At 66.2% G+C, this 54,793-nt stretch carries 55 protein-coding genes (2 of these 55 running past the window's edge); 17 read left to right on the forward strand and 38 right to left on the reverse strand.

All coding sequences use genetic code 11. The features are described from left to right. The 3 genes from AC2YJX_RS17920 to AC2YJX_RS17930 all read right to left on the reverse strand — a co-directional run. Nucleotides 1–183: the beginning of a GlcG/HbpS family heme-binding protein gene (locus tag AC2YJX_RS17920; RefSeq protein WP_121423024.1), read on the reverse strand. The gene continues 312 nt to the left of window position 1, outside the view; 183 of the gene's 495 nt are visible here — the first part of the coding sequence; the start codon lies at nt 181–183; the stop codon falls past the left edge of the window. Nucleotides 184–322: 139 nt separating this feature from the next. Then, the gene (locus AC2YJX_RS17925) at nt 323–955 is read right to left on the reverse strand and encodes a response regulator transcription factor (protein WP_487256838.1); all 633 of its coding nucleotides are present in this window, start codon (nt 953–955) and stop codon (nt 323–325) included. Beyond that, nucleotides 945–2,492, reverse strand: a complete 1,548-nt coding sequence (locus AC2YJX_RS17930; RefSeq protein WP_487256839.1) for a sensor histidine kinase — start codon at nt 2,490–2,492, stop codon at nt 945–947. The genes AC2YJX_RS17925 and AC2YJX_RS17930 overlap by 11 nt, the downstream gene beginning before the upstream one ends. 146 nt (nt 2,493–2,638) lie before the next feature. Between AC2YJX_RS17930 and AC2YJX_RS17935 the strand changes: the two genes are divergently transcribed. Continuing rightward, the gene (locus AC2YJX_RS17935; protein ID WP_487256840.1) at nt 2,639–3,589 is read left to right on the forward strand and encodes a cation diffusion facilitator family transporter; all 951 of its coding nucleotides are present in this window, start codon (nt 2,639–2,641) and stop codon (nt 3,587–3,589) included. Then, nucleotides 3,586–4,038, forward strand: a complete 453-nt coding sequence (dtd, locus tag AC2YJX_RS17940) for a D-aminoacyl-tRNA deacylase (RefSeq protein ID WP_487256841.1) — start codon at nt 3,586–3,588, stop codon at nt 4,036–4,038. Before AC2YJX_RS17935 ends, dtd begins: the two co-directional genes overlap by 4 nt. Nucleotides 4,039–4,078: 40 nt before the next feature. On the opposite strand, the gene AC2YJX_RS17945 is transcribed toward dtd, so the two are convergent. The 5 genes from AC2YJX_RS17945 to AC2YJX_RS17965 all read right to left on the reverse strand — a co-directional run bounded on the left by AC2YJX_RS17945 (nt 4,079) and on the right by AC2YJX_RS17965 (nt 9,714). Then, entirely contained in the window at nt 4,079–5,296 is a 1,218-nt protein-coding gene (locus tag AC2YJX_RS17945) for an MFS transporter (RefSeq protein ID WP_487256842.1), read from the reverse strand. An 83-nt stretch (nt 5,297–5,379) separates the two neighbouring features. Then, complete coding sequence (locus AC2YJX_RS17950; protein ID WP_487256843.1) at nt 5,380–6,120, reverse strand: sulfite exporter TauE/SafE family protein; 741 nt, start codon at nt 6,118–6,120, stop codon at nt 5,380–5,382. Nucleotides 6,121–6,243: 123 nt separating this feature from the next. Further along, nucleotides 6,244–8,046 (reverse strand): WD40 repeat domain-containing protein, encoded by a 1,803-nt coding sequence (locus tag AC2YJX_RS17955; protein ID WP_487256844.1) that lies wholly within the window; start codon nt 8,044–8,046, stop codon nt 6,244–6,246. Nucleotides 8,047–8,232: 186 nt separating this feature from the next. After that, the gene (gene ybeY, locus AC2YJX_RS17960) at nt 8,233–8,694 is read right to left on the reverse strand and encodes an rRNA maturation RNase YbeY (protein ID WP_487256845.1); all 462 of its coding nucleotides are present in this window, start codon (nt 8,692–8,694) and stop codon (nt 8,233–8,235) included. A gap of 63 nt (nt 8,695–8,757) precedes the next feature. Then, on the reverse strand, nt 8,758–9,714 hold the full coding sequence (locus tag AC2YJX_RS17965) for a PhoH family protein (RefSeq protein WP_055396485.1): 957 nt from the start codon (nt 9,712–9,714) through the stop codon (nt 8,758–8,760). A 47-nt stretch (nt 9,715–9,761) separates the two neighbouring features. Here AC2YJX_RS17965 and ruvA point away from each other — a divergent pair, with 47 nt between their 5' ends. The 6 genes from ruvA (at nt 9,762) to AC2YJX_RS17995 (ending at nt 16,712) form a co-directional block, all read left to right on the forward strand. After that, nucleotides 9,762–10,337, forward strand: a complete 576-nt coding sequence (gene ruvA / locus AC2YJX_RS17970; RefSeq protein ID WP_121507662.1) for a Holliday junction branch migration protein RuvA — start codon at nt 9,762–9,764, stop codon at nt 10,335–10,337. Between the two features lie 71 nt (nt 10,338–10,408). Beyond that, nucleotides 10,409–12,331, forward strand: coding sequence for a trypsin-like peptidase domain-containing protein (locus AC2YJX_RS17975; protein WP_487256846.1), 1,923 nt, complete (start codon nt 10,409–10,411; stop codon nt 12,329–12,331). 9 nt (nt 12,332–12,340) lie between these two features. Next, nucleotides 12,341–13,399: a Holliday junction branch migration DNA helicase RuvB gene (gene ruvB / locus AC2YJX_RS17980; protein ID WP_055396394.1), complete on the forward strand. Its 1,059-nt coding sequence runs from the start codon at nt 12,341–12,343 to the stop codon at nt 13,397–13,399. Nucleotides 13,400–13,434: 35 nt separating this feature from the next. Further along, complete coding sequence (locus tag AC2YJX_RS17985; protein WP_487256847.1) at nt 13,435–14,730, forward strand: efflux RND transporter periplasmic adaptor subunit; 1,296 nt, start codon at nt 13,435–13,437, stop codon at nt 14,728–14,730. 6 nt (nt 14,731–14,736) lie between these two features. Then, nucleotides 14,737–15,975 (forward strand): ABC transporter permease, encoded by a 1,239-nt coding sequence (locus AC2YJX_RS17990; protein ID WP_487256848.1) that lies wholly within the window; start codon nt 14,737–14,739, stop codon nt 15,973–15,975. Next, complete coding sequence (locus AC2YJX_RS17995) at nt 15,975–16,712, forward strand: ABC transporter ATP-binding protein (RefSeq protein ID WP_487256849.1); 738 nt, start codon at nt 15,975–15,977, stop codon at nt 16,710–16,712. The genes AC2YJX_RS17990 and AC2YJX_RS17995 overlap by 1 nt, the downstream gene beginning before the upstream one ends. A 106-nt stretch (nt 16,713–16,818) precedes the next feature. Here AC2YJX_RS17995 and AC2YJX_RS18000 read toward each other — a convergent pair whose 3' ends face one another. The 7 genes from AC2YJX_RS18000 to AC2YJX_RS18030 are packed head-to-tail and all read right to left on the reverse strand — an operon-like array spanning nt 16,819 to nt 23,372. Next, a complete protein-coding gene (locus AC2YJX_RS18000) occupies nt 16,819–18,663 on the reverse strand; it encodes a lysoplasmalogenase family protein (protein WP_487256850.1) in 1,845 nt (614 codons plus the stop codon). Nucleotides 18,664–18,699: 36 nt separating this feature from the next. Continuing rightward, on the reverse strand, nt 18,700–19,866 hold the full coding sequence (locus AC2YJX_RS18005; protein ID WP_487256851.1) for a DSD1 family PLP-dependent enzyme: 1,167 nt from the start codon (nt 19,864–19,866) through the stop codon (nt 18,700–18,702). After that, entirely contained in the window at nt 19,850–20,491 is a 642-nt protein-coding gene (locus AC2YJX_RS18010) for a histidine phosphatase family protein (RefSeq protein ID WP_487256852.1), read from the reverse strand. Before AC2YJX_RS18010 ends, AC2YJX_RS18005 begins: the two co-directional genes overlap by 17 nt. A gap of 51 nt (nt 20,492–20,542) precedes the next feature. After that, nucleotides 20,543–21,160 (reverse strand): DUF4136 domain-containing protein, encoded by a 618-nt coding sequence (locus AC2YJX_RS18015; protein ID WP_218298928.1) that lies wholly within the window; start codon nt 21,158–21,160, stop codon nt 20,543–20,545. Between the two features lie 55 nt (nt 21,161–21,215). Beyond that, entirely contained in the window at nt 21,216–22,184 is a 969-nt protein-coding gene (ttcA, locus tag AC2YJX_RS18020) for a tRNA 2-thiocytidine(32) synthetase TtcA (RefSeq protein ID WP_487256853.1), read from the reverse strand. A gap of 4 nt (nt 22,185–22,188) precedes the next feature. Then, entirely contained in the window at nt 22,189–22,560 is a 372-nt protein-coding gene (locus AC2YJX_RS18025) for a dihydroneopterin aldolase (protein WP_008907163.1), read from the reverse strand. A gap of 26 nt (nt 22,561–22,586) precedes the next feature. Continuing rightward, nucleotides 22,587–23,372, reverse strand: a complete 786-nt coding sequence (locus tag AC2YJX_RS18030) for an SDR family oxidoreductase (RefSeq protein WP_487256854.1) — start codon at nt 23,370–23,372, stop codon at nt 22,587–22,589. Between the two features lie 15 nt (nt 23,373–23,387). On the opposite strand from AC2YJX_RS18030, the gene AC2YJX_RS18035 reads away from it, so the two are divergent. After that, entirely contained in the window at nt 23,388–24,506 is a 1,119-nt protein-coding gene (locus tag AC2YJX_RS18035) for a class I SAM-dependent methyltransferase (RefSeq protein ID WP_487256984.1), read from the forward strand. A 104-nt stretch (nt 24,507–24,610) separates the two neighbouring features. On the opposite strand, the gene eutC is transcribed toward AC2YJX_RS18035, so the two are convergent. The 6 genes from eutC to AC2YJX_RS18065 are packed head-to-tail and all read right to left on the reverse strand — an operon-like array spanning nt 24,611 to nt 31,389. Then, complete coding sequence (gene eutC, locus AC2YJX_RS18040) at nt 24,611–25,423, reverse strand: ethanolamine ammonia-lyase subunit EutC (protein ID WP_487256855.1); 813 nt, start codon at nt 25,421–25,423, stop codon at nt 24,611–24,613. Further along, the gene (locus AC2YJX_RS18045; protein WP_487256856.1) at nt 25,420–26,829 is read right to left on the reverse strand and encodes an ethanolamine ammonia-lyase subunit EutB; all 1,410 of its coding nucleotides are present in this window, start codon (nt 26,827–26,829) and stop codon (nt 25,420–25,422) included. The genes eutC and AC2YJX_RS18045 overlap by 4 nt, the downstream gene beginning before the upstream one ends. Before the next feature lie 26 nt (nt 26,830–26,855). After that, on the reverse strand, nt 26,856–27,632 hold the full coding sequence (locus AC2YJX_RS18050) for a DeoR/GlpR family DNA-binding transcription regulator (RefSeq protein WP_487256857.1): 777 nt from the start codon (nt 27,630–27,632) through the stop codon (nt 26,856–26,858). A gap of 10 nt (nt 27,633–27,642) precedes the next feature. Beyond that, a complete protein-coding gene (locus AC2YJX_RS18055; RefSeq protein ID WP_487256858.1) occupies nt 27,643–29,307 on the reverse strand; it encodes an ABC transporter permease subunit in 1,665 nt (554 codons plus the stop codon). Further along, nucleotides 29,304–30,311, reverse strand: coding sequence for an ABC transporter ATP-binding protein (locus AC2YJX_RS18060; protein WP_487256859.1), 1,008 nt, complete (start codon nt 30,309–30,311; stop codon nt 29,304–29,306). The genes AC2YJX_RS18055 and AC2YJX_RS18060 overlap by 4 nt, the downstream gene beginning before the upstream one ends. A 52-nt stretch (nt 30,312–30,363) precedes the next feature. After that, the gene (locus AC2YJX_RS18065; RefSeq protein WP_108498517.1) at nt 30,364–31,389 is read right to left on the reverse strand and encodes an ABC transporter substrate-binding protein; all 1,026 of its coding nucleotides are present in this window, start codon (nt 31,387–31,389) and stop codon (nt 30,364–30,366) included. Nucleotides 31,390–31,606: 217 nt separating this feature from the next. On the opposite strand from AC2YJX_RS18065, the gene hisN reads away from it, so the two are divergent. Both hisN and AC2YJX_RS18075 read left to right on the forward strand, forming a co-directional pair. After that, nucleotides 31,607–32,413 carry a histidinol-phosphatase gene (gene hisN, locus AC2YJX_RS18070; RefSeq protein WP_487256860.1) on the forward strand — a complete coding sequence of 269 codons (807 nt, stop codon included), beginning with the start codon at nt 31,607–31,609 and terminating at the stop codon, nt 32,411–32,413. A gap of 32 nt (nt 32,414–32,445) precedes the next feature. After that, entirely contained in the window at nt 32,446–32,640 is a 195-nt protein-coding gene (locus AC2YJX_RS18075) for a DUF2905 domain-containing protein (RefSeq protein ID WP_121422185.1), read from the forward strand. An 18-nt stretch (nt 32,641–32,658) separates the two neighbouring features. Here the strand turns inward: AC2YJX_RS18075 and otsA are convergent, their stop codons facing one another. Genes otsA through otsB form a run of 3 tightly spaced genes read right to left on the reverse strand, consistent with a single transcriptional unit; the run spans nt 32,659 to nt 36,623 of the window. Beyond that, nucleotides 32,659–34,035 carry an alpha,alpha-trehalose-phosphate synthase (UDP-forming) gene (gene otsA / locus AC2YJX_RS18080; RefSeq protein ID WP_121507649.1) on the reverse strand — a complete coding sequence of 459 codons (1,377 nt, stop codon included), beginning with the start codon at nt 34,033–34,035 and terminating at the stop codon, nt 32,659–32,661. 48 nt (nt 34,036–34,083) lie between these two features. Further along, nucleotides 34,084–35,889, reverse strand: coding sequence for a glycoside hydrolase family 15 protein (locus AC2YJX_RS18085; protein ID WP_487256861.1), 1,806 nt, complete (start codon nt 35,887–35,889; stop codon nt 34,084–34,086). After that, on the reverse strand, nt 35,886–36,623 hold the full coding sequence (gene otsB, locus AC2YJX_RS18090; protein ID WP_487256862.1) for a trehalose-phosphatase: 738 nt from the start codon (nt 36,621–36,623) through the stop codon (nt 35,886–35,888). The genes AC2YJX_RS18085 and otsB overlap by 4 nt, the downstream gene beginning before the upstream one ends. Nucleotides 36,624–36,855: 232 nt before the next feature. Here otsB and trxC point away from each other — a divergent pair, with 232 nt between their 5' ends. Then, entirely contained in the window at nt 36,856–37,293 is a 438-nt protein-coding gene (gene trxC / locus AC2YJX_RS18095; RefSeq protein WP_487256863.1) for a thioredoxin TrxC, read from the forward strand. A gap of 14 nt (nt 37,294–37,307) precedes the next feature. Here the strand turns inward: trxC and AC2YJX_RS18100 are convergent, their stop codons facing one another. Genes AC2YJX_RS18100 through AC2YJX_RS18115 form a run of 4 tightly spaced genes read right to left on the reverse strand, consistent with a single transcriptional unit; the run spans nt 37,308 to nt 39,702 of the window. Beyond that, nucleotides 37,308–37,781: a DoxX family protein gene (locus AC2YJX_RS18100; protein ID WP_487256864.1), complete on the reverse strand. Its 474-nt coding sequence runs from the start codon at nt 37,779–37,781 to the stop codon at nt 37,308–37,310. Beyond that, nucleotides 37,781–38,563, reverse strand: coding sequence for an HvfC/BufC family peptide modification chaperone (locus AC2YJX_RS18105; RefSeq protein WP_487256865.1), 783 nt, complete (start codon nt 38,561–38,563; stop codon nt 37,781–37,783). The genes AC2YJX_RS18100 and AC2YJX_RS18105 overlap by 1 nt, the downstream gene beginning before the upstream one ends. After that, on the reverse strand, nt 38,554–39,405 hold the full coding sequence (gene bufB / locus AC2YJX_RS18110; protein ID WP_487256866.1) for an MNIO family bufferin maturase: 852 nt from the start codon (nt 39,403–39,405) through the stop codon (nt 38,554–38,556). The genes AC2YJX_RS18105 and bufB overlap by 10 nt, the downstream gene beginning before the upstream one ends. A 3-nt stretch (nt 39,406–39,408) precedes the next feature. Beyond that, the gene (locus AC2YJX_RS18115) at nt 39,409–39,702 is read right to left on the reverse strand and encodes a BufA1 family periplasmic bufferin-type metallophore (RefSeq protein WP_121507643.1); all 294 of its coding nucleotides are present in this window, start codon (nt 39,700–39,702) and stop codon (nt 39,409–39,411) included. A 213-nt stretch (nt 39,703–39,915) separates the two neighbouring features. Here AC2YJX_RS18115 and AC2YJX_RS18120 point away from each other — a divergent pair, with 213 nt between their 5' ends. Together AC2YJX_RS18120 and AC2YJX_RS18125 are read left to right on the forward strand one after the other, a co-directional pair. Next, complete coding sequence (locus tag AC2YJX_RS18120) at nt 39,916–40,461, forward strand: sigma-70 family RNA polymerase sigma factor (protein ID WP_487256867.1); 546 nt, start codon at nt 39,916–39,918, stop codon at nt 40,459–40,461. Beyond that, the gene (locus AC2YJX_RS18125; RefSeq protein WP_121507641.1) at nt 40,458–41,099 is read left to right on the forward strand and encodes an NrsF family protein; all 642 of its coding nucleotides are present in this window, start codon (nt 40,458–40,460) and stop codon (nt 41,097–41,099) included. Before AC2YJX_RS18120 ends, AC2YJX_RS18125 begins: the two co-directional genes overlap by 4 nt. A gap of 35 nt (nt 41,100–41,134) precedes the next feature. Here AC2YJX_RS18125 and AC2YJX_RS18130 read toward each other — a convergent pair whose 3' ends face one another. Together AC2YJX_RS18130 and AC2YJX_RS18135 are read right to left on the reverse strand one after the other, a co-directional pair. Beyond that, entirely contained in the window at nt 41,135–41,593 is a 459-nt protein-coding gene (locus AC2YJX_RS18130; RefSeq protein WP_487256868.1) for an N-acetyltransferase family protein, read from the reverse strand. 128 nt (nt 41,594–41,721) lie between these two features. Then, complete coding sequence (locus AC2YJX_RS18135) at nt 41,722–42,975, reverse strand: multifunctional CCA addition/repair protein (protein ID WP_487256869.1); 1,254 nt, start codon at nt 42,973–42,975, stop codon at nt 41,722–41,724. Between the two features lie 45 nt (nt 42,976–43,020). On the opposite strand from AC2YJX_RS18135, the gene AC2YJX_RS18140 reads away from it, so the two are divergent. Then, entirely contained in the window at nt 43,021–43,476 is a 456-nt protein-coding gene (locus AC2YJX_RS18140) for a hypothetical protein (protein WP_487256870.1), read from the forward strand. Between the two features lie 24 nt (nt 43,477–43,500). On the opposite strand, the gene AC2YJX_RS18145 is transcribed toward AC2YJX_RS18140, so the two are convergent. The 3 genes from AC2YJX_RS18145 to AC2YJX_RS18155 all read right to left on the reverse strand — a co-directional run bounded on the left by AC2YJX_RS18145 (nt 43,501) and on the right by AC2YJX_RS18155 (nt 45,209). Then, complete coding sequence (locus AC2YJX_RS18145) at nt 43,501–43,809, reverse strand: NIPSNAP family protein (RefSeq protein ID WP_099731333.1); 309 nt, start codon at nt 43,807–43,809, stop codon at nt 43,501–43,503. Nucleotides 43,810–43,817: 8 nt separating this feature from the next. Next, nucleotides 43,818–44,510: a glutathione S-transferase family protein gene (locus tag AC2YJX_RS18150; RefSeq protein WP_487256871.1), complete on the reverse strand. Its 693-nt coding sequence runs from the start codon at nt 44,508–44,510 to the stop codon at nt 43,818–43,820. Between the two features lie 126 nt (nt 44,511–44,636). Then, a complete protein-coding gene (locus AC2YJX_RS18155) occupies nt 44,637–45,209 on the reverse strand; it encodes a 5-formyltetrahydrofolate cyclo-ligase (RefSeq protein ID WP_121422201.1) in 573 nt (190 codons plus the stop codon). Between the two features lie 14 nt (nt 45,210–45,223). Here AC2YJX_RS18155 and AC2YJX_RS18160 point away from each other — a divergent pair, with 14 nt between their 5' ends. Further along, the gene (locus AC2YJX_RS18160; RefSeq protein ID WP_228897440.1) at nt 45,224–47,209 is read left to right on the forward strand and encodes a lytic transglycosylase domain-containing protein; all 1,986 of its coding nucleotides are present in this window, start codon (nt 45,224–45,226) and stop codon (nt 47,207–47,209) included. A gap of 91 nt (nt 47,210–47,300) precedes the next feature. Continuing rightward, nucleotides 47,301–47,900, forward strand: a complete 600-nt coding sequence (locus AC2YJX_RS18165) for a DUF4124 domain-containing protein (RefSeq protein ID WP_121422203.1) — start codon at nt 47,301–47,303, stop codon at nt 47,898–47,900. 137 nt (nt 47,901–48,037) lie between these two features. Here AC2YJX_RS18165 and AC2YJX_RS18170 read toward each other — a convergent pair whose 3' ends face one another. From AC2YJX_RS18170 to rbsK, 5 genes are all read right to left on the reverse strand, one after another. After that, a complete protein-coding gene (locus AC2YJX_RS18170; RefSeq protein ID WP_121507636.1) occupies nt 48,038–48,970 on the reverse strand; it encodes an MBL fold metallo-hydrolase in 933 nt (310 codons plus the stop codon). Nucleotides 48,971–49,132: 162 nt separating this feature from the next. Further along, nucleotides 49,133–51,286: an NHL repeat-containing protein gene (locus AC2YJX_RS18175; protein WP_487256872.1), complete on the reverse strand. Its 2,154-nt coding sequence runs from the start codon at nt 51,284–51,286 to the stop codon at nt 49,133–49,135. Between the two features lie 364 nt (nt 51,287–51,650). Next, nucleotides 51,651–53,828 (reverse strand): NHL repeat-containing protein, encoded by a 2,178-nt coding sequence (locus AC2YJX_RS18180; protein ID WP_487256873.1) that lies wholly within the window; start codon nt 53,826–53,828, stop codon nt 51,651–51,653. 367 nt (nt 53,829–54,195) lie between these two features. After that, the gene (rbsD, locus tag AC2YJX_RS18185; RefSeq protein WP_121507634.1) at nt 54,196–54,585 is read right to left on the reverse strand and encodes a D-ribose pyranase; all 390 of its coding nucleotides are present in this window, start codon (nt 54,583–54,585) and stop codon (nt 54,196–54,198) included. Then, on the reverse strand, nt 54,582–54,793 hold the 3' portion of the coding sequence (gene rbsK / locus AC2YJX_RS18190; protein ID WP_487256874.1) for a ribokinase. The gene runs 733 nt beyond the window's last position; the window shows 212 of its 945 coding nt (coding positions 734–945); the start codon falls outside the window, past its right edge; the stop codon is at nt 54,582–54,584. Before rbsK ends, rbsD begins: the two co-directional genes overlap by 4 nt.

The following is a 54,793-nucleotide window of genomic DNA, read 5'->3' on the forward strand; positions in this document are numbered from 1 at the left end:
GCGGTCCACCACGGTGGCGGTCACGTTGTAGCCGTTGGCGCTGCAGGTGGCGACGGTTTGCGCGGCGATCTGCGTGGCCAGGTCCAGCGAGATGTTCTTTTCGGTGCGCACGCCTTCGGCGCTGGCGGCGGTGGCGATCAGGGACAGGGTGAGGGCGGCGATGGTGGCGAGGCGGTTTTGCATGGTGTTCTCCGGTGTTTTTGACGTCGGTGCCACCCGTTGTGGCGCCGTGGGAGAACTGTAGAAAACGCTGCGGTTTTCAGCCATTCGGGCGGCTACGCGCGGGCCTCCGTAAAACTACGGAAGGCCTTGGCAAAGCTGCTCAGGATGCTGCATCCACCAGCGCCGCATACCGCCGTATCAGCTGCGCCAGCGACTCCGCCCCCAGCTTGCCAAACAGGTTGGCGCGGTGCGTTTCCACCGTGCGGGGCGACAGTGCCAGCGCGCGCCCGATCTCCTTGTTGGTCAGGCCCTCCACGATCAAGCCCAGCACCTCGCGCTCGCGGGCCGACAGTTGTGCGAAGCGCTCGCGCGCCTGCTGGTCGGCCTGGTGGCGCTCGCGGGATCGCACATGCTGGCGCACGGCGTTCTGCAGGGCTTCGATCAGCACTTCGTCGTCCACGGGCTTTTCGAGAAACTCCGCCGCCCCGGCCTTGAACGCGCGGCGGCACATCTCCACCGTGCCGTGGCCGGTCAGCAGGATCATGGGCTGGTCCACGCCCTGCGAGAGCAGCTGCTCCAGCACCGTGAGGCCGCTGATGCCGGGCATGCGCACATCGAGCACGATGGCGCCGATGCTGGCGCGGTCAAACCCTGCCATGAAGGACTGCGGGTCGGCCCAGGCCTGTACGCGCAGGCCCACGGTGCTGATGAGCAGGGAGAGGCTGTCGCGCACGGCGGCATCGTCGTCCACCAGGTGGATCAGGGGCGAGAGGGATGGCGCGCTATCGGTCATGGGCGGGCGGTGCAGTGGGCAGGGTCAGCACAAACTCCGCGCCCCGTGGGTCTTGGGCTGGCGCAGCGGCCTCAGGCGCCAGGGCCAGCTGCGCGCCCATGGCCTGCGCCAGGCTGTCGCACAGTGTCAGGCCCAGTCCCAGCCCGCCCGTGCGTGTGGTGTAGAACGGCTCGAACAGGCGCTGGCGGGCCTCGGGTGGTATGCCCGGGCCGTGGTCGCGCACCGACAGGGCCACGTGCCCGGTATCGGTGCGCGCCATGGCAATGTGCAGCTGGCGTTCGGTGGCTGGCACCTGTTCCAGCGCCTGCAATGCATTCATCAGCAGGTTGTGGATGATCTGCTGCAGGGCCACAGGCTCGGCCAGCACGGTGGGCAGGTCGGGGGCGGTGGTCACGCTGGGCACCACACCCCGCTGGGCCAGCTCGGGCTCCAGCAGGTGCAGCGCGTCGTGCACGGCCGTGGGCAGCGCCAGCGGCTGGGCCTGGCCTGCCAGGTCGGGGCGCTCCACCAGGCGGCGCAGGCGACCCACCACGGTGGAGGCGCGGCGTGCCTGCTCCACCGCACGGGCCATGGCCGTCTGGGCGGTGTCGAGGTCGGGCGGTTCATCGGCCAGCAGGCGCTGGGCGGCCTGGGTGCTCGACAGCAGGGCCGTCAGCGGCTGGTTCAACTCGTGCGCCATGCCGGCGGCCAGCTCGCCCAGTGTGTTCAGGCGTGCCACCTGGCCCAGGCGCAGCAGTTCTTCGGCCCGCTGGCGGGCCACGCGCTGGCGCCACAGTGCGTGGCCTGCAGCCCAGAGCGCAGCGGTCAGCACGCACCAGCCCAGCATGCCCCACCACGGCAGCTCGTGCAGGCCCACGCTGCGGCGGGCCACCACGTCCAGCGGCTGGCTTTGTGCCGCCAACAGCTTGTGAAACTCGTAGGTGCGGCTCCAGGCACCCACCTCGGATCGGCCCGGCTGTACGACGAAAGCCTCGCCATCGCGCTCCAGCGTCACACGCACGGGGCTGGTGGACCTGTCCATGGGCCACTCGTCCATGGGAATGGTGCTGCGCAGGTCGATGTGCAGTGCGTAGCTGGCGGGCGTGCCTGCCAGCACGAGGTGATAGCGGCCTGCGGGCAGGTTCAGCCCTGCCATGGCCGCATGGCCGGTGCGGCGTGAGGAGGCTTCAGCGGCCGCCAGTTCTGCCTGCAGTGCGGGGGGCCAATCACTCTGCGCTGTGCGCTGCAGCACCGCCAGAATTTGCGGGTAGACCGAAGGCAGGCGGGGCAGGGGGGATGCGGCGTCGGTGCCGTTGCTCGCTGCGGCGGTGGGCTGCAGCAACGCCAGCGTCGCCATGATGGCATCGTGCTGCACCACACGCTGGCTCAGTAGCCGGTGCACGATGCGCGCGTCGGTCTCGAACGCTGCGTGCAGCTGCTGCAAACGCGCGACGGCCAGCCAGCTGGCGCCTGCGCATGCGACCACGGCCCAGAGCAGCAGGCTGGGGAGATGCAGGGTGCGGTACGAGGGAAGGTGGCGGCGCCATGCCGGGGTCATGCGCGGATTCTGGCATGGGGGCTTGCGCGGGACGCGCTTCGCCGAAGGTAGCGCTGTCTGAGCAAACGGCGTAAAGCGGGTCTTAAGGCCGCTCTGGTGTAATTCCGGCTCGGTTCTTCAGCGCTGCTCCTCCAATACCTCCATCCATGTCCAACCCTGCTCCAAAGCCTCACCAATGGCTCACACCCCGCAACCTGCTGTGGGCGTCTATTGCGGTGGCGGGGGTCACCATTGCTCTCAAGACGCTGGCCTGGGTGGTCACCGGCTCGGTGGGCCTGCTGTCGGATGCGATGGAGTCGTTTGTCAACCTGGCCAGCGCCATGTTTGCGCTGGCCATGGTGACCGTGGCGGCGCGGCCTGCGGATGACGACCACCCCTACGGCCACCACAAGGCTGAGTATTTTTCGTCAGGGTTCGAAGGCATCCTCATCGTGGGGGTGTCGGCGGGCATCCTATGGGCGGCCGGGCACCGGCTGATGGACCCGCAGCCCATCGAACAGCTGGGCTGGGGCCTGGGGCTGTCGGTGCTCAGTTCGGCGCTCAATGGCTTTCTCGCGTGGCTCATGTTCCGCTCGGCCCGCGAGTACCGCTCCATCGCGCTGGAGGCCGATGCGCGCCATCTCGTCACCGACGTGTGGACCTCGGCCGGTGTGCTGGTGGGCATTGCGGGCGCGGCCCTCACGGGCTGGCTGTGGCTGGATGCGCTGGCGGCGATTGCAGTGGCGCTGAATATCCTGAAAGAGGGCGTGGAACTGGTGTGGCGATCCTCCCAGGGCCTGATGGATTCAGCGGTAGAGCCCGAGGTGCAGGCCACCATCGACGCCACGTTGCAGCAGTTTGTGCAATCGCAGGCGCCCGGTGCCGTGCGGTTTGACCATGTCTCCACCCGCCGTGCGGGCCAGCGCCAGTTTGTGGACATGCACCTGCACATGCCCGCCGACTGGACCCTGCGCCACGCCGCCGAGCTGCGCGGCCAGGTCGAGCGTGCGCTGATGACCGCCGTACCCGGCCTGCGCGCCACCATCGAGCTGCTGCCCACCGATGTGGAAGCGCATTTCGACGACCCCCGTGACGATTTGAAGGATGCCGTGAAGTGATCAGCGTATTGCAGCGTGTGCGCGCAGCGCGCGTGGAGGTGAACGGGCAGACCGTGGGCGCCATCGGCGCAGGCCTGCTGGTGCTGGTGTGTGCCGAACGCGGTGACACGGAGATGGAGGCCGACAAACTGCTGGCCAAGATCCTCAAGCTGCGCATTTTTTCGGACGCCGCAGGCAAGATGAACCAGAGCGTGCAGGACACCGGTGGCGGCCTGCTGCTGGTCAGCCAGTTCACGCTGGCGGCAGACACCACTGGCGGCAACCGCCCCAGCTTCACCCGGGCGGCTGCACCCGATGAGGGGCGGCGGCTGTACGACTATGTGGTTGCCCAGGCGCGCAAGGTGCACCCCAAGGTGGCCACGGGCCAGTTTGCCGCCGATATGCAGGTGCACCTCATCAATGACGGCCCGGTGACCATCCCGCTGCGGATACCTCCTACAGCGGCTTAGTGGTCAAAAAAGATAGCATTCAGCGCTTGATGGATAAGCGCTATGGCCTTGTTTTCCTTTTATTTTCGAGAGAAACCAAGGGCGACACCGGCAGCACCCGGAACCCTGCCGACGCCAGTGCCAGCCAGGTGGCAATGGCCAGCATGACGGCCGTGTAGGCATCCCACCCCTGGCGCTGCGCCCAGGTGGCGACGATGCCAGTGAACCACTGCATCAGCGCCACACCCAGGAACATCGCCATGGTGTAGGCCGACAGTGCCCGGCCTGTGAGCGTAGGCGGATAGGAGGCCCGCACATCGGCGTACTGCAGCACGCCATAGCCCGACAGCAGGCCCATCAGCAAAATCAGCACCACGCTGGCCGCAGCGCTCCCGTGCAGGAACGCCAGCACCATGAACAGGCTCGCCATGAGCAGCGATGCATTGCCGATCCAGCGCCTGCGGCGGGCGATGCCCGGGTCCAGCCGACCGCCCAGACCCGGCGCGAAGAGGGCAATCAGCGAGAGCCCCAGCGCAACGTTGCCACTGTCCACCAGCGAGAGGTGGTAGCGGTCCATCAGCAGCGGTGCCAGCCACAGGCCGCGCAGCGACAAAAATGCGGCGTAGCCCGACATGCCCAGCAGCAGAATGCCCCAGGTGTGCGGCACGGTGAGCAGCTGGCCAAAGCCCAGCAGCGCCTGGCCCCAGGTTTCGCGCTGCGCCGGGGGCGGCACCAGAGGGGTGGGCTCGTGCACGCGCAGCCAGATCAGCAGCCACGACAGCGCGCTGAGCACCGCCAACACGGCATAACCCGTGCGCCAGCCACCGCCGTGTTGCACCAGCCAGGCCAGCGGCGTGCCGGTGAACAGCAGGCCCAGGCCACCCACACCCATCGCCACGCCCGACAGGTAGGCAAACCGGTCCGCTGGAAAATGCCGTGCAATGAACAGCGTGCAGGCCAGAAACGCGGGCGAGCAGCCCACGCCGATCAGCAGTTGCCCTGCCATCAGCCAGGGGTAGGTCGGCGCGGTGGCCGAGAGCGCCGACCCCGCAACCGCCAGCGGAAACGCCGTGAGTACCGTGCGCCGCAGGCCGTACAGGTCCAGCCCCACGCCCATCAGCAACTGGGCCACGCCGAAGGAAAGGCCAAACAGCCCCGCAAACGCGCCCAGCGACCCTGGCGAGAGCCCGAAGTCCGCCGTCAGTCCTTGGGCCACCATGGCCGTGGTGGTGCGAAAGGCCTGGCTCAGTGCAAACCCGCTGAGCAGCGCAAGCAGCATGGCCCACAGCGCACGCGGTGATGGCCGGCCGCTGTCCGCAGGAAAGGATGGAGATGCCGACGAGGACGGCAGGGGGCTGCCGCTCACTGCCGCCAGAAGAACAGAGCGGCCATTACCAGCCCGGTAGCCACAATGCCCCAGCGCAGCACGTTAGCAGGCAGCTTGCGAGCTACGCGTGCACCACCATACCCGCCTGCGGTGGCGGCCACCATCATCATCAGCGCCTGCTGCCACAGCACCACGCCACCTGCCGCATAGATGAGCACGGCAATGGCGGTAAGCAGGGCCGACACCCAGTTCTTGAGGCCGTTCATAGCGTTCAGGTTCGTCTGCCCTAGCAGGCCGAACAGCGCCAGCAGAAGGATGCCCAGCCCGCCGTTGAAATAGCCGCCATAGGCAGCCACCGCCAGCACGCCCACCGTGGCCTTGGCGGTGGAGGGTTTGCCGCCCGTCAGCATCCGGCGCAGCTGCGGCCCGAATGCGAACAGCGCCGTGGCCGCCAGCAGCAGCCAGGGAACCACGCGGCGGAAGGTGGCGTCGGGTGTGACCAGCAGCAGCGCGGCCCCGGCCGCGCCCCCGATGAGTGAGAGCACCACCAACAAGCGCATCGACAGCCCCGGCGGCGGGGCCGTGTCTTCGCGGAACCCCCATGCGCCGGCCATGTAGCCGGGCAGCAGGGCTACCGTGCCCGTGGCATTGGCCACCACAGGCGGCACGCCAGTGAAGACGAGGGCGGGCAGGGTCAGAAAACTGCCGCCTCCGGCGACGGCGTTGAGGGCGCCGGCAACGAAGGCGGCGGTGAGCAGCAAAGGCGTGTCGAGCATGCTCCGATGGTAGGGGGTGGCGCCGCCACCATTGGCGATGGCGCGGGTGCAACACTTTTGCCTGCCGTGAGCCTCGTCGGGTGTTCAGCCCTGTCGCCAGTGGGGTCCCGGCTGCCGATGCAATCAGTACAGATAGGCGGCGTCGGCTGCGGCGGGTGTTACGCCATCCGTGGCACTGCTGGTGCCCACGGCCAGGGTGCTGGCATCACCGGACAGGGCGACGCTGGCACCGAAGCGTGCAAGTGCGCGCGGCTGGGGGGCCTTGAGGTAGGCCCTGTGCGCCCAGGTGGTGCCGTCACGGCGGTAGACATTGACGGCTCCGGCTGAATATAAGGCCTGGTTGTTGGGGTTGCCATTGATGCCAGAGGCGTTGCTTGCATCGTCGAGGTTGCCCACGGCAAGCATGCGGCCGTCCGCAGAAAGCGACAACATGACACTGTTTGTAAAGAACCCGTCGGCAGCCTTGACCGGCAATGCGGGCTGCTGCGTCCAGGCGTCCCCCGTGCGTGTGAATGTTCGCAGCTGAACGTCAGTACCTCCAGAGCGGTCCAAGACGGCCAGTGTGCTTCCGTCCCTGGACATTGCAAAGGGATTGTGCGAACCCGTCAGCGCACCTGCGGCAGGAACGCGCCACACCTGCGTGGGTGCACTCCAGACACCTCCGAGATGGGTCAGGACCGAGATGTCCTTGTCGGTGTTTGCCGCAAGCACGGTGCCGTCGCTGGACAGGGCTACAACCGCCCCAAAGCGGGCCATTGTCGGGTCGGCGCTGCTGCCTGGCAGTTGCGCCTGCTCGGCCCAGCCGCCGTTGTTGCGGGCAAAGGTGTGAACGGCTCCGACGCCGCCCCCAAAAATGGTTTCACCGGTGAAGGAGAGTCCACTCAACACGGCGGCAGACCCCGGGGTGAAGTTAGCACCTTCTTCGGGCGCTCCTACCGCCAGCAGGTTCCCGTCGGCTGACAGAGCCACGCTGAAGCCAAAGTGTTGGGGGGTGCATGGAAATACAGCCGTGCCAGAGATGTCCAGGCGGCTGCAGGTCTCGACTTTCGCAGGCGTGTTGCGGGACTTGATGTAGGCCTGCTGGCTCCAGGTGCTGCCGTTGTCCATGAAGATATAAGCAGCCCCCGCGCCATACGCGTCGCGGTTGGCCGCATCGCCGTTGATGCCGCGTGCATTGCTTCTTTCCTCTGGTGCACCCACTGCCAGCGTGCGACCGTTGGCCGATAGTGCGAGGCTGGCGCCAAAGGCCATCTTTGCGGCCGGACTGCTGCCTTCCAGCCGCGCCCGCAGACCCCAGGCAGGGGCTGGCATGCCAACGCCTGGCATGCTGCGGCTGAAGATGTACACCGCGCCCGCCCCTGCCAGGCCGTCTGAACTGCCCTCGCGGGGCGACCCGACAGCCAGCGTTAAACCGTCGGCCGAAAGGGCAATTGCGTTCGTGTAGGCGCCAAATCGCTGCGTCGGATCGCCGGCAGGCAGGTCGAAGCGCCCTATGGCCTGGGTGAGGTCGGGTGTTACCGCGCTCGTGAACGGGCCGCAGCCGCTCGCGTCGCAGGCGCGCAGCCGGTAACTCGCGTTCACACGCTCGTGCAGCAGCCCCCCAATCTGTATGGGGAAGCTGGTGACGTTGTTGGCGGCGCCGACGCCGAATAGCGATTCAGGTTGGGGGCCTGCTGCGCCATCAGGGTCCTCGAACAGTTCGTAGCGCATCGCACCCGGGGTGACGGTCCAGCCCAAGTTGTAGGTCTTGGGGCCGTAGCTCGCCACGCTGAAGCCGGAAGGGGCCGGGAGTCCGGCGGGCTCCGATTCGCCACTGCCGCCCCCGCAGGCCGCCAGAACGAGTGGCGCCGCCAGCAGCAAGGCGCGATACAAGCATGGCAGGCCCGAATTCGCCACGGGCGCAGGGTGTCGCTGGAAATAGGTCACAGAGAAGACTCCTGAAAAAAGGGGGAGACAGGCAGGGCGCGCGGCGGGAGTGTCAACAGGTCTGCGAGACGCGCACTGGAGGAGTCAATCGTCGCTTATCAAGACAACGCCCAGCCCCGGCAAATGCGAGCACCTTGTACCAAATGGTAAAAAATGCGCCGCTGCCCTCGGCAGCAGGGATAGCGTTCAGGAAGTCGCGTACGGGTCGGCAAAGCCCAACTCCTGCAGGATGTCGGTTTCGTACGACTCCATCTCCAGGGCATCCGCCTCACTCGTCTCGTGGTCCCAGCCCTGCGCATGCAGCGCCCCGTGCACCAGCATGTGGGCGTAGTGCTCTTCCAGGCTCTTGTTTTGCTCCTTCGCTTCGCGCTCGATCACAGGGGCGCACAGCACCAGGTCGGCGGTCACCACCGGTTCCTGGGTGTAGTCGAAGGTGAGCACGTTGGTGGCGTAGTCCTTCTTGCGGTACTCGCGGTTGAGCTGCTGGCCTTCTTCGGCGCCCACGATGCGTACGGTGATCTCGGCATCGGTGGCCAGCGCGTGGCGAATCCAGCGGGTGACCTTGTGGCGTGGCAGCACCGCGCGGTGCGCGGTCGCGCCTTCAAACTTGCCGAACTGCAGCGACAGGGAGAGTTGGTTTAAAGACATTTTTGCTTTTTTTGGCCGCCAGCGCTTGATGGATAAGCGCTGGATGCTATCGAAATGATAGTTCTAGTCCCGGCTGCGAGAAGCTGGGGCGCGGCGCGGTGCGTCGTAGGCATCCACAATGCGCGCGACCAGCGGGTGGCGCACCACGTCGGCCGTGGTGAAGCGGGTGACGGAGATGCCCTTGACCCGCTTGAGCACCCGCTCGGCATCGATCAGGCCGCTCATGGCTCCCTTGGGCAGGTCGATCTGGCTCACGTCGCCCGTGACCACGGCCTTGGCACCGAAGCCGATGCGGGTGAGGAACATCTTCATCTGCTCGGGCGTGGTGTTCTGCGCTTCGTCCAGGATCACGAAGGCGTTGTTCAGCGTGCGCCCGCGCATGAATGCGAGCGGGGCGATTTCCAGCGCATTGCGCTCGAAGGCCTTCATCACCTTGTCGTAGCCCATCAGTTCGTACAGCGCGTCGTACAGCGGGCGCAGGTAGGGGTCCACCTTTTGCGCCAGATCGCCGGGCAGAAAACCCAGGCGCTCGCCCGCCTCGACCGCCGGGCGGGTCAGCACGATGCGCTGCACGGCGCTGCGCTCCAGCGCATCCACGGCGCAGGCCACGGCGAGATAGGTCTTGCCGGTGCCGGCGGGGCCGATGCCAAAGGTGATGTCGTGGCTGGCGATGTTTTCGAGGTACAGGTTTTGTGTGGGCGTGCGGCCGCGCAGGTCGGCCCGGCGGGTGTTGAGCACGATGGCGCCTTCGGGCGCCTCTACCAGGGCGGAGTCTCCGGCCAGCATGAGCTGCAGGTGGTCCTCGGTGATCGGGCGTTCGGCCATCTCGTACAGCGCCTGCAAAAGCTCCATCGCCTGCGTGGCCTTCGCTTTGGGGCCGTCCACCTTGAACTGCTCGTGCCGGTGCGCAATGCTCACCGAGAGGGCCACTTCGATGGTGCGCAGGTGCGCGTCGGCCGGGCCACACAGGTGCGTGAGCCGGGTGTTGTTGTGGGGGGTGAAGGTGTGGCGCAGGATCACGCGGATAATTCCCGTTGGATCGCCGCAGTGCGCGGCAAAGGACATCAATGATAGGCAAATTGACCGGCACCCTGCTGGAGAAGAATCCCCCCGAGGTGCTGTTGGACTGCCATGGCGTGGGCTATGAGGTGAATGTGCCCATGAGCACGTTCTACAACCTGCCCGCTGTGGGCGAAAAGGTGAGCCTGCTGACCCAGTTCATTGTGCGCGAAGACGCGCAGCTGCTGTATGGCTTTGCCACGGCGCCCGAGCGCCAGGCGTTCCGCGAGCTGATCAAGATATCGGGCGTGGGGCCGCGCACTGCGCTGTCCATCCTGAGCGGCATGGGCGTGGCGGATCTGGCCCAGGCCATCACGCTGCAGGAGGCAGGCCGCCTGGTCAAGGTGCCGGGCATTGGCAAGAAGACGGCCGAGCGGCTGCTGCTGGAGCTCAAGGGCAAGCTGGGGGCCGACATGGGCGCTGCCCACGGGCCCGCTGCCAGTGACGCACAGGCCGACATTCTGCAGGCACTGTTGGCTTTGGGCTACAACGACAAAGAGGCTGCGGCGGCCCTCAAGGCCCTGCCACCAGAGGTGGGTGTGAGCGATGGCATCAAACTGGCACTGAAGGCGTTGGCCAGGTAGTGCACTTGCGGGTTTGTTGCGGCAGTTGTTTTCGTGTTCAATGGCGGTTTTGACCGGAGCGAGGGAAAGAAATGAAAAATGGAATGATGTGGCGGATGGGCGTTGCCTGGGGTGCGGCGCTTGCCCTGTTGGCCGGATGCGGCGGAAGCGGTACCGAGGCCAGCGCGCAAAAGGCGGCCTCTGTGCTGATGGTGGATGGCTGGGTGCAGCCCGCCAGCGTGGACCAGGGTGTCTCAAACATCAAATCCCGCAGCGCGCTTGTCACAGCGCCCACGCCTTCCCGGGTGAGCCTGGGAGCCTTGGATGCCTCCAAGACGGCTTCGCTGGGTGGCGGTATCGGCCCACGCCAGGTGGGTACAGCGCGCGATGTGGTGGCCACCCGCGCCGCAGCCCAGACACAGCAGCAGTTGCAGTGGAAGCCCACCGCCACTGGCGGTAAGGTGGCTGCTATCAGTTTTTCGGCCGAAGGTGCGTACGGATTGCGCCTGGGCGTAGTGGTCAAGGCGCTGCCACAAGGCACAGTGCTGCGTGTGTACAGCCAGGCCAACGCCTCCAAGGTGTTCCAGATTTCCGGCCAGGAAGTGCTGCAGCGCATTGAGCGCAATGCGCAGGCGGGCGACACCACCCTGGACGGTCAGACCTGGTGGACGCCAGATACCGGATCGGACGAGGCCACGCTGGAGCTGGAGCTGCCCGTAGGTGCGGATGCCAGCACGGTGGACATCTCGGTGCCGCGCGTGTCGCACATCTTCGAGAACCTGTCGATCCCTACGGAGGCAGAACTCTCCACCAAGATCAACGAATCGGCTTCGTGCCACCTGGATGCCACTTGCTACGATACCTATGCGACCGAGCGCAATGCCGTGGCGCGCATGTTGTTCACGTCCGGTGCCAACACCTATCTGTGCACGGGCACATTGCTCAATGACAGCCGGTCTTCGGGCACGCCGTATTTCCTGACGGCCAACCACTGCATCTCCAAGCAGTCCGAAGCCGCCTCGCTGCAGACCGACTGGTTCTTCCGTTCGCCAACGTGTAACAGCCGCACCCTGTCCAGTGCCACCATCCAGCGCGTCAACGGCGCATCGCTGCTCTACGCCTCGGGTGCCATGGACATGGCCCTGCTGCAGCTGAACGACACACCTCCTGCAGGGGCCGTCTTTGCCGGTTGGGATGCGGGCACCCAGGCTTTGAGTACATCTGTGGTGGGTCTGCACCATCCCCGGGGCGACCTGCTCAAGGTCAGCCTGGGTACGTTGAACAGCCTGATTTCCTGCACTCCCACCAGTGAAACCCAGTTCCAGTGCAGCGGTACAACGGGCAACTACTACCAGGTGAACTGGACCCAGGGCACCACCGAAGGTGGCAGCAGTGGCTCGGCCTTGTTCAAGGGTGGCACCCATGTGATCGGTACGCTCTACGGCGGCGGTTCCAGCTGCACGGCCACCACGGTCCCCGATTACTATGGTCGTTTTGACGTGGCGTTCAACGCAGCGCTCAAGAACTGGCTGTCGTCTGCCACGCCACCCACTGGCCCCACGGGGCGGGTGCCTGTCTATCGCTTCTACAACATTGCTGGCCTGGAGCATTTCTACACCAGCAACGTCGGTGAGCGGGATCTTCTGATCAAACAGTTTGGATCGAACTTCATCTACGAAGGCACGATCTTCTATGCGTATCCCATTGAGGGGTCCAACCTGTTCCCGGTGTACCGCCTGGTTGATTTGGCGCGCAATATGCACATTTACACGGCAAACCCTGCGGAGCGAGACGGTCTGCGCCAGGCATTCCCGTCCGTGCAGCTTGAAGCCACTGCATGGTGGGGACAGGCTGCTCCGGGCAATGGTGCCGTGCCTGTCTACCGCTTCCGCAACCGCACCGTGGGAACCTATTTCTATACTGCCAGCCCTGCAGAACGCAGCTACCTCAACGCCAACATGAGCCAGCAGTACGTTGAAGAAGGCATCGGGTTCTACGTCTGGCCCGAGAAATAACAGGACTGCATGACGATCCAGACCGACGACTTCGCCCCCGCCCCCGCAAAACGCGTCATTTCGGCCGTGCCCGCATCGCCCCAGGAGGAGGCGATCGAGCGCGCGCTGCGCCCCAAGCTCCTGCAGGAGTACGTGGGCCAGGCGAAGGCGCGCGAGCAGCTGGAGATCTTCATCGGCGCGGCGAGGAAGCGGGGCGAGGCGCTGGACCATGTGCTGCTGTTTGGCCCGCCCGGTCTGGGCAAGACCACGCTCAGTCACATCATTGCGGCTGAGCTGGGGGTCAACCTGCGCCAGACCAGTGGCCCTGTGCTCGAAAAGCCCAAGGACCTGGCGGCGCTGCTGACCAACCTCGAAAAGAACGACGTTCTTTTCATTGACGAGATCCACCGCCTGTCGCCTGTGGTGGAGGAAATTCTCTACCCCGCGCTGGAGGACTACCAGATCGACATCATGATCGGCGAGGGTCCTGCGGCGCGCAGCATCAAGCTCGACCTGCAGCCCTTCACGCTGGTGGGCGCCACCACACGTGCGGGCATGTTGACCAACCCGCTGCGCGACCGCTTTGGCATCGTGGCGCGGCTGGAGTTCTACACAGCCGAAGAGCTGGCGCGCATTGTCAAGCGCAGCGCGGGGCTGCTCAATGCGCCCATGGATGAAGAAGGCGGCTTCGAGATCGCCCGCCGCTCGCGCGGTACGCCGCGCATTGCCAACCGGCTGCTGCGCCGCGTGCGCGATTACGCCGAGGTCAAGGGCGACGGGCGCATCACCAAACCCATTGCCGACAAGGCGCTGGCAATGCTGGATGTGGACCCGCAGGGTTTTGACGTGATGGACCGCAAGCTGCTGGAGGCGGTCATCCACCGCTTTGATGGCGGCCCTGTGGGGCTGGACAACATTGCCGCCAGCATCGGGGAAGAGGCGGGCACCATCGAAGACGTGATCGAGCCCTACCTCATCCAGCAAGGCTTTTTGCAGCGTACGCCGCGTGGGCGCATTGCCACGCTGGCGGCGTTCCGACATCTGGGGGTGGCGCCGCCCAAGGCGGCTGGCGGGCTGTTTTCTGAATGACGGAAGGCACAGCGCATGGCAACCAGGGCAGATTTGTGAAAAGGCGCTGGTTTGCTGTTGCGTTGGGCGCTGTCGTGCTGGTGGTGGCTGCCTTCACCGGGGTGATGGCGCTGCGTGGTCCGCAGGTCGATGCCCTGTTGGTGCAGTCGGCGCCGCTGGTGCGCACGCTGCAGTTTTCGGCGCGCGTGGCCACGTTGTCGCGGGTGGATGTGGGCAGCACCATCACCGGCCGCGTGGCCGAGGTGCGGGTGGCAGAAGGCGCGCAGGTGCGCCAGGGCGACGTGCTGGTGCAGCTGGAGTCCGACGAGCTCGCGGCGGCGCTGGCGCAGGCCGTGGCGGCCGAGCGCCAGGCGCAGTCCCGCTTGGTGGGCCTGCGCAGTAGCGGCCGCAGCGCTGCACAGGCAGCGCGCGCGCAGGCCAATGCCACCCTGCAAGCGGCCAGCGCCAGTCTGGCGCGGGTGCAGCAGCTGGTGGCCCAGGGGTTCTATAGCGCCGCGCAGCTCGATGAGGCGCGGCGCGCCGTCGATGTGGCCCAGGCGCAGCAGTTGAGCGCGCAGGCGCAGGTCCAGGCCAACGCCGATGCGGGCACCGATGTGGTCCAGGCGCAGGCGCAGCTGGCGCTGGCCCAAGCGGCCACCGTGGCGGCCCAGGCCCGCCTGGCGCAGACCACGCTGGTAGCCCCGGCCGATGCCCGCGTGCTGGTGCGCGACGTCGAGCCCGGGCAGATCGTGCAGCCTGGCAAGGCCTTGCTCAGCCTGGCGCTGGCCGGGCCCACCCAGCTGGTGGCCCAGGTGGACGAACGTTTTCTGGACCAGTTGCTGCCGGGTCAAAAGGCCTCGGTGGTGGCCGATGCCTTTGCGGGCCAGCGTTTTACAGCACGTGTGCTCACCATCGCACCTTCGGTGGATGCCCAGCGTGGTGCCATCGAGGTGAAGTTTGCGCTGGAGCAGCAGGCCCCCGCCTTTCTGCGCGAGGACATGACCTTATCGGTCGAGGTAGAGACTGCGCGGCGCGAGCGGACCCTGGTACTGCCCCAGGCTGCCCTGCGCGGCCCGGTGGAGGGCGACCAGGCGACGGTGCTGGTGTTGCAGGAGGGGCGCGCCCAGGCCCGCCCCGTGCGGCTGGGGCTGCGCACACTGGACGCGGTCGAGGTGCTGGACGGCCTGGCCGAAGGCGACACCGTGCTGCGGGGCGGCGCCGTGCAGGCGGGCGACCGCGTACGTGCCCGCACGGTGGAGTGGAGTGCGGGCTCCGCCACAGCCGGTGCAGCCCAAGGTCGAGCGCAAGGTGCTGACGCCGGTGCTGCCCTCACCAACGCCATGGGCCGCTGAGCCGCCATGTGGATCTGGCCCGGCTTCGAGTTGCGCGTGGCGCTGCGCTTTCTGCGCGAGGGCCGCATGCAGACCGTGCTCATCATCGTGGGGGTTGCGGCGGGGGTTGCGGTCATTGCCTACATCTCGGCGCTGATCAGCGGCTTGCAGTCGAACACCCTGGCCAAAACACTGGGCGCCCAGGCGCACATCACCCTGCGGGCGCCGGACGACCTGGTCATACCGGCAGCCCCTGCCTTGCCTGGCACCGCTGCGCTGACCGAAACCCAACCGCGTGCCCAGCGCCTGCGGTCCGTGGCCAATTGGCAGGCGCTGGTGCCGCTGTTGGAGCGCTTGCCCGAAGTCGCCGGGGTGTCGCCCATGGTGTCCGGCTCAGGCTTGGCGCTGCGCGGCGAGGCATCGCAGGCCATTGCCCTGATGGGCGTGGACCTGGATCGCTATGACCGCGTGGTGGGGCTGCGCTCCAAGGTGGTCAGTGGCACGGCGCGGTTGTCACCGGGCGAGGCCATCGTGGGGCGCGAGCTGGCCTCCGACCTGGGCGTGCGCGTGGGAGACCGCCTCACGGTGCAGACGGGCGGCGCGGGCGGCACGGTGAGTGATTCGGTGCGCGTCACCGCGCTGGTGGACCTGGGGGTGAAAGACCTGAACCGGCGCACCGTGATCGTGCCGCTGCGCGCGGCGCAAAGCCTGCTGGCGCTGCCGGGGGGCGCCAGCCAGCTCGACCTGACCTTGAAAGACGTGTGGGTGGCACAGACCCTGGCGCGTGCGTTGCAAACGCAGTTCCCCTACAAGATCGAGAGCTGGCAAGAGAGCAATGCCCAGCTGGTGTCAGCACTCAATGCGCAGTCCATCAGCACCTCCATCATCCGGGGCGTGGTGCTGGCGGTGGTGGTGCTGGGCATTGCCAGCGTGCTGGTAGTCTCGGTGGTGCAAAAGGGCCGGGAGATCGGCATCCTGCGCGCCATGGGCGCCACGCGGGGCCAGGTGCTGCGCGTGTTTCTGGTGCAGGGCGCCGTGGTGGGTGCGCTGGGCTCGGTGCTAGGCCTGCTGCTGGCGGTGGGGCTGATCTGGGTGTTCACCCATTTTGTGCGGGGCTCGGATGGCTTGCCGTTGTTTTCGATCGCGCTGCCGCTGGGCATGGCATTGCAGATTGCACTCATTGCTTCGGTGTGTGGTGTGCTGGCGGCGGTGGCGCCTGCGCGGCGGGCAGCGGCGCTGGACCCAGCGCAAGCCATCAGGATGTGATGAACCAACCCGCCGCCCCCGAACTGATCACGCTCGATGCCGTGCGCAAGAGCTACAACCTGGGCCGCCCCAGCGAGGCCGAGGTACTGCACGGCATCGACCTGCAGGTGCGCCGGGGCGAGTTCATCGCGCTGATGGGGCCTTCGGGCTCGGGCAAGAGCACGCTGCTCAACATCCTGGGCCTGCTCGAACGCATGACGACGGGCAGCTATCTGCTGGACGGCGAGGCGGTGCAGGGTCTGGACGATGCGGCACTCACCCTGCGCCGGCGCAGCACCCTGGGTTTTGTCTTTCAGTTCCACCACCTGCTGCCTGCTTTCTCCGCGCTGGAGAACGTGACGCTGCCGGCCCTCATGGCCGAAGGCCGCGTCAGCCCCGCCCACCGCGATCACGCGCGCAGCCTGCTCGACGCCGTGGGCCTGGCCCAGGCCATGGACAAGCGCCCCGCAGAGCTGTCAGGCGGCATGCAGCAGCGCGTGGCCATTGCGCGCGCGCTGGTCATGAACCCGCTGCTGGTGCTGGCCGATGAGCCCACGGGCAACCTGGACACCGCGTCCTCTGCCGAAGTGTTTGCCCTGCTGCGCCGTATCCATGCCGAGCGGGGCACGAGTTTTGTCGTGGTCACGCACGACCCCCGGCTGGCCGCGCGCTGCGACCGGCTGGTGGAGCTGATCGACGGCCGGATTGCCCGCGACGAGGCCATCACTGTGGGCGTGGAGCCTGCGCCCAGTGGGTGAGCTGCAGGCAGGTGATTTGCTATCAAATAAATAGCTATTTGAGCTTGATGCTGAAGCGCTGGCGGCAATTTTGGCTAAAAAACCATCGCACAGAATACACAGGTGCTCAGGAGGAGCGTGGTGCCGTCCCTGGGGCCACGTTCGGAGCCCTGTCCCGAGCCATGTGCGTGCGGCCTTCTTCTCCGGTCACGCCCGTTCGCTGCACTGCGGTGGCAGGCACCGAGGCCTTGCTGGCCAGCCATCCACTGACGATCAGCGCCTGCGCCGCATAGTACGTGGCCAGCACCCAGACCTGCGCCATCGGCAGCGGCATCACAAACCGGTTGGTGGCCAGCAGCGAGTCGCTGAGCATGAAAAACCCGGCGCCGACCGCTACGAGCAGCGACGGCGCATCGCGCAACACCGTCGCCCGGCCGATGGCCTGGGCCGCCATCAGCGCGATCACCAGCACATAGGCCGCCACCGGCGCGCGCAGTGCAGGTGGCAGGCCACCCGCCCACAGAAAGGCGTACATGGCCACGCCAATGCCCAGTGTGGCGGCCAGCGCACCCCGGTGCGGAAACCACGCTTGCCCGCTTTTGAACAGCGCCACATAGAACAGATGCGCCACCAGAAAACTCACCAGGCCCGGGATGAAGAAGCCCTGGAACATGAGGAACACATCCCCGGCCAGCGATCCGGCCAGCGCGGCCGCGAGGAGAAGCAGGGTCTTTGGGTTGAATTGGCCTCTAGCGCTTGGCGAATAAGCACTGGCAGCTACCAAAACAAGAGCAGAAACCATCGTCAGCGGCTTGAACAGCCAATGCCATTCCATGAACCCCATCGCGCTGGTGGCGGTGGCCAGCGCGCCGCTTTGCAGCATCAGCGCCATCAGCGCGGTGATACGTCCCTGCATCACTGCGCCCAGCGACCATTGCACCGTCAGCAGCACCGCAAACCAGATGGCGTTGCGCGCCAGCGGCGCCGCATCTGCCTGCCAGAGAAAAGCCGCCACGCCCGCCAGCAGCAGCGCGAACTGCACCAGCGCAAACCACTGCGCGGCGCGCGACATCGGCGGGTGGTACAGCTGCATCTGTGCCATGCTGAAGGCGGGCTTGGGAAAGCGCTCTGCCACATCGGCAGGCCGCCAGCCCGGAGGCTTGACCCAGACCTTGAGCTTGTCGAGCCAGCTGCGCGCATGCCAGCTGTCATGTGCCAGCCCTGCGTACACCTGCGCGTTGGCCCAGAGCGGGTCCCAGCTGTTAAGCAGGCCGCGCGTGCCGTACACACACTTCTCCTGGTCGTCTTCGTCCTTGAAGGTGCCAAAGACCCGGTCCCACAGGATCAGGATGCCGCCATAGTTCTTGTCCAGATAAGCGTCGTTCACCGCGTGGTGCACCCGGTGGTTGCTGGGGCTGCAAAACCAGCGGTCAAACCAGCCGAGCTTGCCCACCTGCTCGGTGTGCACCCAGAACTGGTAAAGCAGATCGATGAGCGCCACCACGCCAAACACCAGCGGCGGCACGCCCGCCAGTGCCATGGGCACATAAAAGATCCAGCCCAGCAGCGCGCCCGAGCTGGTCTGGCGCAGCGCGGTGGAGAGGTTGTAATCCTGGCTCTGGTGGTGCACCGCGTGCGCGGCCCACAACACGGCCGATTCATGCCCCATGCGGTGCAGCCAGTAGTAGCACAGGTCGTAGAACACCAGTGCCAGCAGCCAGCCGGGCAGGCTGGTCCAGAATGCATCGTTGCGCCACAGCGCCACGTGCTCGAACAGGGCCGTGTAGATGCCGATGCGCAGCAGCCGGGTGAACACTGCGCTGGTCTGGCTCAGCATGCCCAGACTGATGCTGCTGACGGCATCGGCCAGGCGGTAGGTGTTGCGCTGCCTTCTGTAGCCCACCGCCAGTTCGATGGCGATCAGCAAAAAGAAGACGGGGGTCGCAAGGACAATGATCTGGCTGGGGCTCATGGGGGACACCAAAATGTCCGCCGATTCTTGCCGCAATCAGGTCAGCGCGCCTCTGGCATCAACCCTGATGATGCGCTCCACCGTACCCGTCGCCAAACCGCCGCGCACGCCGATCAAAAAGTCGTGCAGGTTCACCGTCGGGTCGCAGTGGCCAGGGATGAGCCAGAGCATATGGCCCAGGCTGGGCAGGCGGGCGTCGGGCGCGTCGGCATACAGCATGCCGTGTTCATCACCACCGTTGGCGTAACGCAGGGTGCGGTCGGCCGGCAGCAGGGCCACGGTGGGCAGGCCAGAGTCGATGGCGTGGCTCTTGTGGCCTGCGTCGCACACGGCGTGGGTGTCGCGCACCGACACCACCTGGGTCTTGACGTACAGCGCGTGTTCAAACGCGGGTTGTGCCGGTTCACGCTCGTTGCGGGCGTAGTCGGCATCCATGAACAAGAAAGAGCCCGCCTGCAGCTCGCCAAACACGCCGCTGGCAGCCTCGTGCACTAGGGTGCCGGTGCCTGATCCGGTGACCAGCGGCACGGGCAGCCCGGCGGCTTCGATGAGCTGGCGCGTGTGATCCGCCGCGCGCACCACGGCGGCGATGGTCTCGCGCCGACCCACGCTGCTGGCCAGGTGCTGCGCGCGGCCATGGTAGGCCTGCAGGCCCGCGAAACGCAGGCGGGGGCTGCGCGACACGGCCAGCGCCAGTGGCACGGCGGCTTCGCCCGGTGGCACGCCGCAGCGGCCCTGGCCCACGTCGATCTCCACCAGCACGTCGATGCCCGCATCGCTGCCGGATTGCGCCATGGCTTCGGCCAGGCGCTCAATGCCGTCGATGTGGTCCACGGCCACGCCCAGGCGCCCGCCACGCGCCGCCAGCTGGGCGGCCAGCCGCGCCACGCGGTGCAGCTTGGGCATGGCGATGACCTGGTTGGTGATGGTGATGTCATCGACCCCACCGGCGGCCAGCGCCTCCGCCTCGGCCACCTTCTGCACGCACACACCCTGGGCGCCCGCGCGTTGCTGCAGCAGCGCGATTTCTGCACTCTTGTGCAGCTTGGCGTGGGGGCGCCAGCGCACCTGGTGCTTGCGCGCAAAGTCGGCCATGCGCTGGATGTTGCGGTCCATGGCGTCCAGGTCCACCACCAGGGCGGGGGTGTCGATAGCGTCCACCCGCTGGCCGATGGTGGATTGCAATTCAGGCGTGGTTTTCATCGCGCAGGACGATCTGGTCAAGGTGTTGGGTGTCTGCCCAGCCGACGAGGGTGAGGCCGTCGGGCGTCCACAGCAGGCGGTTGATGGCGGCGTTGGACAGTTGCCAGGTGCGCGGCGCCTGGATGTCCTGGCGCGTGGCCAGGCGGTACAACACATCGAGCACGCCGCCGTGCGCCACCATCACCACCTGCTCGCCCACATGCAGCTGCGCCAGGACGGTCACGGTGTGTTCGATGCGCTCGCGCAGCGCGACGAGCGACTCGCCACCTTCGGGTGTGTAGTGCGGATCGCGCTTGCGCCAGCGCAGCGCGTCTTCGGGCAGCTCGGCCTCGATCTCGGCAAACGTGCGGCCCTGAAAGTGGCCAAAACTACGTTCGCGCAGGCCGGGATCGGTCACCAAAGGCGCGCCCGTGGTGCGGGCCACGGCCTGGGCTGTGGCGTGCGCGCGCTGCAGGTCGCTGGTGTAGATGGCGGCAATCGGTTCACCCACCAGTGCCTGGGCGACCTGATCGGCCTGCCACAGCCCGGTGTTGTTGAGCGGAATGTCCAGGTGGCCTTGGATGCGGGTGTCCACGTTCCAGGCGGTTTCACCGTGGCGGATGGCAATGATGCGGGTAGCGTGCATGTCAGTTTTCGATGGCGTTGGATGTAGCTCGCAGCCGCTCAGGGGAATGTTTCATTTTTGCGCCAGGGGCAGGCGCACCTGTCGAGGGCCCTGGGGTGGCATTGGAAAGCCATCGAGTGCGGCGTCAAACAGCACACCATAGACGGCCGGGTCACTCACCCACACATCTTCGTGCACGGCCGAGGTTTCGTACACCACCGCCTGGGTGTTGGCATCGCGCATCACGATGCTGACAGCGCGGCGGTGCAGGGGCGTGGGCTCGCCAAAGCGCCACATGCCATGCACGCCCCAGCCTCGGCCATACCAGCCACCCACGCCCCAAGGGCCGGGGCCATACGCACCGTAGGGCCCGTAGGGGCTGAAAGGATCGTTGCGCGGCACCGTGTCAGCCTGCACGCCCAGTTGCACCCGCAGGCGGGGCGCGGCATCGTCGCGTTGCAGGCCGGCGCGTGCCAGGGACTGTTCTGCCAGTGCGGCGATGGCGTCAAACGATGGGGTTTGCTGCGAAGGTAGGCGTTCGATGCGGTAGGTGGCAGGTGCAGGCGCGGCCGCCAGGGTTGAGAAGCTCTGTACTTGCCCGTCGACCACGCGGGTGGTGCTGCAGCCCGCGAGCAAGGCGGTTGCCAAGCCCAGTACAAGAAGGGGAATCCATCGGCGTTGCGTTGTCATGGTCAGACGCTCCAGAAAAAGAAGTCTCCATGAGAGTGTCCCAGCGTGCCAGGGTTCACGACAGTTGCACCACCTGCACGCCGGGCAGCGTGGGCGAGGGCGCCGCAAACTCTTCCTTGTCAAACGCCTTGTCGCCGTCTTCGCTGGCGATGCCCGTGGCCTTCGCGTTCTTGAAGTCGTACAGGCTGCCGTCCAGCAGGTGCGAGGGCACCACGTTCTGCAGCGCATTGAACATGTTCTCCACCCGGCCCGGGAAGCGCTTTTCCCATTCGCGCAGCATCTCGCCCACCTGCTTGCGCTGCAGGTTCTCCTGGCTGCCGCACAGGTTGCACGGGATGATGGGGAAGTTGCGGTGCGCAGCCCAGCGGGTGGTGTCCTTCTCGGCCACGTAGGCCAGCGGGCGGATCACCACATGCCTGCCGTCGTCGCTGACCAGCTTGGGGGGCATGCTCTTCATCTTTCCACCAAAGAACATGTTGAGCAGCAACGTCTGCAGGATGTCGTCGCGGTGGTGGCCCAGCGCGATCTTGGTGCAGCCCAGCTCATCGGCCACGCGGTACAGAATGCCCCGGCGCAGGCGGCTGCACAGGCTGCAGGTGGTCTTGCCCTCGGGGATCAGCTTCTTGACGATGCTGTAGGTGTCTTCGTTCTCGATATGGAAGGGCACGCCGGTGCTGGCCAGGTATTCGGGCAGCACATGCTCGGGGAAGCCCGGCTGCTTCTGGTCCAGGTTCACCGCCACCAGGTCAAAGTGGATGGGGGCGCGGGCCTTGAGCTTGAGCAGGATGTCGAGCAGCGCATAGCTGTCCTTGCCGCCGGACATGCACACCATCACCTTGTCGCCTTCTTCGATCATGTTGAAGTCGACGATGGCCTTGCCGACCTCGCGGCACAGGCGCTTTTCCAGCTTGTGGGTTTCGCGCTCGATCTTCATGCGGGCGGCGCCGCTGGTGGCTTCGGTGCTTTCCTCCGTCCAGCCAGTGGATTGGGCGGAGGCTGGGGCTTCATTCAATACTGCGCTCATGGGGTCACCACTGTCCTGTCTCGATGCGAATGGCCACTTCGCAGTCGTCAAAAATTTCGAGTTTGGCAATCTTCACCCGCACCCCCAGCACGCCGGGCAGCTGCATGAGGCGGTTGGCCAGCTTGCCGATCAGGCTCTCCAGCAGGTTCACATGCTCTGCGGTGCACTCGTCGATGATGATCTGGCGCACACGGCGGTAGTCCAGCACATGGCCGATGTCGTCGTCGCGCGGGGCCAGCGGCTGCACGCCCAGGCTCAGTTCGGCATCGACCTGGATGGGCTGGGGGTCGGTCTTTTCGTGGTCGAGGATGCCCAGGTTGGCGTCAAAGCGCAAACCGGTGAGCGTGAGGATCTGGGTGCCTGCAGCGGTGGTCATGAATAGGTCCTGGAGTGAGCGGGCGCTCACATCAAAGAGAAATCGCGGTCAAACTTCATCAGATGCTGGCCACCGTCGACCAGCAGTGTGGTGCCGGTCATCGACCGGTTCTCCAGCGCAAACTTCACAGCACTCGCCACGTCCTCGGCGGTGGATGAGCGGCCCAGCGGGGAGAGGGCATGCAACTGGGCAAACTTTTCGTCGCTGAGCATGTGGCTGGTGAGCGTGAGGCCGGGCGCCACGCCCACCACCCGCACGTGCGGCGCCAGGGCGATGGCCAGCATGGTGCCCGCAGCTTCGAGTGCAGCCTTGGAGAGCGTGTAGCTCACAAAATCGGGGTTCTGGTTCCAGAGCTTCTGGTCCAGCAGATTGACCACGGCGCCCTGTGCGTCGGCCTCGCCCTGGGCCGCGCGGTCGGCCACATGCTGGTGCAGCGCCTGGGCCAGCAGCACGGGGGCAGCGGTGTTGCTGCGCAGGTGCTTTTCGAGCGCGGCAAAACCAAAGGTGGCGGCATTGTCATGCTCGAACAACGAGGCGCTGTTGACCACCGCATCGACACGGCCAAAGTGCGCTACCACGCGGGGCAACAAGCTGCGCACGGCGGCCTCATTCTCAAAATCAGCATCAAAATGGGCGCTAGCGCTTGTCAGTTGTGCGCAAGCAGCTACCGTATCGATAGCGTCCTGCTCGGACGATCGGTAGTGCACCGCCACCTGCCAGCCACCCGCCGCCAGGGCCAGCGCAATGCTGCGGCCCAGGCGCTTGGCGGCGCCTGTGACCAGAACGGTGCGTGGGTGGGAGGGAGTAGGCATGTGGGCTGGGAGACAATGCGGGCCGTGACCCAAAGACCCGACAGTTTAACGACCGCCCTGCACCAGCACATCACCCAGGCCATTGCCGCCGAGGGCGGATGGCTGGGTTTTGACCGCTTCATGGCCTTGGCCTTGTACACGCCCGGCCTGGGCTACTACGCCAACGATTCCACCAAGTTCGGCGCCATGCCCGAGTCCGGTAGCGACTTTGTGACCGCGCCCGAGATGACCCCACTGTTCGGCCAGACGCTGGCCGTGCAGGTGGGTGAAGCCCTGGCCCAAACCGGCACCGACGAGGTCTGGGAGTTCGGCGCGGGCTCGGGCGCGCTGGCGCTGCAGTTGCTGGATGCGCTGGGCGATCAGGTGCAGCGCTACAACATCGTTGATCTGTCGGGCAGCCTGCGCGCACGCCAGCAGGCCAAGCTGGTAGCCCACGCCCACAAGCTGCGCTGGGTGGATGCACTGCCCGAGAAATTCAGCGGCGTGGTGGTGGGCAACGAGGTACTGGACGCCATGCCCGTGCAACTGCTGGCGCGCCACGGCGGCCAGCAGGGCGGTGTGTGGCATGAGCGCGGCGTGGCGGTAGCTCAGGACGGCAGTTTTGCCTGGGCCGACCGCCCCACCGACCTGCGCCCGCCCATCGACATAGAAGGCCCGCAGGATTACCTGACCGAGATCCACGCCCAGGGCGAAGGCTTCATGCGCATGCTTGCCGACCGGCTCACGCGCGGTGCAGCCTTCTTGCTGGACTATGGGTTTGGCGAAGACGAGTACTACCACCCCCAGCGCCACATGGGCACCGTGATGTGCCACCAGGGCCACCTGGCCGATGGCGACCCGCTGGTGGCGGTGGGGCTCAAGGACATCACCGCCCACGTCAACTTCACCGCCATGGCGCTGGCCGCGCAGGAGGCGGGCCTGAACGTGCTGGGCTACACCACGCAGGCGCATTTCCTCATCAACTGTGGGTTGCTCCCAAAAATGGAGCAACAACCGCAAGTCCAGCGGGCGACAGCGGCCAAATTGATCATGGAACACGAGATGGGCGAGCTGTTCAAGGTGCTGGCCGTGGGGGCAGGCGAGCCCTGGGAACCCGTGGGGTTTGCGCACGGGGACCGGTCGCACCGGTTGTGATCCAGGTATTTGTGTGCTTCGAGAAAGATAGCTGCAGGCGCTTGGTGGGCAAGCGCTAGAGCCGAATTTGGCTTGAAGTTTCCTTGGCTTCGACCGGTTCAGGTTCAGTCTGAACGGTCGGAGATCTGGTGGGAGCTCCCCGCCACCAGCGTCATCCCATCGCTGCGGTCCTTCAGCCCCACCCCAGTCAGCCCCAGTTGCCGCGCCTCCTGGCACAGCCACCACAGGCGCGCAGCGGCAGCGGCGGGGGGCAGTCCCTCGGGCCGCACGTTGGAGATGCAGTTGCGCTGCGCATCGTTGCGCCCCACCTGCGGGTGCCAGGTCAGGTAGATGCCCAGGCTGTCGGGCGAGCTGAGGCCCGGCCGCTCGCCGATCAGCACCGCCACCAGGCGCGCGCCCAGCAGTGCGCCCACCTCGTCACCCAGCGCCACGCGGGCCTGCTGGGCAATCACCACGGGGCCCAGCTGCCAGCCGGCGGGCGCCTGTTGGCGAATCGCGTCGATGAGCGGTGGCGCCTGCCGCGCCACAGCCAGGGACGAGAGGCCGTCGGCCACGACCAGCAGCAGGTCGATGGGGGCGCTTTCGTTTGCAGAGGATTCCCGCAGCGTTTGCGCATCGGCATCGCACAAGCGGCGGCCCAGATCGGGGCGCAACAGGTAGGTGGCGCGGTCAGGGGCGGCGCTGTGCACTGGGTGCGTGGTGCAGCCCTGGGCCTGCAGCTGGGTGGCCAGCGCTTCGGCGTCCAGCGGGATGTGCACGGCATCGCGCGCCTGCGCATGGGCCAGGCCAAAACGCAGCAGCTCGGCCGTGGGCAGGGCGGCGCCCGCACGCCCCAGGGCCAGGCGCGCCTGGGTGTGGGCGCGCAGGTCCTCCCAGGGGTCGGGAGGGATGCCGTGTGGCGCTGGTTCGTGTGTCATGCGCCCAGCCTCCATTGCCGCATTTGTGTCAGTGCGGGATGCTGGGCGCTTGCCGGCAGCAGCCGCCCGCCCGCATCGGTGATGTGCATGCGCTGCAGCCAGGCGCCAAACTCGGGTGCGCACTGCAGGCCCAGCACCTCGCGCAGATACAGCGCGTCGTGGAACGAAGTGCTCTGGTAGTTGAGCATGATGTCGTCCGCACCCGGTACGCCCATGATGAAGGTCAGGCCCGCCGTGCCCAGCAGCGTCATCAGCGTGTCCATGTCGTCCGAGTCGGCCTCGGCGTGGTTGGTGTAGCAAACATCGCAGCCCAGCGGCACGCCCTGCAGCTTGCCGCAGAAGTGGTCTTCCAGGCCCGCGCGGATGATCTGCTTGCCGTCGTACAGGTATTCCGGGCCGATGAAGCCGACCACCGTGTTGGTCAGCAGCGGCGCAAACGCGCGGGCCACGCCGTAGGCCCGCGCCTCGCAGGTCTGCTGGTCCACGCCGTGGTGGGCGTTGGCCGACAGTGCGCTGCCCTGGCCGGTCTCGAAATACATGACGTTGTCGCCCACGCCATCGCCAAAGTCTTTTCCGCGCCGCAGAGACAGTGCAGCCTCGCGCGCTTCCTTCAGCAGTGCGAGTGAAATACCAAAGCTTGCGTTGGCCGCCTCGGTGCCTGCGATGGACTGGAACACCAGGTCCACCGGCGCGCCTTGTTCCACCATCTGGATGGTGTTGGTCACATGCGTGAGCACACACGACTGTGTGGGGATCTGCAGCCGCTCGATCACATCGCCCAGCATGTGCACCAGCCCCGTCAGGGCGGCGATGCTGTCGGTGGCCGGGTTCACGCCGATCACCGCGTCGCCCGCACCGTACAGCAGGCCGTCGATCATCGACGCCGCAATGCCGCGCAGGTCGTCTGTGGGATGGTTGGGCTGCAGCCGCACGGCCAGGTGGCCCGGCAGGCCGAGGGTGTTGCGAAATCGCGTGACCACGCGGCACTTGCGCGCCACGGCGATCAAGTCCTGGTTGCGCATCAACTTGCTCACGGCCGCCGCCATCTCGGGCGTGATGCCGGGTGCCACGGCGGCGAGCATGGCGCTGTCGGTGCCGTGGGCCAGCAGCCAGTTGCGGAAGTCGCCCACCGTGAGGTGGGCGAGGGGCGCGAACGCCGCGGCGTTGTGTGTGTCGAGGATGAGGCGCGTGACCTCGTCGCTTTCGTAGGGGATGAGCGCCTCGCTCAGAAAGCGCGTCAGGGGGATGTCGGCCAGGCACAGGCGCGCGGCCATGCGCTCCACAGCCGATGTGGCTGCCACGCCTGCCAGGGCGTCGCCCGAGCGCAGCGGCGTGGCCTTGGCCATCACTTCGCGCAGGTCGCTGAACTGCCAGCGCTCGCCGCCAATGGTGTGCTGGTAGGCCATGGTGTGCTCTGCCCCCTGTGAATGCCTCAGGCCACTACGACGTGGCAGCCCGCTGCCTGCAGTGCCGAGAAGGCGGGCAGGGCGCGGGCGCCTGCGTCGGTGACCAGCGTGCCCACGTCGGCCAGGCTGGCATAGGTCACGCGGCTGGCTTGCCCCACCTTGCTGTGGTCGGCCAGCAAGATCAGCTCCTTGGCCTGCGCAGCCATGGCGCGGGCTACGGCGGCCTCGTGGTGTTCAAAGCTGGTGGCGCCACTGTGCACGCTGATGCCCACGGGCGAGAGCAGGGCCACATCGGCGCGGTAGCGGTGGATTTCGGCCACGGTGGTGTCGCCGTGCGTGGCCTGCACGGCAGGGTCGGTGCGGCCACCGAGCAGGATCACGTCGTTGCGCGTGTTGCGCCCGGCGTCGGCCGCAGCGAGCTTGAGCGCCACGTTCAGCCCGTTGGTAATGATGGTCAGGCCCGACAGGCTGGACAACGCTTCGGCCAGCAGGGTGGTGGTGCTGCCCGCATCAATGAACAGCGTTTGCCCCGGCTGCAGCAGTTGCAGGGCGGCGCGTGCGATGGCGCGCTTTTCGCGCTCGCGCACCGCCTGGCGCACGGCCAGCGGGGGTTCGGGCTCTGGCCCCTGGGCCACCACGCCCCCGTGCACGCGCCGCAGAATGCCCTGCGACTCCAGGGCGAGGATGTCGCGACGCACGGTTTCGCGCGACACATCCAGGTCTTGCGCAATGCGCTCCGTGCTCACACGCGAGAGCGTGGACAGCAGGGTACGGATACGGAGGAAACGTTCTTCTTGCAACATGGTGGCGATGTTAGGCGGGCTTGGAACCAGGTTTTCGGCGCTGCGTGCCAACGTGCAGCAGCAGCGCCAGCGACCCCACCACCGCCATGATGCAGGTAGAGAACGCTGCCGCCTGCGAGGTCAGCCCCGCTTCATCCAGCCGCATCACCGTCACCGCCCCCATGGGCAGCGAGGGCGTGATGAGGAAGATCACCGCCGACAGCGTGACCATGGAGCGCATGAACAAGAACACCAGCACCGCCAGCAACGTAGGCAGCAGCGCGGGCAGGTACACATCGCGCAGCACGCGGGCGGTGCTGCCGCCCAGCACGGTGGTGGCGTCTTCCAGCGTGGTGGGCACGTTGCGCATGCCGGTCATCATGGTCATAAAGCCCTGCGTGTGGTAGTGGTAGTTGCACAGCGCCAGCAAAATGGCCGTGCCATACAGCATGCCCCAAGGCCAGGTAGCGGTGTTGAAGGTGAACACATAGGCCAGCCCCAGCACCAGCCCGGGCACGCCCACCGGCAGGGCTGACAGTGCCGTGGCCGCCTGCGCCAGCCGCCCCGGCAGGCGGCGGATGCCAAAGCACAGCACAAACAGCATCACCGTGCCCACGCTGGCAGCCAGGGCCGACACCCAGACCGAGGTCCACAGCGGCGCATAGCCGCCCGCAATGGTGATGTCGTAGTGCTTGAGCGTGAGGTCCAGCCGGTAGGGCCACAGCCGGATGAAGCTGGCCACCACCACCGTGAGCACCAGGGCGACGATGCTGCCCGCAATGCCCATGCAGGCAATGAAGAACGCTGCATCGCGCCCCGGGCGGCGGGGGGGCGTGGGCGGCAGGGCCGATTCGGCCCCCGCCCCGGCGCGCTGTGCGGCCATGCGTTCGATGAACACCGACAACGCGGCGGGCGCCAGCAGCAGCATGCCCACCACCGCGCCCATGCCGAACTTCATCTGCCCGCTGACTTGGTTGTAGATCTCGGTGGCCAGCACGGCAAAGTTGCCGCCAATGACCACGGCATTGCCAAAGTCGGTGATGGTGATGGTGAACACCACAAACCCCGCGCTCAGCAGGCCGTAGCGGGCCTGCGGCAGCGTGATGTCGCAAAACTGTCGCCACGGGGTGGCGCCCAGCACCTCGGCGGCGTCGTACTGCCGGGCATCGCCCTGGCGCAGCGCGGTGCGCACAATGAGCACGGCCTGCGGCAGCGCATAGAGCACGTCCGCAATCAGCAGGCCCCAAAAACCATAGATTTCGGGTCGCACACCCAGCATCTTGCCTACGATGCCGTTGCGCCCCAGCAGGAAGATCAGGCCCAACCCCAGCACCAGCGAGGGTGCCAGCATGGGCAGGGCCAGCGCCCCGGCCACAAAGCGGCGGCCCGGCATGCCGGTGCGCTCCAGGCCAAACGCCACCACAAAGGCCAGCACCAGCGTGACGGCCGTGGTCACGGCGCCCAGCAGCAGGCTGTTGGCCAGCGCCCTCCACACGCCGGGCGTGTCGAGCAGCGCGGCGTAGTTGCCCCAGCCGATGCCACCCGTGTCCTGCACCAGGCTGCGCCAGGCAATGGCCAGCATGGGCACGCCAAAGAACAGCACCAGCGCGGCCAGCGGCAGCAGCAGGCAGGCGCGCAGCAGCCAGCGCTCGCTGGCATGCATGGGCGGCAGGTGGGGGGCGGCAGTGGTGCTCATGCCTGCACCCAGGCGCAGTCCTGTGCGCTCACCGCGATGTCCACACTCTGGCCCACCTCCCAGTTGCTGGCGCTGCTCGTTTCGGCCAGCAAATCCAGGTCGTTCCAGCGCAGCTGCACCCGCAGGATGCTGCCCAGGAAGGTGGTGCCGGTGACGCGGCCCGCGCCCTGCGCGCTGGCTTGCAGCTGCAGGCGTTCGGGGCGGATGCACAGAAGGGCCGATTCGGGCGCCATGCCTTCGGGGGCCCCGCCCAGCGCGGGCTGCAGCAGCCGTGCCTGGGCGGGCGGCAGCAGGTTGCTGTGCCCCATGAAGTTGGCCACGAAGCGGGTGCGCGGTGCCAGGTACAGCTCGCGCGGCGAGCCCGCCTGTGCAATGCGCCCACCCTGCATGCAGACGATGCGGTCGGCCATGGCCAGGGCTTCTTCCTGGTCGTGCGTGACCATGATGGTGGGAATGCCCAGGCGGCGCTGCACTTCGCGCAGCTCGTGGCGCAGGTCGGCGCGCACGCGGGCATCCAGCGCCGACAGGGGCTCGTCGAGCAGCAGCAGCGAAGGGTTTACCGCCAGTGCCCGCGCAATGGCCACGCGCTGCTGCTGGCCGCCCGACAGCTGCGCCGGGTAGCGCCCGCCATAGTCGGCCAGCTTCACCATGTCCAGCAGCTCGGCCGTGCGCGCCTGCACCACGTCGGGCGGTGTGCGGCGGATGGCCAGGCCGTAGCCCACGTTCTGCGCCACCGTCATGTGCGGGAACAACGAGTACGACTGGAACACGATGCCAAAGCCCCGGTCGCGTGCCGGCAGCGTGGCCAGGTCGCGGCCGCCCAGCGTGATGCGGCCGCCATCGGCAGGCAGCAGCCCCGCGATGATGCGCAGCAGCGTGGTTTTGCCGCAGCCGCTGGGGCCCAGCAGGCACACGAACTCCGAGGCGCCCACGGCGAGATGGATGCGTTCGAGCGCGACCTGGCCGTCAAAGCTCTTGTGCAGGTCGGTGATCTGCAGGGACATGGTGTGTGGTCCTCGGGGAGTACGGTTCAGTGCAGCGGTTCGGTACAGCGGCTCAGCGGCCGATGGTCTTTTGCCAGGTGCCCAGGATCGCGTCGCGTTCCTTGGCAGACTTGGCAAAGTCCATGGGGTAGAGCACCTTGGAGAGGTCGGCGGGCAGGCCTGCCGCTGCAGCCGCCTTGGATTGCGGCACGCCGGGCACGGTGACGATTTCCTTGTACTTGGTGTAGAGCTGCGCCGCACCGGGAGACAGCGTCCAGTCCAGAAAACGCTTGGCGTCGGCCTTGTTCTTGGAGCTGGCCATCAGGCCCGAGGCTTCCAGCTCGTAGCCCGCACCGTCCGTAGGAATCACCATCTTGACCGGGTAGCCCTCGTCCACCGACTGCATGGCTGCAAACGCCAGCGAGGTGCCAATCGCAAACTCACCCGCCCGCGCGGCCTTGCAGGGGCGCGAGCCCGACTTGATGTACTGCGCCACGTTGCCGTCCATGGCCTTGATGAGCTTCCAGCCCTCGTCGTTGCCGCGCGACTGGATCAGCGCGGCAATCTGCAGGTAGCCCGTGCCCGAGGACACCGGGTTGGGCATGACCACCTCGCCCTTGTAGACGGGGTTGGTGAGGTCCTTCCACGACGTGGGCATGGGCAGCTTCTTGGCCTTGAGCACCTCGGTGTTCACGCAGAACGCGGCCATGTAGCCGGTGGTGGTGAACCATTTGCCGTCGGCGGCTTTGTCCTTGGCGGCCAGCTTGTCGCTGCCCTTGGGGCTGTAGGGCTCCAGCAGTGCGGTGATGCGCGGGTCCAGCGTGTTGGTCAGCGCCCAGCCCCAGATCACGTCGTGCTGCGGGTTGGCAGCTTCGGCCAGGATGCGCGCACCCAGGTCGCCCGTGGACAGGCGCAGGACCTTCACATCCACATCGGGCAAGTCCTTTTTGGCGGCGGCCAGGTATTCCTTGATCTCGTCTTCTTCGAGCGCGGTGTAGGCCGTGACGGTGCCCGCCTGGGCGGCGGTCAGCCCGCAGGCCAAGGCGCCCAGCACGGGCAGCAGGCGCAGGGCGGCAAAGAGGGAGGAGCGAGTGCGCATGAATTTCTCCAGAACGGTGCGTTGCCAAAAAACAGTGCGGGGTCACCGCAGGCCAGGGGGTTTGTTCACCAAAGTTGTGCGTTTCATTGCACTTGTGCAAATTATTGTTTTTGCACGAAAATACACAAGCACTAAATATGCCAACCCGCTCATGCCGAGCGGAAGGCCCTTTTTCATTGCCCAACCACTGCCCGGACCTCTTCCCTTGACCCTTCCCATGAACACTTTGCCCACCCCCGTTTCCCCCTTCCTGGCCCTGGCGCACGCCCTGGCCGATGCGGCCCGTGTGCACTCGCTGCGGTACTTCCGCACCCCGCTGGATGTGCTGACCAAATCGGACGAGAGCCCGGTCACCATTGCCGACCGCGAGGCCGAGGCCGCGATGCGCGCGGTGCTGCAGGCGCAGGCGCCCACGCACGGCATCCTGGGCGAGGAGCATGGCCGCGAGCGGCTGGACGCCGAGTACGTGTGGGTGATCGACCCCATCGACGGTACCAAGAGCTTCATCACCGGATCGCCGCTGTGGGGCACGCTGGTGGCACTGCTGCACCAGGGCCAGCCCGTGCTGGGGCTCATGGATTTGCCGGTGCTGGGTGAGCGCTGGACGGGGCTGGCAGGCCAGCTGACGCAGTGCAATGGCCAGCCCGTGCGGGCCAGCGGCTGCGAGCAACTGGCGCAGGCCCGCATCTACACCACATCGCCGGATGCCTTTGGCGCTGCCGACTGGCAGTGTTTTGACGCGCTCAGCCGCCAGTGCGCGCTGCGCCGTTTTGGCGGCGACTGCTATGCCTATGCCCAGCTGGCGGGCGGGTATGTGGACCTTGTGGTGGAGGCAGGGCTGCAGCCGTACGACTACCTCTCGCTGGTCTGCATGGTGGAGGGCGCGGGCGGGCGCATTACCGACTGGCAGGGCCGCGCGCTCACGGTGGCATCGGATGGGCGGGTGGTGGCGGCTGCCACGCCGCAGTTGCATGCCCAGGCGCTGGCCCTGCTGGCTGACCGGGTCGACCGGGCCACGGCGTAGCCGAATGCGGTGGCGCCTACACTCGGCGCACCATGTTCCGCTGGCTCCTCGTCATCCTCCTGGCCCTGATGTTCATCAGCTGGCTGTCGCCGCTGCTGCGCCGCCTGGGCTTTGGTCGCCTGCCGGGCGACTTCCGGTTTCGCTGGCTGGGGCGCGACTGGGATGTGCCGCTGGCGTCCACGCTGCTGCTGAGCTTCGTGGTCAGCCTGATCACCAAGCTGTTGTAACGGGCCGCAGCTGGGCGGCTACCCCGCCGCCTGCAATGCGTCCAGAAACGCCTTGCGCCACCAGTGCACGTCGTGCTGGCGTATACGGGCCATCAGCTTTTGATGGCGCGCCTGCCGCTCCACCAGCGGCATCTGCAATGCCTGCTGGATGCTGTCGGCCATGCCTTGGGTGTCGTAGGGGTTCACCAGCAGCGCTTCTTTCAGCTGCTCGGCCGCACCGGCAAAGCGTGACAACACCAGCACGCCCGGGTCGTCCGGGTCTTGCGCCACCACGTACTCCTTGGCCACCAGGTTCATGCCGTCGCGCAGTGGCGTGACCAGCCCCACGGCGGCGGCGCGGCACAGGCCCGGAACCCGCTTGCGGGCCACCATGCGGTGGATGTAGCGCACGGGCATCCAGTCCAGTTCGCCATAGTCGCCGTTGACGGCGCCACACAGACCTTCCAGCTCCTGGCGCAGGTCGGCATAGGCGTTGACGTCGTCGCGCGTGGGCGAGGCGATCATGATGAGCGTGGCGCTGTCGCGGTTTTCCGGGTAACGGTCCAGCAGTTCGCGAAAGGCCCGCACACGTTGCGGAATGCCCTTGGAGTAGTCGAGCCGGTCAATGCCCAGCAGCAGGCGCCTGCGTGAATACTCGTCGCGCATGTTCTCGTAGGTTTCCACCGCGTCGGGCGCGTGCGTGAGGCGTGTGAATTCGTCCACGTCGATGCCGATGGGAAAGGACTGCACCACCACGGTGGCTCCAAAGGCGCGCACGCGCTTTTCGTCCACCTCTTCCGCGCTGCCTTCGTTGCGCACATAGCGCGTGAAATGCGACACGTCGGCCTCGCTCTGCAGACCCACCAGGTCGTAGGCAAACAGCGAGCGCATCAGCCACTCATGCTGCGGGATGGCCGCCATGATGAGCGGCGGCGGCATGGGAATGTGCAGAAAGAACCCGATGCGCTGCTTGCAGCCCATGGCCCGCAGCTCGGCCGCCAGCGGGATCAGGTGGTAGTCGTGCACCCAGATCACGTCGTCGTCGCGCAGCAGCGGCAGCAGCTTGCGCGCAAACATCTGGTTCACGCGGCGGTAGCCCGCGATGTAGCTGGCGTTGAAGTCGGCCAGGTCCAGGCGGTAATGGAACACCGGCCACAGCACGCTGTTGCTGTAGCCGTGGTAGTAGCTGTCGTGGTCTTCGCGGCACAGGTCCACGGTGGCCAGGGTGACGGCACCTGCCTGCCGGGTGTGCAGTTCGCCCTCGCCGGGTGTGCCGCCTTCGACCACGGTGCCGCTCCAGCCGAACCAGAGGCCCCCGGTCTGGTTCAGGGCTTCGCCCAGGGCGACGGCCAGGCCGCCGGCGGCGGGTTTTCGGGGGTCTGCAAGGCGGTTGGAGATGACAACAAGACGGCTCATGGGTTCATCATCGTTGTGGATCGCCCCGGGCCGCTGTCGGACAGTGCCTCAAATCACGCTGTCCCAGGGGGCCGACAGGCGCACGGCGGCGTTGATGACGCCCACCATGGAGTAGGTCTGCGGAAAGTTGCCCCACATTTCCTGGGTCTCGGGGTGCGTGTCTTCGGACAGCAGGCCCAGCGGATTGCGGGCGGCCAGCATGGTCTCGAAGATGGCGCGGGCCTCGGCCTTGCGGCCAATGCGCGCCAGCGCGTCGATGCGCCAGAAGGTGCAGATGTTGAAGGCCGTCTCGGGCTTGCCGAAGTCGTCGGCCGCCTCGTAGCGGCGCATGTAGGGGCCATCGCACAGGCTCTTTTCCATGGCCTCCACGGTGCTCACAAAGCGTGGGTCCTTGGGGTCGATCAGGCCCACCTCGGCCATCAGCAGCACGCTCGCGTCGAGTTCATGGCCGCCAAAACTCTCGGCGAACGCCTGGCGCGCTTCGCACCAGGATTTGTCGAGGATCTCGGCGCGCATGCGGTCGGCATGCTGCTGCCAGTGGCTGGTACGGTCGGCCAGCTGCAGGGTGGCGGCGATCTTGGCCAGCCGGTCGCAGGCTGCCCAGCTCATCAGCGCGGACGAGGTGTGCACCCTGGCGCGCGTGCGCAGCTCCCACATGCCGGCGTCGGGCTGGCCATACACACGCACCGCGTTCTCGCCCACCTGTTCCAGCCGCGTGAACTCGGCCAGGCCCGCACGGTGCAGCAGGCGGTGGTCGTGGAACGCCTGGGCTGCGCCCAGCACGATGTTGCCGTACACATCGTGCTGAAAATGCTCGGCCGCCTGGTTGCCCACGCGCACCGGGCCCATGCCCCGGTAGCCCGCTAGCTGCGGCACAAGGCTCTCGGGCAGTTCTTGCTCCAGGCCAATACCGTACAGCGGCTGGATGTGGCCATCTCCGCCTTCCACCACCACGTTGCTGAGCCAGCGCAGGTAGTCCTCCATGGTGCCCACTTCGGAGATGCTGTTGAGCGCGCGCACCACGAAGAACGCATCGCGCAGCCAGCAGTAGCGGTAGTCCCAATTGCGGCCGCTGTGGGCGGACTCGGGGATGCTCGTGGTCATGGCGGCCACGATGGCGCCGGTGTCTTCGTACAGCGAAAGCTTGAGCGTGATGGCCGCGCGGATCACGGCCTCCTGCCACTCCAGCGGCACGGCCAGAGCGCGGGTCCAGCTGCGCCAGTAGGAGGTGGTCTCCTGCTCAAACAGGCGCGCGGTGTCGGCGATGCCCTCCACCAGCGTCTCGTCCGCCCCCAGCAGAAAGTTGTGTTTGCGTGTGAGCACAAATGCCTGGCCCGACAGCACATGCGACACCGGCGCATCGGTGGACAGGCGCAGCGTCATGCTCTCGCCCACGTAGCGGATGTGGTTGCTGCCGCGTGTGATTTCGGGGGTAGTCTGGCCCCAGTCGTAGCGCACCTTGAGCGCCACACGGATGCGCGGCGCACCCTGGATGGGGCGCACCCGGCGCACCAGCGTCATGGGGCGAAAGTAGCGCGAGCGGCTGTAAAAGCGCGGCGCAAAATCGGTGATCTCGATGCCGTGGCCCGCCTTGTCAAACAGCTGCGTGCGCAGGATGGCGGTGTTCGGCTCGTACCACTGGTGGGCCGATGCCAGGTCTTCCAGTTCGATCGCGAAGTGGCTGCCTTCGTCGCCGGGCTGCAGCAGGGCGTTGAACACCGGGTCGCCATCAAAACGGGGCAGGCAGCACCACACCATGCGGGCGTGGTTGTCGATCAGTGCGCTGATGGCGCAGTTGCCGATCATCCCGAGGTTGAGTGAGCCCGCTTGGGGATCGTTGGCTGCCGTGTTCATCGTTCGCGCTCCAAGGTCGTGCGTGCAGAAGACAGCCAGCCGCGCAAGGCGGCGGATGTCATGCAGCGGTGTTGTGCCATGGTCGGCCCTTCGCCCACCTTGATGCCCCAGCCGCCTAGTGCCTGAACGGCGGCAAAGCCAGCCTCATCGGTGACGTCATCTCCCACAAAGACTGGGGTACGCCCGGCAAAGGGGGCCTGTGTCATGAAATCGAGAATGGCCTGGCCTTTGTGGACGCCCCGGGGCTTCACTTCAAAGACACATTTACCGCGCAGCAGTTCCACACCCTCCACCTGCTGCATGGCGCGCACGAGGGTGTCGTGGCACAACCCTTCCAGGTGGGGGGCCTGGCGGTAGTGCAGGGCCACGCTCGCGCGCTTGGGCTCTACCAGCAACCCTGGATAGTGCGCCGCAAGGTCGTGCGCAGCCCGCAGAACGTTCTCCAGGTCTGGCGGCAGAACGGCAGGGTGGGATGTGTCGGTCAGTCGGTATTGGGCACCATGCTCGCTGGCCAGCGGCAGGTGCAGCGGGGCCAGAAATCCGTCGATGTCGGCCTCAGGCCGCCCGGTCACGATGGCCAGCGCGCCGTCCAGATGGGTGTACAGCGATGACAGCGTGGGGACCAGCCCGGAAGCGATGCGCACCGCCTCGGGGCGCGGCGCCAGCTCGGTGAGCGTGCCGTCAAAGTCCAGAAAAAGCGCATGGGCAGTTGTCAGTAGGGGGAGCAGCTGCATGGGCGAAACCTTATCAGACGCGGTGAAGCTGACCCGGGTGAAAGGGTGTTTCAGCGCTGGTAAACGCGCGCAAGGTGTGCGACGGGGTGCAACACCAAGTCCCCAGGACTGCCAAGCCCGCTCTTGAAACGCCCGGCTTGTGCCGCCATGTGTAAGAACCTGTTGCGATCCCCGAAAAGAGCTTGAACAGGTTTAAAGACGCCCGCTTTTTGATCACACCGATTGCCGCACCATGACCGAAGCCCTGCACATCGTCTGCCCCCATTGCCACACCACCAACCGCGTGCAGAGCGCCGACCTGGGCAACGCGCCCGATTGCGGAAAGTGCCATCAGCGCCTTTTCGCGGGGGCGCCGCTGGAGCTGGATGCCACCAGTTTTGACAAGCATGTGGTGCGCAGCCACATCCCCGTGCTGGTGGACTTCTGGGCGCCTTGGTGCGGGCCTTGCCGCCAGATGGCCCCGGCCTTTGTGCAGGCCGCCCGCGAGCTGGAGCCGCGTGTGCGCCTGGCCAAGCTCAACACCGAAGACCACCAGGCCATCGCGGCGCGCTATGCGATCCGCAGCATTCCGACCATGATTTTGTTCCAGCAGGGGCGCGAGGTCGCGCGCGTTTCGGGCGCGCTGGGGGCTGCGGACATCGTGCGCTGGGTGCAAACAGCGGCAGTTTAAAAAAGACAGGCGCCTCAACGAATTCCGAGTGCCCGGTCCAGTGACACGTTGCCTGCGCCGCGCCCCACCAGGTACAGCATCAGCCCCGCCCATGACAGGTGCGTGGGCCAGGCATCGGGGTACACGAACACCTGGATGACCAGCGTCATGCCCAGCAAGGCCAGGGCCGACAGGCGCGTGAGCAGGCCCAGCACCAGAAGAACAGGGAACAGATGCTCTGCCACGGTGGCCATCTGCGCAGCCAGCTCGGGTGGCAGCAGGGGCAGCTTGTACTCGTCGCGGAACAGCGCATAGGCGCTGTCGGAGATGGTGAACCACCCCTCGACTTTGGTGCGCGCTGAAAGCCAGAAGATGCCTGCAATTGCCACGCGGTTGACCAGCGCCAGCAGGCTATGCGGGGTGAGCGAGGTGGCTGCATCGGCCAGGCGCGCCAACAGCTTGCGCTGGCCTTTGGCGGGTGCAGTGGGGAAAGGTGTGCTGGTGGTCATCAGGGGCTCCTTGGCCTCGGGGTGAATTGGTTTGAGTCGGTGGGTATCAATGCGCCTGCGTCCAGCAAGGTGCCCATCAGGGCCGCAAAGTCTGCGGTGGGCTCGGCCGCAAGGGCTGAAGTGGCGGCGGCCTCCAGCGTCTGGCCTTGGGCGCAGGCGTCCAAAAAGGCCACTCCGGCGCGCGACAGTGGGCGCCACGTCACGGGTGCGTGGGGCCGGGTGAGCAAGGCCCCATCGCCGGTCCAGTCCAGCGGCTCTGTGGGGGGCAGACCTTCGCGGTGGGTCTGCCACAACGCGTAGGCGGGATGCTCCTCGCACCAGGCCCAGCGTGCGGCGGGGTGGGGGCGCAGTTGCACCAGAGGCAATGTATCGGGCGCCTGCTGTGCCAGCCAGTTGCGGCCCACAGCGGTGGCGTCTGCCGCCAGATGGCATTCGGTCCAGCCGCGGTCCAGGCGCGCCACGGCCGGCAGATAAGGCAGCTCGGCCGCTGGTGCAAAACCGGCCAGAAAGTCAGCAAACTCCGCGCCGTAGTCCATCAGCAGTCCGTCAGCCGGCGGCTGCGCGCGGGCATACACCGCGGCGGCGGCGCGAAACCATTCTTCGCCCACCAGCTGGCACACCGTGGGGTAGCTGGCCTGCAGGGCATCAATGCAGCCCTTGAGCACGGTGTTGCGGTACACGGCAAAGCCGGGCTGGGATTCCAGCGCAGACAGCCACGGTGCGTGCTCGGCATGGCCGAGCAACGCGGCAGAGAAGCCGTCCTGGAATGCGCTCAGCTGCATGCTGCCTCCTCGGGCTGCGCCGCTGTGAGCGCGTTGTGGGCCTTGTCGCGCTCGGCCATCAGTTCGCTGAAGGCGGGCAGATTGTCGTCGCGTTCGATGAGGGTGGGCACGGGGCCTGTGCGCGCGATCACCTGCTCGTACAGCGCCCACACCGCCGGGGCGATGGACGCGTCGTGGCTGTCGATCAGCAGGGCATCGCCATGCACCGGGTCGGCATGGTGGCCCGCCAAGTGGATTTCGGCCACGGCGTGCAGGGGAAAGGCGTCGAGGTAGGTCTGCGCGTCAAAGCCCAGGTTGTTGGCACTGACGTACACGTTGTTCACGTCCAGCAGCAGGGCGCAGCCGGTCCGCTGCACCAGCTCGGTCAGAAATTCGGTCTCAAGCCAGTCGTGGCCGTCGATGTGCAGGTAGTGCGTGGGGTTCTCGATGGCGATGGGGCGCTGCAGCGCATCCTGCGTTCGGGCGATGTTGTCTGCGATGCGCTGCAGGGCCGCGTGCGTGCGTGGAAACGGCAGCAGGTCGGGCAGGTACTGCCCGCGCCAGGTGGACCATGCCAAGTGCTCGGAGATGATGACTGGCTCCACCCGCCTTGCAAGGGCTGCCAGTCGCGCCAGGTGTGCCGCGTCGGGCGGAGCATCGGCAGCAAGCGACAGCGACACGCCGTGCAGCGCCAAGGGGTGTCGCGCGCGGATAGCCTCCAGCCAGGCCAGGCGGGGGCCACCCTCGGCCAGATAGTTTTCGGGGTGCACCTCCCACCACAGACCCGTGGCGGTGCAGTGCAGCGCCTCGTCATAGTGCTGGGGCTTGAGGCCCAGGCCAGCGGTGAGAGGGCACAGGGCCATCGTTCAGGCCTTGATGGGGGTGAGCGAGCCCATGCCCTTGGGCGTCTTGATGGTGGCGCAGGTGCCTGCGGGCACAAACTTCCAGGCGTTGCCCTGGTAGTCCACCTTGGCGGAGCCCGCACAGGTGGTGCCGGGGCCGGCAGCGCAGTCGTTCTTGCCAGCCATCGAGACGCCGTAGCACTTCTCCATGGCGGGTTTGGCGCCGTCCATGGGGGCGGAGGTGGTTTGGGCCATGGCGGCGCCAGAGGTCAGGGCTACAAGGGCAAGGGCGCCGAGGCTGAGGGTGCGAGTGGTCATGGTACGGTTCTCCGAGGGTTGGGTCAGGGTTGAATCCGATCGGGGTGCAGCGAGAGGCCGCGTTGAACTGCCCGATCTGCGTTGTAATTCGCGCAGCGCAACTTGCGGGTTACAGCGCTGTACGAAAAATTTCGGAGCGGCATGGCGAAACATTTTTTTGCGATGCCTGTAACCCAATGGCTCCGGCATACGAATTTCTTGCAGGGAGACACCATGGAGAGTGTGGAAGAACGCCTGCGCGGCTTGTTGATGCAGGGGCTGGATGCCGACGCAGCCGCCTACCAGCGCTTTTTGAAAGAGCTGAGCGCCCACCTGCGCGCCTTTTTGCGCCGCCGCCTCGTTCAGCGGCCCGATGAGGTGGAAGACCTGGTGCAGGAGACGCTGCTGGCGGTGCACAACCAGCGCCACACCTACCGGCCCGCGATGCCGGTGACGGCCTGGGTGCACGCGATTGCGCGCTACAAGCTCATCGACTGGTTGCGCTCGCATGCCGTCAAAGAGGGGCGCAACGACCCGCTGGACGATGCCGACGAGTTGTTTGCCAGCAGCGACAGCGAGGCCGCCGAAGCCCGGCGGGACCTGGGGCAGTTGCTGCGCACGCTGCCCGACAAGCAACGGCTGCCGATTGAGTATGTGAAATTGGAAGGTTTGTCGGTGGTCGAGACGGCGCGCCTCACGGGGCTGTCGGAGTCGGCTGTCAAAGTCGGCGTGCACCGGGGGCTCAAGGCCCTGGCCGCCAAGATCAGGGGAATGGCATGAAAACCGATGAATTGATCCACCTGCTGGCCACCGATGACCGGCCGGTGCAGCGCAACGCGATAGAGCAGCGCTTTGTGGTCGCCGCACTGGCGGGCATTGCCGGCGCCGGGGTGCTGATGCTGGCCCTGTTCGGTCTGCGCCCTGATCTGCTGGCCACCATGGCGCTGCCCATGTTCTGGGGCAAGCTGGTGTTTGCTGCCGCGCTCGCTGCTGCCGGGCTGGCTCTGCTGCGCCGCATGGCCCGCCCGGGCATGGCGCTGGGCCACGCAGCCCTGTGGTTGGCCGTGCCGCCGCTGGTGCTGTGGGCCATGGCCTTGTGGGCGTTGTCGCAGGTGTCCGCCGCAGAGCGCATGCCGCTCATCCTGGGCAGCACCTGGCGCACCTGCCCTTTCAATATCGCGGCGCTGTCGGTGCCAGCATTTGTTGCAGGCTTTTGGGCCCTCAAGGGCGCTGCCCCCACGCGCCTGGTGTGGACGGGTGCGGGCGCTGGTTTGCTGGCGGGTGCGCTGGGCGCCTTGGTGTACGCCCTGCATTGCCCCGAAATGGCCACGCCCTTCCTGGCTGTCTGGTATGTGGCGGGCATGGCCATCCCGACTGCGCTGGGGGCGGTGCTGGGGCCGCGCCTGCTGCGTTGGTGAGGGGGCGCGGCAAGTGTGCCAAGCGCCCTGGTGGTTCAGGCGCTGACGCGTTTGTTGTAGGCGCGGAAAACCGTGTCCAGCGTCCAGCCCAGCGATTCGTAGAGGGACTGCGCTGTGGTGTTGGTGTGTGCTGTGGTCAGGTCCATGCGCACCTTTCCATGGGTGCGGGCCGTGGCTTCTGCTGCCATCAGCAAGCTGCGCCCGGCGCCTGTCTTGCGGGCGGCGGGGGCCACGAACAGGTCGTACAGCGTGTAGATTGGGGCGGCCTCCACCGAGCAGAACGTGGGGTAGAGCTGGCAAAAGCCTACCGCCGTTTGCGACGCATCCAGCGCCAGCAGGATCACCGACTCTTCACGCTCTAACCGCTCCGCGATGAAGGCCTTCGCTCCGGCCAGGTCTGGCGCCTGCGCGTAGAACTGCCGGTAGGCATCAAACAGCGGCGCGACGGTGTCAGCGTCGGCCGGGGTGGCAAGGCGGATGTGAACAGTGGTCATGGAGACGTTGGGATGGCTGTGGGGCGCGAAACTGCACCAGGTTCTTGCAAGGCTGTACCCCGGATGGAATACAGGCGGACGCGGATTGTAGGAGGGGCTGTCCGCGTCTTGGGCGGTGGTGTGCAGGGTCAGGCAACGTCGCTGCGGGGCTGCAGCCACTGCGCCACCGCTTCCACCCGCGCCTGGTGGATCAACGCACCCACCTGCGGCCCAGCCACGCCCTTGGCCGCCGCCTGTGCTGCAATGTCGCGCGTGATGACCGATTGGACGGCCGCCAGCATAGCCGCCAGCCGCTGGCGCTGCGGGTAGGCGGATTCTTCAAACCCCAGCCGTCCGCGCGCATCGCATTCGCAGGCCAACAGGATGTCGGCGAACCGCTCGGGCTTGCGGATGGCGTCGCAGCGCTCCAGAAGGCGCACCAGCGCGGCGGCCGAGAGGTCGCCGCTGCGGTGGATGTGGCCGTGCTCGCGGGCCACCACATCGGCCGTCTCGCGGCAGTCCACGGGCACGCGCAGGCGCTCGGCCACGTCTTTCAGCAGCTCCGCACTGCGCTCCTCATGCCCGATGTGGCGGGGCAGCATATCGGCGGCCGTGGTGCCCTTGCCCAGGTCATGCACCAGGCAGGCAAACCGCACGGGGAGTGACGCCTGCAGCCGGGCCGCCATGTCCAGCACCATCATCAGGTGTACGCCCGTGTCCACCTCGGGGTGGTACTCGGCCCGCTGGGGCACGCCCCACAGGCGCGCCACTTCGGGCAACAGCACCTGCAGCGCGCCGCACTCGCGCAGCACCTCGAACATGCGCGAGGGTTGTGCTTCCATCAGCCCGCGCGCCAGCTCTTGCCACACGCGCTCTGCCACCAGGTGGTCCACCTCGCCATGCGCGACCATCTCGCGCATCAGCTGCATCGTCTCGGGCGCCACCGTGAAGTCGGTGAAGCGCGCAGCAAACCGCGCCACGCGCAGGATGCGTACCGGGTCTTCGCGGAAGGCATCGGTCACATGGCGCAGCACGCGCGCACGGAGGTCTTTTTCGCCGCGGTAGGGGTCAAAAAGGCGGGTGGCGCCGGATTCATCTATGCTGGATGCTATCGAATTGATAGTAAGGTCGCGGCGCGAGAGGTCTTCCTCCAGCGTCACATCGGGCGAGCTTTGCACCACAAAGCCCCGGTAGCCGCGCCCGCTCTTGCGCTCGGTGCGGGCGAGCGCGTATTCCTCGCGTGTTTCGGGGTGCAAAAAGACGGGGAAGTCGCGCCCCACGGGCAGGTAGCCTTGCGCCAGCATCTGGTCAGGCGTCGCGCCCACCACCACCCAGTCGTGGTCATTCACCGGCCGGCCCAGCAGCTTGTCGCGGACCGCGCCGCCTACCATGTAGATTTGCATCGGTGTAGTTTAGGACGAGCACTCGGCCGTATATTCCAGCCCACCATGTCCCTATCGTCCGAACTCACCATTGCCCAGCTCAACCCCGACGGCAGCGTGCCCGTGCCCACGGCGCCCGACGCAGCGGCCAACGCCGCCGCCGAAGCCCTGCAGCGCGAGGCGCAGTTCGAAGCCCTCAAGGCCAAGGTGGACGACCTGCAAGAGATCCTGGCCAAGCCGCTCAATGAAATCCTGGCCGACCGCGACAAGTTCAAGGAAGCGATGGCCGCGTGGGACGCCTTCGGCGCCATGTGGATGCTGTCACAACGCGCCATGAAGCGCGTGGCGCTGGATCTGGCTGCGCAGCAGGGTGTGAGCGACGAAGAGGTGGTAGCGCGTGCGCTGGCCTATGCCAACCAAGTGCTGAACGCGGAGGAGGAAGACCTGGGCGGCACCATTGCCCCCGCCCAGTTAGCGCACATTGCGCGGCACAAGCCGTTTTTGCGCAAGCAGTTCCGGTAGTTGGGCGGGTGCGCCCACGCCTGTTCAGCGGAACACCGGCCTGAAAAAACTCCGCTCATAACTCACGATGCACCCCGTCTCCTCGGCGTAGCGGAACGCTGCCTGGCACTCCGCGTCCTGCATCGACTGCTGGCGGTACACCTCGTAGGCCGCAAGGCTCTCGAACGTGAACAGCGCCAGCGCGATGTTGTTGGCGCCCTCGCTGGGCATGAAGTAGCCGTGGTGCTGGCCACCGAACTTCTCGACCAGCGGAATCCACAGTTTTCCGTAGTGCTCGAACTCCTTGAGCTTGCTGGTGTTGAGCACGTAGCGCAGGTAGATGGTGACGGCCATGGTGGTGCTCAACCCTCGGTATGGCGCAGGCGGTACGGCTCTTCGAAGTCCAGAAAGTCCTTCTCGGCCAGGGCTTCGTCGATCCAGGCTTTCACGCCGGGCAGTGCGCGCACGCGGTCTACATAGGCCTTGATGGGGGTGGGTACGGGCAGGGCATAAGAGTGCAGGCGCATGCACACGGGGGCAAAGTAGGCGTCGGCCACGGTGAAGTCGCCAAACAGCAGGGGGCCGCCGTGCTCCTGCAGCAGTGCACTCCACATCTCCACCAGGCGCTGGACGTCGGTGCGCACGCCGGCTTTGTCGCGCCAGATCAGCGCGCCGGCATCGGCCAGATTCGCCTCAATGTTCATGGGGCAGTTGCCGCGCAGGGCGGTGAAGCCGCTGTGCATCTCGGCGCAGACGCTGCGTGCGCGTGCGCGGGCCTTGGCGTCCGCGGGCCAGAGCTTCTTGTCGGGGTGGGTTTCGGCCACGTATTCGGCAATCGCCAGGGTGTCCCAGACGACCAGATCGCCATCGACCAGTGCAGGCACCTTGCCCGTGGGGCTCACGGGGTTCATCACACGCTTGAACTCCGAATCGGCGTCAAAGCTGTCGAAGCGCACGCGCACTTCTTCAAACGCAATGCCCGCCTGCTTGAGCAGCACCCAGGGGCGCATGGACCAGGAGGAGTAGTTCTTGTTGCCGATGTAGAGCTTGAGCATGGGGGCACCTGAAAAATGAAGGTCAGTCCGCCATGCTAGCGGCTGCGCGATGCGCCAGCGATGCGAAAAAAGGTCTGAATGATGCGCAGCGCGCATCACCGGGCCCCGAGGAGCCGGTCTGGCCGCTCAGACAGGCCAGACCACCCCGTTGTCGTTCAGGATGGCATCGAGCGGCAGGTCGAACTCCTCAGGCTCGAAATCATCCAGATAGCCATGGGTGAAGCCCAGACCCACCGTGAACGGCTTGGGCTGCAGCGTCGCCAGCGTGCGGTCGTAAAACCCACCGCCATAGCCCAGCCGGTAGCCACCCGGCGCGTAGCCCACGCACGGAACAAACAGCAGCGTGGGCACGATGACCTCAGTGTCCTTGGGCTTGGGGATGCCGTAGGCGTCTTCTTCCATGGGACAGCCGGGGTACCAGGCGTGGAAGGTGAGGGTCTTGTGCTGCTTGTTGACCACGGGCAGGCCGATGCGGCGGCGCAGGGGCTCGTCCAGCAACTCGCCGTCTTCCTTCCAGCGGTGCAGGGCGGGCAGGGGGTCAAACTCGCCCTTGATGGGCCAGTAGGCACCAATCACCGTATCGGGCCGGTTCACCAGCCAGATGCGCATCACCTGCTGTAACAGGTCGGCCCGCTGTAGGCGGTCGGGCAGGTTGAGGCGTTCTTCTATCAATGCGCGCCGAAGGGCTGCTTTGTCCATCAGATAATTCCCCCATGCAATTTCTCAGAGCGATTCTGACACCCCTTGTGGCCGCCACCCTGCTGGCTGCTACCGCGCCCCTTGTCATGGCGCAAAACCGTGGTGACGATACCCTGCTGGAGATGCAGCAGGCGTTCCGCAAGGGCGACCGCAACAAGCTCGCGCAGCTGCTGCCTGCGGCACGCGGCCATGCGCTGGAGCCCTGGGCTGCCTACTGGGAGCTGCGCGTGCGTCTTGGCGAGGCCTCGCCACAGGAGATCCAGTCCTTTATGCAGCGCTACGCCGGCACCTACCAGGAAGACCGCCTGCGCAACGACTGGCTGCTGCTGCTGGGTCAGCGCCGCGACTGGAGCCAGTTTGCCGAGCAGCACCCGAGCTACCGCATGTCGGACGACAAGGAAGTGCGCTGCTACGCCCTGCTGATCGACCAGATCAAGGGTACGGCACCAGCCACCGTGGCCGAGGACGTGCGCAGCAACTGGTATGCGATCCGCGACGCCGACGATGGCTGCACCCACGCCGCGCGCGAGCTGTATGGCTACAAGAAGCTCTCGGCCCTGGATGTGTGGCGCAAGGCCCGCCTGGGCGTGGAGGCCAACCGGCCCCGCGTGGTGCGCACGGCGGTCGAAATCGTCTCGCCGGAATCGCTGCCGCAACTCAAGGATGTGCTCGATGCGCCCAGCAAATACCTGCTCTCGCGCGCCACTGCCGCTGGCAAGGCCCGGCAGGAACTGGTGCTGCTCGCCCTGTTGAAGCTGGCCACCAGCGACCCGGACAGCGCGGCCTACCAGCTGGAGAACAAATGGGGCGTGCACCTCTCTGCCGAAGAGCGCAACTGGGCCTGGGGCGTGATTGGCAAGACCGCCGCGCAGAAGCTGGCCAGCAACGCCCATGGCTACTTTGCCAATGTGACCAAGGACAGCGACCTCAACGACGACCTGCTGGGCTGGAAGGTGCGTGCCGCCCTGCGCGCTGGCCAGTGGAAGGCCGTGGGCAAGGCGGTGGACGCCATGGGCCCTGAAGGCCGCCAGGACAGCACCTGGGTGTACTGGAAGGCGCGCTCGCTGCTGGCGGGCCGCGTGAGCGATGCCGAACGCGCCGAAGCACGGCAACTGCTCGAAGGCATTGCCGGAACGCGCGGCTTCTATGAGCAGCTGGCGCTCGAAGAGCTGGGCCAGCGCATCACCACGCCGCCCGCGCCCGCGCCCCTCACCGCCGAAGAAAAGGCCGCCGCTCGCGCCAACCCGGGGCTCAACCGCGCCCTGTACGCCATCCTGCTGGGCCTGCGCAGCGAAGGCGTGCGCGAGTGGAACTACACCACCAACCTGCACCAAAGCGGCGGCATGCCCGACCGCGAACTGCTGGCCGCTGCCGACTTTGCCTGCCAGCGCGAGGTGTGGGACCGCTGCATCAACACCAGCGAGCGCACCAAGAGCGTCGTGGACGTTACGCAGCGCTTTCCCACCCCCTTCCGCAGCGCGGTGGTGGAGCGTGCCAATGGCATCGGCCTGGACCCGGCCTACGTGTACGGCCTGATCCGCCAGGAAAGCCGCTTCATCATGGATGCGCGCTCGCACGTGGGCGCCTCGGGCCTCATGCAGGTGATGCCCGCCACCGCGCGCTGGACGGCCAAGAAGATCGGTCTGAACGGTTTCACGGCCGATCAGATCAACGACCGCGATACCAACATCACCATCGGCACCGCCTACCTCAAGCTCGCGCTGGACGACTTTGCGGGCTCCATGCCCATGGCCGCGGCCGCCTACAACGCAGGCCCCGGCCGCCCGCGCAGCTGGCGCAACGGCCCGGTGCTGGACGCCGCCATCTGGGCCGAGAACGTGCCGTTTGCCGAGACGCGTGACTATGTGAAGAAAGTGCTGTCCAACACCACCAACTACGCAGCCATGCTCACAGGCCAGCCTCAGTCGCTCAAGAGCCGCCTGGGCACGATCGGCCCGCGCGATGCGGCGTTGCCAGAGGTGAACAAGGATTTGCCCTGATGGGCCGGTGGTTGCTATAAATAGAAGAGCTGCTAGCGCTTATCGGATAAGCGCTAGGGCCTATTTTTTCCAATATTTTGAGGGGGAAGCCATGAGAAAACTGGGTTGGGTGGCCATGGCCTCCCTGGCGATGGTTCTGGGCGCAGCAGCGCAGGCGCAGCCGGTGTACAAGTGGGTCGATGCCGACGGTAAAACCCATTACGGATCGCAGCCGCCGCCTACCTCGCAGGATGCCGAGCCGATGAAGCTGCAGAACAACAACGGCACCAGTGGCAGCGGTGGTGCAGGCAGCAAGGGCAGCGCCTCTTCTGCTGGCAAGTCGGCGGGTGCCACCCAGTTCAACCCCGACGGCACCAAGAAGATTCCGAAAGACGTTCAGGAATTTGGCGAGGGGCTGAAGAAGGCCCTGGGCACGGTGGACGGCAAGCAAGTGCCGCTCAACTGCGCCACCGCCGTGGACAACATCCACTACCAAGCCGACCTCATGCTGGAAGTGGGCCAGAAGAACGTGCGCGACGGTTACATGGCCCAGGCGGACTTTGACAAGGCGGCACCCAAGATCCGTGAAGCCAAGGGCAAATACAGCGTATCGGACTGCCAGGGCGCATCGGGCAACAAGAAGGCGTTCTACCAGTGCATGTCCAGCAGCAACAACCATGTGACGGGGTGCGACAAGCAGCACAAGCATTGAAGCCGTGCCGAGGCGCTGTGTGCCGTCCCCCAAGAGGGATGCCTGCAGCGGCTCGGTCAAGGGCGTGCCATGGCGGTACTGACTGAGGTGCATTGCTGCGGTCAGCCGGGATGCCAAGGTCCGGGCCGACGTTGTATCTATGCGTTGTGCAGCATGTCGCCTTGGCGGGTGGCCGCACCGGACCGCACCAGTTCGTCGCTCAGGCTGCCAAGCCATTCAACCTCGGCCTGATCGGCAAAGTGGCGCTCGCGGAGCATGCCGAAGTAGGGCGTGGCCTGCGCCCAGGCAGCCAGGTCCTGGAGACTGATCTGCTGCCATTCCAAAAGCTTGTACTTGAGCAGCACCTTGGCCGCATAGAGCGCATGTTTGCCCGGGTTGCGCACAAAACCGTCCAGGCGGCGGCGTGCGCCATCGATGGCACGGGGCGCATCGGCAAACACCGGCCCGTGGCCGGGGATCACGACCTGGGGTGATAGCTGCTCGATCACATCCAGCGTTGCGGCCACTTGGGCGAACGCGTCTTCGCCTTCCAGCTCGGGAAACACCACGCCAAAGCCGTTTTCCCACAGCGCATCGGCCGAGATCAGCACACGGCCCTGGGGCTCGAACAAAACCACCGAATGCGGATCGTGCCCCGGCGCGGCATGCACCTGCCAGGGCTTGTCGCCCAGCAGTACGCACGAGTCGGGCATGAGCAGCGTGTCGGCCCGAAAGGGTGGGCATTCCTGGCCCGTCGGTGTGTAGCTGAGCGCATAGGCATCCCACTGGCGCACATGGTCGGCCTGGCCGGGTGGAATGGCCGTGAGCACGCCGGGCCAGGCCTTTTGTAGCGCGGCATTGCCGCCGCAGTGGTCGCTGTGCAGATGGGTGTTGAGCACACGGTCCAGCGCGCGGCCCTGCAGCGCGTCGCGCACCAGGTCCACAGTCTGTTCGGCATGGCTGCAGTAGCCGGTGTCCACGATGGCCGTGTCGTGGTGGCCGACGAAGAGGATGTTGTTGGCCGAGAGCCAGCCGCGTTCCAGGACGGTGATTTCAGGGGGGAGCAGGTTGTGTGGCGCAGTAGTGGGCATGAAGGCGAGAGTGAAGGCTTTGCGGCGGGTATCAATACAAACGCTGCGCCGCAGTCTGCTGTCCAGCGTACTGCAGGTCCAGCGTGCCTGCAGTCCTCCAAAACCCGCATGCCCGCGCCATCGATGCCGCTCGGCGGGACAGCGGCATCTGGCTGCGCGTGGCTACTGTGGCAAGGTCACTTGCACCACCGCGTTGCGGGTGCTGAAGAACAGCTTGGAATCCCGCACGGCAATGCCCACCGGCGTGTGAATGATGCCAGGGGCCTCTCCGGCCAGGAAGCCCTTCCGTCCGGCTTGGCCAACCACGGTGCTGACTTGTCCGTCTTTCGCAATCTTGCGAATCACGCTGTAGCGAGGGTCCGTCAAGTACAGGTTGCCCTTGGCATCGGCGGCCAGGCTGGCCGTGCCGCCCCACGTGGTGCGGAAATCATCAAAATCCGTTCCCCAGGGGATGGTCGCGGCGATCAGCAACGTGGAGTAACCCGCCACGGTCAACTGCGCGCTGGCGGCCGGGCCATCGACATAGCCTGCGGGAAGGTCGGCGCGACCGGCCACGGTGCTCACGACGCCTGCCGGCGTGATCTTGCGAATGGTGGGCCCGATGCCTGTGAAGGCGTCATGCAGTCCGTCGACCACGTACAGGTTGCCATCGGCATCCAGGGTCATGTTGCCCAGAACGGAGAAGCGTGCAGCGCTGCCCTGCCCATCCTGATGGCCGAGCACACCGGCATTGCCGGCCAGCAAGCTGGCGGTGCCTTGCGGGTTGATCTTCACGATGGTGCCGTTGACACCCGCTGCATAGACGTTGCCCCCTGCGTCCGCGACCAATCCGTTCACGGGGCCGCCGTACTTGTACGAACGCCCTGCGTATTCAAAAGGCGGGAACCAGGGGGAAAGGTCCGCCAGCACCCTGATGGCGCCCTGGGGCGTGATCTTGTAGACGTAGCTGGGCTGGTTCGGCACCCAAGCGTGGGAGGCGGTGTAGAGGTTGTCATTGCCATCGACGGCCATCGCCCGCCATGACGGCCTGCTCTGCACTTCGGTCGGAACGGTGTCCCAGGTGAGTGGCAAGGTGCTGGTGCTGCCATCCGATCCCACTTTGCGCAGGGTGGTGATGCTGCTCGCGTCCCCCACATACAACGCCCCGGCTTTGGCAAAGGCCATGGCGAGAGGAGCGATGAAACGGGCCTGCGACCCTGGGCCATCGACGGGCACCGGCTTGGGATCGTACGGCGTGGCCTTGCCCGCCAGAACGGAAGTCGTTCCATCCAGGCGGAATTTCTGGATCCACGCCGACAGCGAGTTGCCCAGACTGACGATGAAACTGCCGTTCGCATCGATGACAAGGCTTTTGGCCGTCTGCGCATCGGGAATGCGCAGCACCGTCGAGACGGTGCCGTCCTCGCCAATGCGGCGCACGGCGATCGAGTGGTCTTGGGTCGTCTCATACGCCGGGGGGTATTGGTCGAGGGCGTACAGTTTTCCAGATGCATCCAGTGCCAAGTCGAGCAAGGTGCCAAACCGGGCAGTGGCGGCATCGCCGTCCGTGTTTCCCCGGGCGTCTGCCGAGCCGGCGACGTGAACCAAGCCACCTTGTGGTGTGTATTTCTGGATGGTGCTGCCAGCGACAATGAACAGCGCACCCGATGCATCCACGACAAATGTGGAGGGCAGGTTCCATTTGCGCTCCAGCGGCAGGGTGCTGACCACGCCCGCCGGGGTGATCTTGCGGAAGGGGCGGTCGCCACCACTGCTCAACACATAGAGGTTCCCCGCACCATCCAGCCGGAGTGCGTCCACACCACAGAGCGTTGCTGCCTGCAGCGGGCCGTCGTCAATGCCGCATTCGCCGGGTTTTCCGGCCAACGTAGTGACCACTCCCTGGCTGTCGATCTTGCGCACGGTGTAGTTGTCCGCCACGTACGTGTTGCCCGTCGCATCGACAACCACCGCCGATGGGTTGTCAAAGCGTGCTGCCGGCCCCGGCCCATCGGCGTAGTTTGGGGGGCTGGCAAAGGAGAACGGGCGCGGGGGCTGCCCGCCCGCAACAGTGCTGACCGTGCCCGAGGCGGTCAATTTGCGTACCGCCTGGTTGGTTGAATCCGCCAACATCAGGTCGCCGGCAGGTGTCAACGCGAGTGCCGGAGGGGCTGCAAACAGTGCGTCGGTGGCTGCGCCATCCTGGTAGCCGGTGCCCTGCGTGGCGCCCGCGACCATGCTGAGCACGCCTTTGGGGGCGGGAGGTGGTGGGGTAGTGTCTTCGCCGTTACCGCCGCCGCAGGACACGGCCAGAAGGGAGAGGCTCAGTGTGACCATAAGCCAGGAACGGACGGATGGGGTTTGTCGTGACTCGGTTTTCACAAATGAATGCTCCGCATGAAAGTAGACGTGGATTTCTTCAACACCGGGCTCTCCGGCTGCCAATTGATTTGCGCACGGCCCCGAGAGTCTTATGTTTCAAACAGTTGCAAGTCAGCTCTGGGAGCTGGTCGTCGCCGGGGGGGCAATTACGCACCGAAGGGACCGCTTTGCTTGGTTCGGTTCCAAGGTTCTGGTTCTACAAAATGCCTCTCCAACATAAGCGGTTTCCAGTCGCCATGGCAGCGCAGTGTGGCGTACGCGCGGTTCGCGCGTAGTAGCGTCGCTCGCCTGCTGTCTTTGCCAAACGGCTGGGTTTTCGCTACTTAGGAAGGTTCACCTGCGTTACTGCATTGCGTGTCGCGAGGTACAGCTTTGAATCCCGCACGGCAATGCCGATAGGCGTGTGAATGATGCCCGGAAGATCCCCTCCCAGAAAGCCTCGCTGCCCGGCACGACCGACCAGCGTGCTGACTTGGCCTTCTGTGGAGATCTTGCGAACCACGCTGTTGACAGGATCCGTGACGTACAGATTGCCCTTGGCATCCATTGCGAGGCTGGCTGTGCCGCCGTTTTCTCCATTGAGAGAGCCAAAGTCTTGCCCGATGTAAACCCCGCCAGCTGAGTAGCTGCTGTAACTGGCTGCCGCAAAGCGCGCGCTGCTGGCCGGCCCATCCACCAGACCAGCAGGCAGATCGGCCCTGCCGGCGACGGTGCTGACCATGCCGGCAGGTGTGATCTTGCGGATGGTGGGGCCAATCCCGGTGAACGCGTCATTGAGCCCATCCACCACATACAGATTGCCCGCCTGATCAAGGGTCATATTCCCCAGGATGGAGAAGCGCGCGGCGCTGCCCTGTCCGTCCACGTGGCCCAATGCGCCGGGACTGCCGGCCAGCAAAGTGACCTCACCTGCGGCGGTGATTTTGAGGATGACGCCATTGACGCCCGCCGCATAGACATTGCCTGCAGCGTCGGCGGCAACCCCATTGATGGCGGCAGCATATCTGTAGGTGTTGCCACCATGGACGAATGGGGGAACCCATGTGGACACATCTGCCAGAACCGAGGCTTGGCCGGTGGGGCTGATCCTGAAAACCAGATTGGGATCGCCAGGAAACGGTGCCGTGGAGGCCGTATAGATGTTGTCCTGCCCATCTACCGCCATGGCCCGCCAGGAGGGGTTCGCAAAGCCTGCAGGCCATTGGAGCGGGAGTGCGCTTGTGGTGCCGTCGGGGCGGACGATGCGCACCCTGCCAGCGTCGTAGTCGCCCACATACAGCGCTCCTGACTTCGCCAGAGCCATCGCCTGAGGAGCCTTGAACCGCGCATCTGTGCCCGGACCGTCTGCAGCGACGGCCTCGGGATTCGCCGCCGTGGGCTTCCCGACAAGGGTGGATCGGGTGCCATCGCGATGGTATTTTTGAATCCACGTGGATTGGACATTGGCGAGGCTGACGATGAAGTTGCCGCTGCGATCAACGACCAGGCTTCTACCCCCCGAAGCCGCAGGGACTGTGAGGGTCAGGGTGGACACGGCCCCGCTCTTGGCGATATGGCGAATGGTGACCGGGTCATGTCCATCCAGCGCATAAAGCTCGTTGGAGGCATCCAGTGCCAAATCGTGGAGGATGCTGAACTTGGCCGTCACGGCATCGCCATCGGCAGCACCCTGAAAGTCTTGGTTGCCAGCGACATGGGTCACTTCTCCGGTGGGGGTAGATTTCTTGATGGAACTCCCGTGTGTGAAGTAGACGGTGCCGGAGGCATCTACGACGAACTTGGAGCGCTCCGGCTCCGGCAGTTCCATGGGCAGGGTGCTCGTGACGCCCGCAGGGGTGATCTGGCGAATCTTTGGGTAGGCGTAGCTACCCTGGCCGACATAGAGATTCCCGGCGCTGTCCAGCCTTATTTCGCGAGGAGCGCAGAGCGTTGAGCCCTGGGAGGGGCCGTCGGCATTGCCACACACGCCGGGTTTACCTGCGATGGTGGTGACGGCACCGGTGCTGTCAATCTTGCGCACCAGGTGGTTGGCTGTGTCCGCCACGTAGGTGTTGCCTGACGCGTCTGCTGCGACCGCTGTTGGATAGAAAAAACGTGCAGCTGGCCCCACGCCATCGGCGTAGTGGACAGTGACTGAGGGTGCAGGGGCCGGACTTTGGCCGCCTGCGAAGGTGCTGACGAGACCGGAGGTTGCCCATTTCCGGATGGCATGGTTGCCTGTGTCTGCCATCAGCAAGTCACCTGTGGGCGAAAGCGAGAGTGCTGGTATCCCGGAAAAAAGCGCATCGGCGGCGGCGCCATCCAGGTAACCGGACCGGTGGGTGGCCCCGGCCAGCAGACTGAGTGCAGGTGTGGGCTCGGGGACTGGGGTATCTGGGTTGCCTGCGTCCGGACCACTGCCGCTACCGCCCCCGCAGGACGTGGCAAAGATGGAAAGGCTGAGCAAACCTGCCAGCCAGGGGAGGGCAGGCCGATGCTGTCGCGACATGGGTTTCACAAGTGGTTCCTCCCTGATGAACTTGAAGCGGGCCTGCGCCAAGGACGGGCCTTTTCGCTGCTGGTTGATTATGCGTAGGGAGCATGGAAGTACGTGTTTGTTTCAACCTGTTGCAAATGCAGCGCCAGACGCCAGACCCGTGGCCCGGCGTTCTGGGCCGCGTCGACGAACTACCCAGGCCACGGCCAGCGTTGGTGCAAAGTCGCAGGAGCCGGGTGTGGGAAAGGTGCCTCTGCAGTCACCGGGGAAACGTATGGTTGCGGGACGTGGGCCGCGCTTTTCCCGCTGCTGCAACTCCAGCTCCGCTCCAGCTCGGGTCTACCGTGCTGGCTTGCCGACCCCCTTGAAGTGGCTCAATGTCCTGAGGTCAGAACGTCACGCCCGCCACCAGAATCACATTGGCATAGGGCGTGCACTCACCCGTGCGCACCATCACACGGGCTTGCTGGGTCAAGCGCTTGAACTCATCGTGCGATACGGCCTGGGGATCCACCGGCAAGTGGCACCAGGCGGGCAACTGCCCTCTATTGCGCTCCACGGCTTCGGTGGCGATCAGCGCTTTTTCGACCTGCATTTCGTCCAGCACCACCCGCAGCACATCGGCCACGGCCGGGATGCCCGGCGTCAGCGCCAGGTCAATGCGGCGCGGGCCATTGGGGATGGGCAGTCCCACGTCGCCAATCACCAGCATGTCGCCGTGGCCCAGGGTGGCGATGGCGTGGGAGAGTTCGGCGTGCAGCAGGGCGGTGCGTTTCACAGGGGGCTCCAGGCGGGCGGTTGGGGGCTTTGCGCCACGGCGGCGCGGGTGGGGATGGAAGGCTGGGCGCCGGGCTGGGTGACGCACAGCGCCGATGCGCGGATGCCTTCGCGCACGGCGGTGTCCAGGGATTCATCGCGTGCCAGCGCCACGGCCAGCGCGCCCAAAAAGGTGTCGCCTGCAGCGGTGGTGTCCACCGCCTGCACGA

The sequence above is a fragment of the Acidovorax sp. SRI_002 genome (assembly GCF_057586455.1).

Excerpts from the sequence above, each read along its gene's own strand:
- AC2YJX_RS18045 (WP_487256856.1), bottom strand. The coding sequence starts at position 26,829 with ATGGCCTACCAGCACACCATTGGCGGCGAGCGCTGGCAGTTCAGCGAC.
- trxC (WP_487256863.1), top strand. The coding sequence starts at position 36,856 with ATGACCGAAGCCCTGCACATCGTCTGCCCCCATTGCCACACCACCAAC.
- eutC (WP_487256855.1), bottom strand. The coding sequence starts at position 25,423 with ATGACACACGAACCAGCGCCACACGGCATCCCTCCCGACCCCTGGGAG.
- AC2YJX_RS17950 (WP_487256843.1), bottom strand. The coding sequence starts at position 6,120 with ATGCTCGACACGCCTTTGCTGCTCACCGCCGCCTTCGTTGCCGGCGCC.
- AC2YJX_RS17990 (WP_487256848.1), top strand. The coding sequence starts at position 14,737 with ATGTGGATCTGGCCCGGCTTCGAGTTGCGCGTGGCGCTGCGCTTTCTG.
- AC2YJX_RS17930 (WP_487256839.1), bottom strand. The coding sequence starts at position 2,492 with ATGACCCCGGCATGGCGCCGCCACCTTCCCTCGTACCGCACCCTGCAT.
- AC2YJX_RS18025 (WP_008907163.1), bottom strand. The coding sequence starts at position 22,560 with ATGACCACCGCTGCAGGCACCCAGATCCTCACGCTCACCGGTTTGCGC.
- AC2YJX_RS18065 (WP_108498517.1), bottom strand. The coding sequence starts at position 31,389 with ATGCGCACTCGCTCCTCCCTCTTTGCCGCCCTGCGCCTGCTGCCCGTG.
- AC2YJX_RS18145 (WP_099731333.1), bottom strand. The coding sequence starts at position 43,809 with ATGGCCGTCACCATCTACCTGCGCTACGTGCTCAACACCAGCAAGCTC.
- AC2YJX_RS18140 (WP_487256870.1), top strand. The coding sequence starts at position 43,021 with ATGTCCCTATCGTCCGAACTCACCATTGCCCAGCTCAACCCCGACGGC.
- AC2YJX_RS18125 (WP_121507641.1), top strand. The coding sequence starts at position 40,458 with ATGAAAACCGATGAATTGATCCACCTGCTGGCCACCGATGACCGGCCG.
- AC2YJX_RS17925 (WP_487256838.1), bottom strand. The coding sequence starts at position 955 with ATGACCGATAGCGCGCCATCCCTCTCGCCCCTGATCCACCTGGTGGAC.
- AC2YJX_RS18000 (WP_487256850.1), bottom strand. The coding sequence starts at position 18,663 with ATGAGCCCCAGCCAGATCATTGTCCTTGCGACCCCCGTCTTCTTTTTG.
- AC2YJX_RS18055 (WP_487256858.1), bottom strand. The coding sequence starts at position 29,307 with ATGAGCACCACTGCCGCCCCCCACCTGCCGCCCATGCATGCCAGCGAG.
- AC2YJX_RS18160 (WP_228897440.1), top strand. The coding sequence starts at position 45,224 with ATGCAATTTCTCAGAGCGATTCTGACACCCCTTGTGGCCGCCACCCTG.
- AC2YJX_RS18085 (WP_487256861.1), bottom strand. The coding sequence starts at position 35,889 with ATGAACACGGCAGCCAACGATCCCCAAGCGGGCTCACTCAACCTCGGG.
- AC2YJX_RS18170 (WP_121507636.1), bottom strand. The coding sequence starts at position 48,970 with ATGCCCACTACTGCGCCACACAACCTGCTCCCCCCTGAAATCACCGTC.
- AC2YJX_RS18150 (WP_487256871.1), bottom strand. The coding sequence starts at position 44,510 with ATGCTCAAGCTCTACATCGGCAACAAGAACTACTCCTCCTGGTCCATG.
- AC2YJX_RS17945 (WP_487256842.1), bottom strand. The coding sequence starts at position 5,296 with ATGCTGCTTGCGCTGCTCAGCGGGTTTGCACTGAGCCAGGCCTTTCGC.
- AC2YJX_RS18075 (WP_121422185.1), top strand. The coding sequence starts at position 32,446 with ATGTTCCGCTGGCTCCTCGTCATCCTCCTGGCCCTGATGTTCATCAGC.
- AC2YJX_RS18030 (WP_487256854.1), bottom strand. The coding sequence starts at position 23,372 with ATGCCTACTCCCTCCCACCCACGCACCGTTCTGGTCACAGGCGCCGCC.
- AC2YJX_RS18050 (WP_487256857.1), bottom strand. The coding sequence starts at position 27,632 with ATGTTGCAAGAAGAACGTTTCCTCCGTATCCGTACCCTGCTGTCCACG.
- AC2YJX_RS18135 (WP_487256869.1), bottom strand. The coding sequence starts at position 42,975 with ATGCAAATCTACATGGTAGGCGGCGCGGTCCGCGACAAGCTGCTGGGC.
- AC2YJX_RS18005 (WP_487256851.1), bottom strand. The coding sequence starts at position 19,866 with ATGAAAACCACGCCTGAATTGCAATCCACCATCGGCCAGCGGGTGGAC.
- AC2YJX_RS18105 (WP_487256865.1), bottom strand. The coding sequence starts at position 38,563 with ATGCAGCTGAGCGCATTCCAGGACGGCTTCTCTGCCGCGTTGCTCGGC.
- AC2YJX_RS18115 (WP_121507643.1), bottom strand. The coding sequence starts at position 39,702 with ATGACCACTCGCACCCTCAGCCTCGGCGCCCTTGCCCTTGTAGCCCTG.
- AC2YJX_RS18015 (WP_218298928.1), bottom strand. The coding sequence starts at position 21,160 with ATGACAACGCAACGCCGATGGATTCCCCTTCTTGTACTGGGCTTGGCA.
- ruvB (WP_055396394.1), top strand. The coding sequence starts at position 12,341 with ATGACGATCCAGACCGACGACTTCGCCCCCGCCCCCGCAAAACGCGTC.
- AC2YJX_RS18010 (WP_487256852.1), bottom strand. The coding sequence starts at position 20,491 with ATGCACGCTACCCGCATCATTGCCATCCGCCACGGTGAAACCGCCTGG.
- AC2YJX_RS17935 (WP_487256840.1), top strand. The coding sequence starts at position 2,639 with ATGTCCAACCCTGCTCCAAAGCCTCACCAATGGCTCACACCCCGCAAC.
- ruvA (WP_121507662.1), top strand. The coding sequence starts at position 9,762 with ATGATAGGCAAATTGACCGGCACCCTGCTGGAGAAGAATCCCCCCGAG.
- AC2YJX_RS18175 (WP_487256872.1), bottom strand. The coding sequence starts at position 51,286 with ATGGTCACACTGAGCCTCTCCCTTCTGGCCGTGTCCTGCGGCGGCGGT.
- AC2YJX_RS18035 (WP_487256984.1), top strand. The coding sequence starts at position 23,388 with ATGCGGGCCGTGACCCAAAGACCCGACAGTTTAACGACCGCCCTGCAC.
- ybeY (WP_487256845.1), bottom strand. The coding sequence starts at position 8,694 with ATGTCTTTAAACCAACTCTCCCTGTCGCTGCAGTTCGGCAAGTTTGAA.
- AC2YJX_RS18060 (WP_487256859.1), bottom strand. The coding sequence starts at position 30,311 with ATGTCCCTGCAGATCACCGACCTGCACAAGAGCTTTGACGGCCAGGTC.
- hisN (WP_487256860.1), top strand. The coding sequence starts at position 31,607 with ATGAACACTTTGCCCACCCCCGTTTCCCCCTTCCTGGCCCTGGCGCAC.
- otsB (WP_487256862.1), bottom strand. The coding sequence starts at position 36,623 with ATGCAGCTGCTCCCCCTACTGACAACTGCCCATGCGCTTTTTCTGGAC.
- AC2YJX_RS18155 (WP_121422201.1), bottom strand. The coding sequence starts at position 45,209 with ATGGACAAAGCAGCCCTTCGGCGCGCATTGATAGAAGAACGCCTCAAC.
- AC2YJX_RS17995 (WP_487256849.1), top strand. The coding sequence starts at position 15,975 with ATGAACCAACCCGCCGCCCCCGAACTGATCACGCTCGATGCCGTGCGC.
- AC2YJX_RS18120 (WP_487256867.1), top strand. The coding sequence starts at position 39,916 with ATGGAGAGTGTGGAAGAACGCCTGCGCGGCTTGTTGATGCAGGGGCTG.
- AC2YJX_RS17975 (WP_487256846.1), top strand. The coding sequence starts at position 10,409 with ATGAAAAATGGAATGATGTGGCGGATGGGCGTTGCCTGGGGTGCGGCG.
- otsA (WP_121507649.1), bottom strand. The coding sequence starts at position 34,035 with ATGAGCCGTCTTGTTGTCATCTCCAACCGCCTTGCAGACCCCCGAAAA.
- ttcA (WP_487256853.1), bottom strand. The coding sequence starts at position 22,184 with ATGAGCGCAGTATTGAATGAAGCCCCAGCCTCCGCCCAATCCACTGGC.
- bufB (WP_487256866.1), bottom strand. The coding sequence starts at position 39,405 with ATGGCCCTGTGCCCTCTCACCGCTGGCCTGGGCCTCAAGCCCCAGCAC.
- AC2YJX_RS18100 (WP_487256864.1), bottom strand. The coding sequence starts at position 37,781 with ATGACCACCAGCACACCTTTCCCCACTGCACCCGCCAAAGGCCAGCGC.
- AC2YJX_RS18130 (WP_487256868.1), bottom strand. The coding sequence starts at position 41,593 with ATGACCACTGTTCACATCCGCCTTGCCACCCCGGCCGACGCTGACACC.
- AC2YJX_RS18165 (WP_121422203.1), top strand. The coding sequence starts at position 47,301 with ATGAGAAAACTGGGTTGGGTGGCCATGGCCTCCCTGGCGATGGTTCTG.